The sequence below is a fragment of the Ruegeria sp. CK1 genome (assembly GCF_056536545.1).
In genome coordinates this window covers 1-42550 of record NZ_JBQFPX010000015.1, presented here as the reverse complement: position 1 = coordinate 42550, position 42550 = coordinate 1, and the positions used below count along the sequence as shown (strand labels likewise).

The following is a 42550-nucleotide window of genomic DNA, read 5'->3' as shown; positions in this document are numbered from 1 at the left end:
AAGCCGAAGCCGAAGCCGAAGCCGAAGCCGAAGCCGAAGCCGAAGCCGAAGCCGAAGCCGAAGCCGAAGCCGAAGCCGAAGCCGAAGCCGAGCAAATAATCGAAGAACCTGCCGCCGCGACCACGGAACAACCTGCTGAACCCGCACAACAGAAACAGGGTGGATTCATTCCTGCTCTGCTTGGCGGGGTGCTTGCAGCGGGGATTGGATTTGCCGCAGGCAGCGCGGGACTATTCGGCTCTGGCAACACGGATGCGCTGACATCGCTCGAGGCAAAGCTCAGCGATCAGGCCAGCCAGATCGAGGCACTTACGAAATCCATCTCTGACACATCGGGGGTAGATAGCAAAATTGCGGCGCTGACCGATCAGGTGACACCGCTTGGTGCGGACCTAGACGCGTTAAAATCCAGCCTTGCAGGATTGGAAAGCAAGGTCGACCCTCTGGTCAGCCGGCTGAATGACCTGGAAAATGGCGCATTGACCCAAGGTGCGTCTCCTGAGGTATCCGCGGCCTTTGAAGCCGAGTTGAAAAAACTGCAAGATTCGCTAGCCGCTCAGCGAACCGAGGTTGAGAAAATGGTCTCTGATGCGCAGGCATTAGAGGCCCAGGCCGCCGCAAAGTCACAGGCTGCCAGTAATGCGGCAGTGCTGACGCAGGTGTTTGGCCAACTGGACGCCGGTCAGCCGTATGGCAATTTGCTGGATGAACTCAAAGCAGGGGGCGTAACTGTCCCCGATGCCCTGTCTGCACCGTCGGAAGAAGGCGTTGAAACAATGGCTGAACTCCGCACGTCTTTTGCGCCTGCGGCCCGTACTGCTTTGGCGGACGCCAGGGATGTAGACAAAACTACCGGGCTGATGGCCTTTCTGCAGCGTCAGACCGGGGCGAGATCGGTAACCCCGCAAGAGGGTGACAGCCCCGATGCGGTTCTGTCACGAGCAGAAGCTGCATTGGTTGACGGAGATGTAGCTGCTGCGCTGACCGAACTCAAAGCCTTGCCTGAATCGGCTCAGGCAGCATTGGCTGATTGGGAACAGGCAGCCCAAACGCGCGTAGCTGCCGTTGACGCCGCAAATGCGCTGCAATCCAGCGTAAACTCGAACTAAAGGACCTGCCATGCTGTGGTCATTGTTAAAGATCCTTGTTTTTGTAGCGATTATCGGCCTGCTGGCCGTAGGTGCCATGTTCCTGATGGACACCAGCGGCGGCGTGCAAATCACCGCTGGCGGCGTGGAATATACGTTGGGGCCGTTGCAATCGGTGATCGCGCTGGGCGTTCTGGTGGTAGTGATCTGGCTGTTCTTCAAGTTGCTGACCCTGCTGATCGCGACACTGAAATTCCTGAACGGCGACGAAACCGCCTTGTCCCGTTATTTCGACCGCAGCCGCGAGCAGCGCGGCTATCAAGCGCTGTCCGATGGTCTCATGGCGCTGGCATCAGGCGAAGGGCGCGTAGCGATGAGCAAGGCCCACAAGGCCGAGAAGCTGTTGAACAAGCCGGAACTTACAAACCTTCTGGTGGCTCAGGCCGCCGAGATGAATGGCGACACGAAAAAGGCGTCTGAGACCTATAAAAAGCTGGTTACGAACAACGCGACCCGCTTTGTCGGTGTACGCGGGATTATGAAACAAAAATTGGCTGAGGGCGACGACGACACCGCCCGCAAGTTGGCCGAAAAAGCGTTGGCGATAAAACCGCGCCATGCCGAGACTCAGGACATTCTGCTGGGTCTGCAGACCAAATCGCAGGATTGGACCGGTGCGCGTTCGACCCTGACGGCCAAGCTGAAAGCCGGGCATCTTCCGCGCGACGTATTCAAACGCCGCGACGCGGTGCTGGCCTTGTCCGAGGCCAAGGATATTCTGGATGACAGCGCCACTGTCGAACAGCAAGAGCATGCGATCGAGGCCAATCGCCTGTCGCCCGATCTGGTGCCCGCCGCAGCGATGGCCGCGCGCGCCTATATCGAAAAGGGTAAACCTCGTGCTGCGACCAAGATCCTGAAAAAAGCGTGGGAGGTACAGCCGCATCCCGATCTGGCCCATGCCTTTGCTGAAATTGCACCGGATGAAACGCCTGCGCAACGGATTACCCGGTTTACGGCTCTGACTCGTATCCACCCGGAAAACCCGGAAACCCGTCTGATTCTGGCCGAGCTGAACATCGTGGCCGAGGATTTCCCAGAAGCCCGTCGTGCGCTGGGCGATATAGTGGAAAAACAGGCCGACGCGCGGGCGTATACGCTTATGGCCGCGATTGAACGGGGAGAGGGTGCCACGGACGCGGTGGTGCAAGGCTGGCTGGCCAAAGCGCTGAATGCACCTCGAGGTCCGCAATGGGTCTGTGACAATTGCCACGACATTCAGCCGGAATGGGGCCCCGTTTGTCAGAATTGCGGTAGTTTTGACACCCTCAGCTGGCAAACCCCGCGAACGCCTGAAATCGCCACGGCAACCGGCGTACACATGCTGCCGCTGATCGTGGGCGCGCTTGAGGACAAGGTTGAATCCGAGCCAGAGGCAGAAGAGGCTGAGGAAACAATGGAGCCAGAGGTTATCGAGATGGAGGCGGAACCCGTTCGTCCTGATGTCGAACCCGCCAGCCCCGATGTCCAGCCTGTTCGTCCCGACGTTGAGCCGGTGGTAGAAAAACAGAGCTAGCAGTTAGCTTTGTTGGATCACCGCAACTAAGGCATTGTCAGAGTGTTCGGTTCTAAGTTTTAGCATCCTGATAGGTCCAACGGTACTTAGGTGGCGTTGGGCCTTTGTTGCGCCCGCCTTGCTGGGTCTGCTCCCAAGCATGTGCTAGAATACCGACAGACCGTGATAGGCAAAACAAGCCACGAGCAAGTGGAGCCGCAAAACCAAGCTCTGTATAAATGACCGCTGTAGCACCGTCGATGTTCATCGGAACTGGTTTGCCCTTGCGACGCGCAAGCTCAGCCTCAATGTCTAATGCAATGGCTTTAAAGCGTCCCTCACAGGCGTTCTGTTTTATCGCTTCGTCAACCAAACTCATCAATCGCGGTGCGCGCGGGTCTGTTGGTGTGTGAAACCGATGGCCAAAGCCAGGCAGAATTTTCCCGTGCACGGCGATCCAGTCATCAATCGCTGCACCAACGCTGGACTGGTGCGAACTGATAAAATGGAACAGCGTGACAGCTTGCTCGCCCGCGCCGCCATGGACATCGCCAAGCATGTTCACGGCACTTGCCATGGCGTTATTGAGGGGCAGCCCACAGGTCACTGCCATTCGGGCCGTCGCGATGGAAGGCGCTTGCGGTCCATGATCCACGGCTGCAACCAAAGCGGCTTCGAACAACCTCAGCTGTTCAGTGGACGGCCTGTCGCCACGCACCATGAACCAGATCATTTCGGCAAAGCTGACATTGCCGATAAGGTCCTGAATCGGCTCTCCACGCAGGTCGATACGCCCGGGTTCCATATCGATGATGGAGGTCGTCCACCAGTCGGCCACGTCGGTCATATGACTCCCTCCTGCTTCAGCGCACTGATCTCCGCTTCGGACAAACCAAGCTCAGACCAGATCAATGCGTTGTCTGCGCCCAACTCTGGTGGAGCTTTTTGAGGCATCTTGCGCTGACCATCCATCATGACAGGACTTCCTGCCAGCTTCATTTCTCCGCCGCCAACCGATAGGGATCCAATCAACCCGCGACCTGCCAGCTGTTCGTCAGACAGGGCCTCGGGCACGGTCAGTACCGGCCCAGTTGGTACGCCCAGCGCATTCAATTCATCAACCCACGCAGCAGCCGGACGAGAGCGCAGCGTCGACTCGAGGTCCTTGCGAAGGGCATGACGGTTTCTTTTACGGTCTTCGCGCGTTTCGTAATCGGGGTTTTGCAGCAAATCCGCACGCTGCAGATGTTGGACAAGCGCCTGCCATTGCTCATCGCGGTTTGCAGCGATGTTGATCGGGTTGTCTACGGTTGCAAATGTCCCGGACGGAGCGGATGTGGTGTTCTCGTTGCCATGCGCGCCGGGGGTGACGCCACCGACCAGAAAGTTCGAAACCACCCAACCCATTGTTGAAATCACCGCTTCGGACATGGCGATATCCAAGAATGCGCCGCGCGGGTTGGCGTTTAATGCTGCGCTGATTGCAAAGGCGGCTGTCAAGCCGCCTACCGTATCTGCAAGTGGATAGCCGACACGGTAGGGCGCCGTATCTGGGGCGCCGGTTATCGACATGACACCGCTTAGGCCTTGAACGATCTGATCGTAAGCCGGGTCGTTTCGGCGCGGTCCATCCTGACCAAACCCACTGATCGCGCAATAGATCAAGTTGGGGTTTTCGGCTCGCAAGACCTCGTAACCAAGTCCCAGACGTTCCATGACCCCAGGCCTGAAGTTTTCAACAAGAACATCCGCGCTTTTTGCCAACCGCTTCAGCAGAGCTTTGCCCTTCGCGGATTTCATATCCAGTGTGACGGATTTTTTGTCTGCGTTCTGGGCGAGAAAGCTGATACCCATCCCCGCCTTGTTCCGGTCTGGGTCAGCCCCTAGGACGCGAGCAAGGTCGCCGCCCTGCGGTCGTTCGACCTTGATCACCTCAGCCCCCATCAGCGCTAGCTGATAGCAGCAATACGGGCCTGCCAGAACGTTTGTCAGGTCAAGAACCCGTATGCCTGCCAGAGGCTCAGTCGCCATCCGCGACCCCGGCGGCCCGTGCTCGGGCCCGACGTGCGCGGTAGCTGGGCAGCAACACCAACAGCGCTGCAATCACCAGCAGGCCCAGTGTCATCGGACGTTCCCAAATGAATGCGATACCATCATAGAGCTGCATGGACCGGGCGAAATTGTCCTCCATCATGCCACCGAGGATGAAACCAATCAGCAGAGGGGCCAGCGGATAGTCGGCAAATTTCAAGGCCGTGGCGCAGACGCCGAAACCAACCAAAATCAGCAATTCGGTCGCATTGTTCTGTCCGATATAAGCACCCATTAGGGTGAAGAACAAAATGAACGGGATCAGGTAGTTGCGCGGAACGGACAATACCTTGGCGATGTAGGGGATCAGTGGCAAGTTCAGGATCAGCAGCACCAAGTTGCCGATGAACATCGACATAATGACTGCCCAGAAAATCTGCGGCTCATCCAGCATCAGGCGCGGGCCGGGGGTCACGTTCAGGGCGATCAGCGCGCCCAACAGAATGGCGGTGGTCCCGGACCCCGGAATGCCAAGCGTCAGCAATGGCACAAATGACCCTGTGCAGGCGGCGTTGTTGGCCGATTCCGGCGCGGCAAGCCCCTTGATCGAGCCTTTGCCGAACTCGTCCTGCTCTTTCTTAGGCGCAATGTTGCGTTCGACCGCGTAGCCAAGGAAGCTGGCGATTGTCGCTCCGGCCCCCGGCAGAACGCCAATGAAAAAGCCTTGGACCGATTGGCGGCCGATCACGGGCGCGATGGCTTTGGCTTCGTCCTTTGTAATGCGCAGGTCTTTGATTTTACCGTCGTCGCCTTTGAGGTCCTTTGGCTTGAGAACCAAAAACAGCGCTTCGGGCAGGGCGAACATGGCCATGGCGAGCGTAATGAAGCCAAAGCCTGATTGCAGGTCCATGATCCCCATCGTGAAGCGAGGCAGGTTGAATAGCGCACCTTCGCCAACGGTTGCCATGATAAGCCCGAGAACTGTCATGATCACAGCCTTGGCAACCTGTCCGCTGCCCGCAAACGCAGCGATTGCGGAAAGTCCAACAACCATCAGTGCGAAGTACTCAGCTGAGTGAAATAGCAGGGCCACCGAAGACAGGGCAGGCGCAAACACCATCAACAGCACTGCCCCAAGCGTGCCGCCGGCGAAACTTGCAATTGCGGCAACTGTCAGTGCTTTACCGGCCTTGCCCTGGCGCGCCATTGGATAGCCGTCGAAACTGGAGGCAACGGTACCCGCGACCCCTGGCGCGTTCAGCAGAATAGAAGATGTAGAGCCGCCGAAAATGGCTCCATAATACACCCCAGCCAATAGGATCAACGCGGCGGACGGGTCGCCCATCGAAATGGCAACCGGGATCATGATGGCAATGATCGACATCGGCCCGAGGCCGGGCAACATGCCGATAAATGTGCCGATCAAACATCCCGCGACGACCATCAACAGGTTTTGGATGGAGAATGCCGTTTGCAGGCCGATCAATAGTCCTTCAAGCATGTCAGCCTCCGAAAATGCCCGGCAGGGGGCGCATGTAAATACCAAGGACTTCCTGAACCAGATACCAGACAGCGCCGGTTGCAATGAATGCAACGGGCAGCATGATGTGCCACTTGCGCTCACCCAGAATGAAGGAACCGAGGATCAAGAAGGCTGAGGTTGAGATCAGGAAGCCCACAGGGCGTAGGCACAGAGCATAGATGACCATCAGCGCCAACAAGATCAGGGCTTGGTCAAGATGGTATTCTCCCAGCCGTCGATAATCGATATCGGCCTCTTTTGGCTCGGACTTTTCAAAGCCTAGCAAGATGATCGTTGTTGTGATGACACCCAGAATGGAAAGCACTTTCGGGAATGTGCTTGGCCAGATTGGATTCCGTTGCATAAAGGGGGGAAGGCTACTGTCCATCGTGAACCAAGCGGCGTAGCCATACGTTAAACACACACCCAGCAGAATGAGCGCGATCCAGCGATCCAGCGCCATGACACCCCCTCCTTTTTTGTTGTCGTTGGGGATGGCAGAGCGGCCCACCGCTCTGCCAATTGTTCGCTTACAGGAAGCCCAGCTTTTTCATCAGATCGCCGATCTGCTGTTCCTGCTGCTCAAGGAACGACTGAAAATCATCGCCAGAGTTGTGGATGTTTACCCAACCATTGCGGGCACGAACTTCTTCCCACTCGGGAGTGTCGTACATCTTGGCAATTGCGTCCTGATAGGCGACCAGCTTGTCCTCGGGCAGGCCGGGGGCCGCGAAGAATCCGCGCCAGTTCACAAAGGAAGTGTCGATGCCCTGTTCTTTCATGGTCATTGCATCAGGCGCAGCATCCACACGTTCGTCGGCTGTAACGCCGATGATCTTGACCTCACCTGCGTTTGCCAGATCGACAGCTTCCGAGAAACCGGTCGACAGCGCCGCGATCTCACCCGAAAGCAGGGCTGCCATGGCTTTGCCGCCTGCGTCATAGGGGATGTACTTTACAGCCAAGGCGTCCTTGCCGGCCGCTTCCATGACCATGGCCGCAACCAGATGGTCCATGCCGCCCGGTACTGAACCGCCACCGATTGCTGTACCCGACGGATCTGCGTCAAACGCAGCCAGCAAATCATCCATCGAGTTGATAGGGCTGTCTTTGCCCACAACAATCGCCGCGTAGTCGCCGATAGTGCCGGAAACCAGTGTCAGGTCGCGGAAGTTGTGCGGAAACACTCCGGTCAGCGAACGGATAACGATAGGCGTCGAGTTCACCATCAGTGTGCCGTGGTTGCTGTCGGCGTTTTCGATCAGAAAGCCGATGGCCTTACCACCGCCGCCACCGGACATGTTTTCGTAGGAAGCGGTGCCAACTAGACCCGCATTGGTCAGCGCTTCGCCTGTGCCACGGGCCGTACCGTCCCAGCCGCCGCCAGCACCACCGGGGATCAGAAAGTGGATGCTGTCTACGACCTGATCTTCGGCCAACGCCGGCCCGGTCAGGCCAACTGCGGCCACAGCTGCGATTAGGGCGCGCCGGCCCAGTTTGAATGTCGTCATGATTTCCTCCCGTTTGACATCCAGCCGCATGGCGGCTCAGATTGGGCGAAACAAAAACACACCAACCTGACATCAACCTGTCACGCGGCAAAAAACTGTTTGAGCCTGATGAAATTTCTGCTTGTCGAAGATAACTTGGACCTCGCGAATGCGGTCAGTTCGCGCATGCGGCTGGATGGTCATGTCATTGACCATGCAGCAAATTTAGAGGACGCGACCGCTTATGTCGAAACCGAGGAATATGATCTGATCCTATTGGACATCATGCTTCCGGACGGGGATGGTCGCGACTTTCTGAAACGGCATCGGGCAAGCCGATTGGACACGCCGGTGATTGTTTTGACGGCGCGCAGTCAGATTTCAGATCGAATCGGTTCGCTCGATTTAGGAGCGGATGACTATGTGACCAAACCGTTCGACCATGCCGAGCTTGAGGCGCGCTGCCGCGCGGTTCTGCGTCGAAAAACAGGAAGCGCGAAGTCGACAATCGAGATCGGCGGCGTGGTGTTTGATCCGGTGGCAGGTCACCTGACAGTTGCAGGCGACATCGTTTCATTGCGGAATCGGGAGTTGCGCATGATGGAGCTGTTTATTAACGCTCCGGGTCACGTGTTTTCGAAACAGAAACTTGCGGACAGGTTATTTTCCTACGACGACAACGTGTCTGACAACGCCATAGAGGTCTATGTCGGGCGCTTGCGCAAGCACCTTGAAAAGTCGGGGTTGAAAATAACCACTCTGCGCGGCTTGGGGTATAGGTTGGATCATGACCACTAGCCCGACCGTTTCAGGATCCTTGAGAAGTCGGCTCGTGCTGACACTGATTGGTGGTGCAGCGGTTCTTGCGATCCTCCTGTTCTTCGCGGTTCGAAATTATGCGGCACAGGTGGCGCAGCAAGGTCAGGACAACATCCTAGAGGCGTCGGTAACATCTATCTTGGATGCGGCGGCGCTTAGGGACGGAACGCTTGAAGTAGATATCCCATATGCTGCCTTCTCGATGCTGAGCACGCCTTCCGATGACCGGGTGTTTTACGCCATTTTCCAAGACGGGGACTTCCTGTCCGGATATGAAGACCTTCGCCTTGCAAGCGGGCTTGAAGACAGCGACTGGTCGTTTACATCCGGTGAACTTCGTGGCGAACGTGTCCGACAAATCAGCGCCAGTCGAACACTAGTGGGACTGGAGAAGCAGACAGAAATCGAAGTCGTGCTTGGCCAGACCCAAGATGCGCTTTCGGAAACTCTGGATCAGATTTCGCGAAATGCCGCACTTTTGGGGTTAGGCTTCTTTCTTCTCACAGCGGCGCTTTCCTTTTGGGTTACTTCAACAACGATCGGGCAGCTCAACAAGCTGACGACATCGGTAACACGAAGGGGGCCACAGGACCTTAGCCCATTTAAGAAACCCGTTCCCCGAGAAATGGCGCCATTGGTTATGTCGTTGAACTCGTTGATGGGTCGATTGGATCATTCGCTTAGCCAATCTGAAGATTTTATCGCCGAGGCGGCCCATCGTGTGCGAACGCCACTCGCGACCGTTAGGTCTTATGCTGAAGCAACGCTGCACCGGGTCGAAAAAAAAGAAAACCGCGAGGCGCTGCGCGCTATGATTCGTGCGATCGACGAAAGCTCTCGTGCTGCGGGTCAGCTTTTGGACCACGCAATGACTACGGCCCGTGCGGATCGCCTAGAACGCGAAGATGTAGACCTTGTTGAACTGATCAGTGAGCTCGTTCAAAGATTGACGCCGATTGCGGAAATGAAAGAGCTGTCACTTTCCTTAACGGGTGATCCAACAGTGCCCTATTCCGGCGATCCAATCCTGATTCAGAACGCCGTGCGCAATTTGATCGACAACGCGCTGAAATATGCGCCTGCGGATAGTACAGTCGAGATCGAGGTCACTTCCAAACCTGAGGTCAGGGTATGCGACGCGGGACCGGGTTTCCTACCAGAAGAGATTGATCAGCTAACGCGAAGGTTTGAACGTGGCAGAAACGCCTTGGGAACGATTGGATCTGGATTGGGATTGACTATCGCAGAGGATGTGGCGACCGCGCACGGCGGCAAACTGACCCTTACCAATAGGCCAACGGGGGGCGCATGCGTTATTTTATCATTCTAGTGTTGTTTGTGCTGCCTAGCTTGGCGGTGGCGGAAGACTGGGAAGATCGCTTGATCTTTAACGAAAACGCAGAGGGGCCTCGTCTTCGAATTGTCTCAAGCACCGATACGTTTTTGTTTGCACCAACAATAGAGGGGTTCATCGCACAAAACCCCTTAGTTAGTATCGAATACCTCGTTTCAAGCACAGCGGATATCAACAAACGCGTCCGCGCCACGCCCGATGCTTTCGACATAGTTGTCTCCAGCGCGATGGACCTGCAATTGAAACTGGCGAATGACGGTTTTGCACTGCCAATCGATGACATCGAAACGCCGTCTTGGGCCCAGTGGCACCAAAGCTTGTTTTCGTTCACGACCGAACCTGCGGCCATCGTGATCAACCGCACAGCATTTGAAGGCCAAGAACTTCCTTTGACGCGTCAACAGTTGATCGAGGTGCTGCGCGAACAGCCTGAAGAATTTCGTGGCAAAGTAGGAACGTATGACGTCCGCGAGTCCGGCCTCGGCTATCTTTTCGCGACACAGGATGCACGTGCTTCGGAAACCTATTGGCGCTTGATGGAGGTCATGGGTGGCCTTGATGTCAAATTGTATTGCTGTTCCGGCGAAATGATAAACGACCTTGCCGATGGAACGATCTTGGTCGCTTACAACGTCCTTGGCAGCTATGCCGAAGTTCGCACGGAGAATAAGGATTCTCTTGAGGTGATTTTACCGACGGATTTTCAGACAATTATGATGCGGACAGCCCTGGTTTCAAAGACAACTCAAGAGCCGGACGCGGCAGAGGCATTCGTCCGCTATCTTGTTGCAGAGAACCCTGCTTCTGAGGATGTTTCGTCATCGCTTCCGCCGCTCACGTCTCAGGATAGCTCAACGGATCATGAGACTATTGGATTGAACCCAGCGTTGCTGACTTTTTTGGATGATTTGAAGCGAAGAAAGTTTCTGTCTGCGTGGGAAGATGCGGTGATTCAGTAGTGAGCGTGTTGCAGTGCTGATGATCTTTGATTGATCGCGGCCGGACAAGAGAGCGCTCCAATATCGCCCTTTTGGGGGCAGTGGCTGCACTGGCTGATATTGACTCGTTTACCGGATCAAAAATCAAATACCTTGAGGGAATGAAATGGCAAGACAGCTTTGCCTATCAGTCGACGCCGTTTGTGATTCCAAAGACGGTACTGGCGAGCCAGTTATTAAGAGCCACTTAGAAGTTTAGCCATGACTCAAGCTCGGACATGATCGTGTCAGATGCTCGCGCGGTTCCAAAAGGAAATACGAAAAATCCGCTACAGATTGCGGTTTTTACAACGTATTTTGAGGGATTTTGGTGCCCAGGAGAGGACTCGAACCTCCACGTCCATACGGACACTAGCACCTGAAGCTAGCGCGTCTACCAATTCCGCCACCTGGGCAGGTGTCGTGGAGGGGCGTTTAAGCCTACTGGCAGAGGGCGTCAACCAGATTCGGGAAGTTTTTTCGAAAGTTTTTTAAGCCATATCCAAAACACATTGGATTTCGACATTTATTCCATGACACGCGGCGTTATTGCGCCTTGTTTGCTGGGGCTTTGGACGGTAGATCGGATCAAGACCCATCAGTAGGAGCCCTCGCATGTCCAAACTGGTCACGATTTACGGCGGATCAGGATTTGTCGGTCGATACATCGTTCGGCGTATGGCGAACGAAGGCTGGCGAGTGCGTGTCGCTGTGCGACGCCCGAATGAAGCGATGTTCGTCAAAACCTACGGGGTCGTGGGCCAGGTTGAACCCATTCTATGCAATATCCGCGATGATGCTTCCGTTGCGGCCGTTATGCATGGGGCCGACGCGGTCGTGAACTGTGTGGGCGTTCTGAACGAACTGGGCAATAACGAATTCGACGCCGTGCAAGCCGAAGGAGCTGGGCGGATTGCGCGCATCGCAGCCGATCAGGGTGTCGCGCGCATGGTGCATATTTCGGCCATCGGCGCTGATGCGCAATCGAACAGCGCGTATTCCCGCACCAAGGCGCATGGAGAAGCCGGTGTATTGGAACATATGCCGAATGCAGTGATTTTGCGGCCGTCGGTGATTTTTGGGACCGAGGACCAGTTTTTTAACCGTTTTGCCGGGATGACTCGTATGGGGCCATTCCTGCCGCTTGTGGGGGCAGAGACCAAGTTTCAACCGGTTTATGTGGATGATGTTGCTAAGGCCGCCGTGCAAGGCGTTTTGGGACAGGCCGAGCCCGGAATTTATGAGCTTGGCGGACCTGAGGTGAAATCCTTTCGCGCGCTGATGCAACAGATGTTGGGAGTGGTTCATCGCCGCCGAGTGATTATTGGCATTCCCTTTTGGGTGGCTCGGATCATGGCTGGTGTTCTGGACATCGTGAAGTTCGTCAGTTTCCAGCTGTTCCCGAACCACATCCTGACCCGCGATCAACTTAAAAACCTGCGCCGTGATAATGTGGTGGCTGAAGATGCCAAAAGCTTTGACGATTTAGGGATTGAGCCCGCGACGCTGGAATCCATTTTGCCGGATTATCTGTGGAAATTTCGCCCCTCGGGTCAGTATGACGATATTCAGAACTCGGCGAATAACCTGCGTACCTGATCAACTGTAAGCAATGACCAAAAGGATCGCGCCCAGAATCACACGGTAGATGACATAGGGCGTGAAGCTAATGCTGCGCAGCAGACGCATCATTAGGGTTAAGGCCAGTAGGGCTGCAACAAAAGCGAAGACGGCGGCGATCGCGCCATCCTTGGCCAGTTGCGCATCCGCTTCGCGGATCACTTCCGCTGACAATAAAACGCCCGAAGCCAAAATCGTTGGGATCGACATCAGCATTGCAATTCGGGCACCGTCCTCTCGGGTGTAACCCAACTGCCTCGCTCCGGTGATGGTAATGCCCGAACGCGAGGTGCCCGGGATCAGCGCCAGAACTTGCCATAGCCCCAAGACTATGGCGTCTCGTAAGTTCCACTCATCAGACTGTTTGATCTGCGGTCCTTTTTGATCCATCCAATACAACAGCAGCCCGAAGCCCAGCATGGTCCAGCCAATTACTGTCATTGAGCGTAAGGATTGGCTAAGGCCCGTTTTGAAAAGGATGGCGCCCACTATTACAATGGGAATCGTCGCAACGATCAGGCACATCGCCAGCCGTGCCTGTGGTGTATCTACCTTTCCGGTCATGGCGCGTGGCAGGCCTGCGGCGGCGTGTTTTACATCCGTCCAGAAATACAGAACCACGGCGCCCAGCGTTCCAACATGCACCGCGACGTCGATGGCAAGCCCCTGATCGTCCATGCCGGTCAGGGCGGGCAAAAGGATCAAATGGCCTGAGGAGGAGATCGGCAAAAATTCGGTGATACCCTGAATAATCGCCGCGAGAATCAACTGAAGTAAACTCATCTGCCCTGCCGTGCTGCCATCGCGCATTCTTTGCTGGAAATGCGTATAAGTGTGGTGTGGAAAAAGAAAGTGTGTAAATAGGTCCGATTCGGTACTAAAAAGCCGAATTTTTTTCACCGTATTGCTGAGAGTAAGTGAATTTTTTCAATTTAGGTCAGCAATACTGCCTTTTCATCCTGCGCCGCATCTCTTAAAGAGGCTCGACCAAGCCAATTCATGGAGTCTGACCCGTGGCCAAGCAACCGATGCTGAAATTTGTGCAGATCGACCGTGTCATGCCGGAAAAGCGTGCCGCTGACGTGCGCAAAGAAGACTTTGACGAAATCTATGCTGAGTACGCATCGGTTAAAGCAGAAGAGCAGGCCAGCCGCTGCAGCCAATGCGGTGTGCCTTACTGTCAGTCACATTGCCCGCTGCACAACAACATCCCTGATTGGCTGCGTCTGACCGCAACGGGTCGTCTGGAAGAAGCTTATCACACAAGCCAAGCTACCAACACCTTCCCGGAAATCTGTGGCCGTATCTGCCCGCAGGACCGTCTGTGCGAAGGTAATTGTGTAATCGAGCAATCAGGTCATGGCACAGTTACTATCGGCACGATCGAGAAATATATCACCGACACCGCCTGGGACAAAGGTTGGGTGAAGCCTGTTGAACCCGCCTCCGAGCGTAGTGAAAGCGTTGGCATCATAGGTGGCGGCCCTGGGGGACTAGCTGCTGCTGATATGCTGCGCCGTGCTGGAATTCAGGTCACCGTCTACGACCGCTACGATCGCGCCGGTGGCCTGCTGATGTACGGTATTCCGGGCTTTAAGCTGGAAAAAGACATAGTACAGCGTCGCAACGATCTGTTGGCCGATGGCGGGGTTGAGTTTGTACTTAACTGCGACGTGGACGCCGACAAATTCGCAGAAATCCGCGCCAAACATGACGCTGTGATAATTGCGACCGGAGTATACAAGTCCCGCGACCTGACTATGCCGGGCAGCGGTTTGAACGGGATCGAAAAAGCCATCGACTTCCTGACGGCTTCGAACCGCAAAAGCTTTGGCGATGCCGTTGAAGATTTTGACAATGGCCGCCTGAATGCCGAAGGCAAGAAGGTTGTCGTGATCGGTGGTGGCGATACTGCGATGGACTGCGTGCGAACCTCGATCCGTCAAGGCGCGACTTCGGTTAAATGCCTATACCGACGCGACCGTGCCAATATGCCGGGTTCGCAACGTGAAACCCAGAATGCCGAAGAAGAAGGTGTGATCTTTGAGTGGCTTTGCGCACCAAAAGGTTTCACCGGCGATGACAAAGTGTCTGGCGTTATGGTGCAAAAGATGCGTTTGGGTCAGCCCGACGCGTCCGGTCGACAAGCGCCGGAAGTGATTGAGGGCGCGGACTATGTCGAAGACGCCGATCTGGTTATCAAGGCGCTTGGATTTGAGCCTGAAGACCTGCCAACACTTTTCGGCCAGCCTGACCTTCCAGTAACCCGTTGGGGCACAGTCAAGGCCGCGTTCCAGACTGGTGAAACCGAAATGGACGGCGTTTACGCCATCGGTGACATAGTGCGCGGCGCCTCGCTTGTAGTCTGGGCGATACGGGACGGGCGCGACTGCGCCGATGCGATCATCGACCGGTTCAACACAAAAGCGGCCATCGCAGCCGAGTAACCGCAGCCCAGCGACAGGAGGGGCGTATGCCCGAATTGCAAGGCCAATGCATGTGTGGCGCGGTCACTGTGACCGCCACCCCGGCGCGGGATTCGCTGGGCGCGTGTCATTGCGATAAGTGCCGTCGCTGGACCAGCTCTATGCTGGTGACATTTCAGGCCGAACCCGGATATGCCGCCTTGGGACCGGTGAAAACATACACCTCGTCCGACTGGGCCGAACGGTCATTTTGCAGCGAATGCGGGTCGACACTGTGGTACCGGATCACTCTGCCGGGCGAGATGCACGGACAAACACAAATGGCAGCGGGCCTGTTCGAAGACACAGGCAACCCGCTGCATCTGGAACTTTATATCGACAAAAAGCCGCAAGGGTACGCGTTCGCAGGTGAACGCAAACAGATGACCAAGACGCAGGTCGAAGCCATGTACGCCCTGCCGGAAGAAGGAGACAGCCAATGACCAAATATGATGCCGATTGGGTACGGGCCGAGGAAGCCAAGCGTCAGTGGATGACGGAAAATGGTCTCTATTCCGAAGAAGAAGAGCATTCGTCCTGCGGTGTTGGTCTTGTTGTGTCTGTCGACGGTAAGGCGTCGCGTAGGGTTGTTGATGCCGGCATCGACGCTCTCAAGGCGATATGGCACCGCGGCGCTGTCGACGCCGATGGCAAAACAGGTGACGGCGCGGGTATCCACGTGCAGATCCCTGTTCCTTTCTTTTATGACCAGATCCGTCGCACCGGGCACGAGCCCAATCTGGACGAGTTGATCGCGGTTGGTCAGGTCTTCCTGCCCCGCACCGATTTCGGTGCGCAGGAACAGTGCCGGACCATCGTAGAAACCGAAGTTCTACGTATGGGTTACTACATCTACGGTTGGCGGCACGTGCCGGTGGATGTGACTTGCTTGGGTGAAAAAGCCAACGCCACACGCCCCGAGATCGAGCAAATTCTGATCTCGAACTCTAAAGGTGTGGACGAAGAAACCTTCGAACGCGAACTGTACGTCATCCGTCGCCGCATCGAAAAGGCTGCGGCTGCAGCCGGTATTTCAGGGATGTACTTGGCGTCGCTCTCGTGCCGGTCGATCATCTACAAGGGTATGATGCTGGCCGAGCAGGTTGCTGTCTTTTACCCCGATCTGATGGATGAGCGGTTTGAATCCGCCTTTGCCATCTACCACCAACGCTATTCGACAAATACCTTCCCGCAATGGTGGTTGGCGCAGCCGTTCCGCATGTTGGCCCATAACGGTGAAATCAACACGCTGAAGGGCAACATCAACTGGATGAAGAGCCATGAGATTCGCATGGCGTCGTCGACCTTTGGGGATTACGCCGAGGATATCAAACCGATCATCGCAGGCGGATCGTCGGATTCGGCTGCATTAGACTCGGTTTTTGAGGTTTTGGTGCGCGCTGGCCGTTCGGCCCCAATGGCGAAAACCATGCTGGTGCCGGAAAGCTGGTCCAAGCAGGCGGTCGAGCTGCCCCAGGCTTGGCGCGACATGTATTCCTACTGCAACTCGGTGATGGAGCCATGGGATGGCCCGGCCGCGCTGGCGATGACTGATGGCCGCTGGGTGTGCGCCGGTCTGGACCGGAACGGCCTGCGTCCAATGCGCTATGTCGTAACGGGCGACGGTCTGGTGATCGCTGGATCCGAGGCCGGGATGGTCCCGATCGATGAAGCCAGCGTAACTGAAAAGGGCGCGCTGGGTCCGGGACAAATGCTGGCCGTCGATATGAAAAAGGGCAAGCTGTTCCGCGACAAGCAGATCAAGGACAAGCTGGCGCGCGCGCTGCCCTTTGGCGAGTGGGTCGGAAAGATCAACGATCTGGATGAAACGCTGGCCGGAGTGACCGAGGCACCGATCTTCACCGGTGAAACGCTGCGTAAGCGTCAGATCGCTGCGGGATATTCCATTGAGGAACTGGAGCAGATTCTTGCGCCGATGGCCGAAGACGGCAAGGAATCCCTTGCGTCCATGGGCGATGATACCCCTTCGGCGGTTCTGTCCAAGCAATACCGACCGCTAAGCCATTTCTTCCGCCAGAACTTCAGTCAGGTGACCAACCCGCCGATCGACAGCTTGCGCGAATATCGGGTGATGTCGCTGAAAACGCGCTTTGGCAACCTAAAGAACGTCTTGGACGAAGATAGCAGCCAGACCGAGATTATCGTGCTGGAAAGTCCCTTTATCGGTAATGCGCACTGGGACAAGCTGGTTGAGAATTTTGGATCTCCGCTGGCTGAGATTGACTGCAGCTTTGAACCCGGTCGCGGTTCTTTAAGTGCCGCTTTAGCCCGTGTTAGAGCCGAAGCAGAAGAGGCCGTCCGCTCCGGCGCGGGGCATCTGGTCCTGTCCGACATGAACTCAGGCGAGGGTCGTGTGGCGATGCCGATGATCTTGGCGACCAGCGCGGTGCACTCGCATCTGACGCGTCAGGGGTTGCGGACGTTCTGCTCGCTCAACGTACGGTCGGCGGAATGTGTTGACCCACATTACTTTGCTGTGTTGATCGGCTGTGGCGCGACTGTTGTGAATGCCTATCTTGCCGAAGACTCGCTGGCTGATCGCATTGATCGCGGGTTGCTGGACGGCACATTGACCGAGAATGTCGCACGCTATCGCGAAGCCATCGACCAGGGTTTGCTCAAGATCATGGCAAAGATGGGGATCTCGGTTATTTCTTCTTACCGGGGCGGTCTGAATTTCGAAGCCGTAGGTCTCAGCCGTGCGATGGTGGCTGAATATTTCCCCGGCATGACCAGCCGCATCTCGGGCATCGGTGTAACCGGTATCCAAACCAAGCTTGAAGAGATTCATGCCAAAGGCTGGGAAAGTGGTCTGGACGTGCTGCCCATCGGCGGGTTCTACAAGGCGCGGCAATCGGGTGAGACCCACGCGTGGGAAGCGACCTCGATGCATATGATGCAAATGGCCTGCAACCGCGCCTCGTATGAATTGTGGAAACAGTATTCGGCCAAGATGCAGTCGAACCCGCCGATCCATTTGCGTGATCTGATGGACTTCAAGCCACTGGGCAAGCCGATTCCGATTGAAGAAGTGGAATCGATCACGTCGATCCGCAAGCGGTTCGTGACACCGGGCATGTCATTGGGCGCGCTGAGCCCTGAGGCGCACAAGACGCTGAACGTGGCGATGAACCGGATTGGTGCGAAATCTGACTCGGGCGAAGGTGGCGAAGACCCCGCACACTTTGTGCCTGAGCCTAATGGTGACAACCCGTCGGCGAAGATCAAACAGGTTGCTTCGGGTCGATTCGGCGTGACCGCTGAATACCTGAACCAATGTGAAGAGCTTGAGATCAAGGTCGCCCAGGGTGCAAAGCCGGGTGAGGGTGGTCAGCTGCCGGGTATGAAGGTGACCGACCTGATCGCGCGTTTGCGTCATTCGACCAAGGGCGTCACGCTGATTTCACCGCCGCCGCACCACGACATTTACTCGATCGAGGATCTGGCGCAGCTGATCTATGACCTGAAACAGATCAACCCGCGCTGCAAGGTGACAGTTAAGCTGGTGGCGTCTTCGGGTGTTGGCACGATTGCCGCCGGTGTGGCCAAGGCAAAAGCTGATATTATCCTTATTTCGGGTCACAACGGCGGTACAGGTGCATCACCCGCGACCTCGATCAAATACGCCGGTCTGCCGTGGGAGATGGGTCTGACTGAGGCGCATCAGGTTCTGGCAATGAACAACCTGCGCGACCGTGTGACCTTGCGGACGGATGGTGGTTTGCGCACAGGTCGTGACATCGTCATGGCAGCAATGATGGGGGCCGAGGAATACGGCATCGGCACCGCCGCTCTGATCGCGATGGGCTGTATCATGGTGCGTCAGTGCCAGTCGAACACTTGCCCGGTCGGCGTTTGTACGCAAGACGAAAGCCTGCGCGCCAAGTTCACCGGTAATGCGGATAAGGTCGTCAACCTGATCACCTTCTACGCACAGGAAGTGCGTGAGTTGCTGGCCAGCCTTGGTGCACGTTCCATGGACGAGATCATCGGTCGTGCCGACCTTCTGGCTCAGGTCAGCCGCGGTTCGGCACATCTGGATGATCTGGACCTGAATCCGCTGCTGATCACCGTCGATGGTGCGCATGATATCGTGTACGACCGCGACAAGGACCGGAATGCAGTACCGGATACACTGGATGCGGAAATTGTGCGCGACGCGGCCCGGTTCTTGAAAGACGGTGAGAAGATGCAGCTGTCTTATGCGGTGCAGAACACGCACCGGACCGTGGGCACCCGTGTCTCCAGTCATATTGTGCAGAATTTTGGAATGCGGAACACATTCCAGCCTGATCACCTGCACGTAAAGCTGCAAGGTTCTGCCGGTCAGTCGTTGGGTGCGTTCGCCGCGCCGGGGCTGAAACTGGAAGTATCTGGTGACGCCAACGACTATGTCGGAAAGGGACTTTCTGGCGGTATGATCGTTGTACGCCCACCGCAAGTCAGCCCATTGAAGGCGGACGACAACACGATCATCGGCAACACTGTTCTGTACGGTGCCACCGACGGTTACCTTTTTGCAGCGGGTCGCGCCGGTGAACGCTTTGCTGTCCGGAACTCGGGTGCGAAAGTGGTCATTGAGGGCTGCGGCTCCAACGGGTGTGAATACATGACCGGTGGTGTTGCGGTGATTCTGGGCGACATCGGTGCCAACTTTGGCGCGGGTATGACGGGTGGTATGGCCTATCTGTATGACCCGGAAGGCAAGGCCGAGGCGCTGATGAACAAGGAAACGCTAGTGACCTGCCCTGTAACCGTCGACCACTGGGAAGATCAGCTGAAATCGCTGATCGAAACCCATCAGGCGGAGACGTTCAGCCGTAAAGCTGCTGATATTCTGCAACACTGGGATGTAGAAAAAGCCAACTTCCTGCAGATCTGCCCGAAAGAGATGCTGAACAAGCTCAGCCATCCTTTGACAACCGAGGCGACCGCTGTTCCGGCGGAATAAACCGGATTAAAGTTGCTGATCATGAAACCCGCGTGTCGTTGGAAACACGCGGGTTTTATCTATTTTTTGGCAAAGCATTGGGTTTTATGCCTTTTTTCCCGGATCTGGCCTAGCTATGGTCACAGTTTCTTCGGGATTTGCGGTCAAACTGCGGCCTAATTGTTCAAATTTGCAGGAGCAGTCGCATGCCGGCGACATATACAGATCAGTTCTTCGACATGGACCCGGCGAGCCCGCCGGCGGTCGGTACGTTACTGACGGTTCAGAGTTACGACCTCGTCGATCAGAATGACGATGACGATATTGACCGGTTCAACAACGACACAGTAAACGGTCAGGATGTTACCCGATCATGGCCGGGCGACACCGTGACAATCAACGTGCCGAATGTGGGAAACGTCACTTATACGGGCACAACATTTTACCTTGCAAACGGCACACGTGTTTTTACACCGACCGACGATCAGGTTCTGCAAAGCGGCACGTTTGTGTCGTCTACATTCGTTACCACTCAGGGGCCGTTGGATGTTGGCGATCTTGGCCCGACCTGTTTTACACTAGGTACGCTGATCGAAACGCCCGATGGTTCGCGCCGGGTCGAGGATCTGAAACCTGGCGACCTGATCACCACCGAAGATCACGGCGCTCAACCATTGTTGTGGGTGGGCCGGACCAGCGTCGAGGCGAAAGGCAAGCTGGCCCCTATCCGGTTTGATGCCGGGGTGCTTGGGCTGGATCGACCGCTGACCGTTTCCCCACAACATCGGATGCTTGTCGAAGATTGGCGGGCACCTTACTTGTTTGGGCATTCTGAGGTACTGATCGCGGCGCATTGTCTAGTCAATGGGGACACGGTCACCCGCGTTGAAGGCGGCAAAGTCGATTACCTTCACTTGCTCTTTTCACGGCATGAGATCGTGATTGCCAATGGCGCAAAAAGCGAAAGCTATTATCCCGGCCATGCGATTTCGCAGTCAGACCGAGAAACGCAGGCGGAAATATTGCGTTTGTTCCCGGAACTAGGTGCCTGCAACGTAGCGCTGCCAGAAACCGCGCGTCCGGTCATTCGCCCGCGTGAAGCGCGCGCTTTGGCGATTTAAACCGTTCCCAACAACAGCGTCGCGTCGTATAGCAAAGGCATGGCAAAAAAAGCAGTGCGCAAGTCGAGCGGTAAGAAAAGCAAGGCGTCGAAGACAAAAAAGCAAACATCGTCGACGGTTCGCCGTTGGGTGACTCGCATCGGATTGGGTGTGGTGGCTTTTGTTGTGGGTCTGGTGATGTTGTATTCGGTGGTCAATCCTCCGGTGACCCATACGATTTGGTCTGAATGGCGCCGGTTGGGCAAAGTCGAACGTGACTGGGTTCCGATCGAAGAGATTTCGCCTATCATGGCCCGTTCGGCAGTCGCTGCCGAGGACGCCAATTTCTGCCTGCATTGGGGGTTTGACGTCGAAGCGATCAGAGATGCGTTGGAGGATGGCGGGTCGCGCGGGGCTTCGACCATCACGCAGCAAGTGGTGAAGAACGTTTTTTTGTGGCAAGGCCGGAGCTGGGTGCGCAAAGCGTTAGAAACTTCGATCACGCCGGTGGTCGAAATTTTCTGGAGCAAGCAACGCATTCTTGAGGTCTATCTGAACGTGGCAGAAACCGGACAGGGTGTTTTTGGAGTGGAAGCTGCGGCACAAAGCAATTTCAATGTGCCTGCTGCGCGATTGAGCCCGGTCCAAGCTGCGCGTATTGCTGCTATTCTGCCCTCGCCACGCAACAGATCTGTCACTGATCCGTCTGTTTATACACGCAGGCGGGCGGCATCGATACTGGATGGGGCGGCCACCATCCGCGCAGATGGTCGCGCAGATTGTTTCGAGGATTGAAACTCATCGCCCCTCAAGGCTAAAGCTGGTGTGTATACACTGGTTCGATTGGAAGCTCATGGCGCGTTTGTTTCACGTTCCCCTGTCCCCGTATTGCCGCAAGGTCCGTCTGTCATTGGCAGAAAAGAAGATTGAGGTTGAGCTGGTCGAAGAGAAATACTGGGAGAAAGACCCGGATTTTCTGCGCCGTAACCCGGCAGGTAAAGTACCGGTATTGCGGCTGGACGGGCAGGTCATGGCGGAAAGCGCGGCTATCTGTGAATATATCGAAGAAACGCGCCCAGAGCCGGCGCTGATGCCCAAGACACCAGAGTCACGGTACGAGGTGCGCCGTCTGGTTGGTTGGTTCGATGACAAGTTTCATCATGAAGTAACCTCGAAGCTGCTTTATGAACGGGTGAACAAAAAAGTGACGGGCGAAGGCTACCCGGACAGCAAGAACGTCAAGGAAGGCGCCCGCGCGATCAAGTATCATCTGGACTATATGGCATGGTTGCTGGATCACCGCCGCTGGTTGGCAGGGGATCAAATGACTTTGGCCGACTTTGCAGCTGCGGCGCATTTGTCGGCGTTGGATTATATCTCGGATGTCGATTGGAACAGATCGCAGGCCGTCAAGGACTGGTACGCCAAAATAAAGTCGCGACCGGCGTTCCGGTCGATACTTGCGGATCAGGTACCGGGGTTCCGGCCGCCGCCGCATTACGCGGATTTGGATTTCTGATAGGTTGCAGGGCGGCTGTCTGCCCCCCATCGCGCTGTAGCGCGATTCCCCCCGAGGATATTTTGGCCAGATGAAAAGCGGATCGGGTTTAAAACAAAAACTGGTGGCGCAAGCTCTGAGCGAAGGCTTTGTGTCCTGCCGCATATGCCGCCCTTGGGATGTTCCAGAGGTTCCGGCACGGTTGCAGGCTTTTTTACAGGCCGGGTATCACGGGCAGATGGGCTGGATGGCCGAGCGTGCGCACTGGCGAGGAGATCCGGCGGCATTGTGGCCCGAGGCTAAGTCCGTGATCATGTTAGCCGAGAGCTATACACCTGAGAATGATCCGACCGAAGTGCTGAACTACCCGGACAAGGCAGCGATCTCAGTTTACGCACAGAACAAGGATTACCACGATCTGGTCAAGAAAAGACTGAAGCGGCTGGCGCGTTGGCTGATTGCCGAGGCCGGTGGAGAGGTGAAGGTTTTTGTAGATACTGCTCCGGTGCCAGAAAAAGCACTGGGCCATGCCGCAGGGTTGGGATGGCAGGGAAAGCACACCAACCTTGTGAGCCGAGATTGGGGAAGTTGGGCCTTTATAGGCTCTGTTTTTACTACACTGGACCTGCCTTCTGACATGGCTGAGGTGGATCATTGTGGGTCCTGTCGCGCTTGTCTGGATTCGTGCCCGACGGATGCTTTTCCAGCGCCTTACCAATTGGACGCGCGACGGTGCATTTCTTACCTGACGATCGAGCACAAGGGGCCGGTGGAAGAAGAGCTAAGAGCCAAGTTAGGTAATCGTATTTACGGGTGTGACGATTGTCTGGCAGCTTGCCCGTGGAACAAATTTGCCGTCGCGGCGAGCGATATCCGATATGCGGCACGCGATGATCTACGGATGCCTCCGCTCAAGGATCTGGCCATGCTGGATGACGCGGCTTTTCGCGCGAAGTTCTCCGGTTCACCGATCAAGAGGATCGGGCGCGACCGGTTTGTGCGCAACGTGCTTTACGCCATCGGAAACTCGGGCAGGCACGAATTGCATTCGGTCGCGCAGGGTTTGACCGAGGATTCGGACCCCACAGTTGCAGATGCCGCGCGCTGGGCGGTGCAACGGTTGCGATAAGTGCCGCAAACAGGCTGGACGTGTCGGTCCAAACCGCTAAACCCACCTTCAGCGAACAGGAAGGAGAACCCGATGGCTCTGGCTTTGGGTGTGGATACAGGCGGAACGTATACTGATGCGGTGCTGATCCGGGATGAAAAAGAGGTGGTTGCCTCGGCCAAATCGCTCACCACGCGTGCCGATCTGGCGATTGGCGTGGGCAAAGCCATTCAGGCAGTTCTGAAAACGGCGCAAGTTGCACCAGATCAAATCTCGATGGCGTCCTTATCGACAACTCTGGCCACCAATGCGCTGGTCGAGGGGCAAGGTGGGCGCGTGGCGTTGGTCTATATCGGTTTCAAAGACAGCGACCTAGATAAGCATGGGTTGCGAGAGGCGTTAAAGGGTGACCCGGCCTTGGTGATATCAGGAGGTCACACCCATGCGGGGGGCGAAGCCGCGCCGATGGATGTAGCAGCGCTTGAAACCTTTTTAGACTCTCATAAAGGCATTTCTGGTTTTGCAGTGGCGGCTCAGTTCGCTACGCGTAACCCTGCGCATGAGTTGGAAGCTGCGCGGATAATCGCAGACAAGACAGGCGCACCGGTGACATGTTCGCACCACTTATCGGCCAAGCTGAATGGGCCGAAACGAGCAGTGACAGCTGTCTTGAACGCACGGCTTATTGGGATGATAGACCGGCTAATCGGTCGGGCGCAGGACCGGTTGCTGGAACTTGGCATAACTGCGCCAATGATGGTTGTGCGCGGTGATGGCGCGTTAATGAGCGCTGAGCAGGCGCGGGAACGACCGATTGAGACGATCCTCAGCGGTCCTGCTGCCTCGATCGTAGGGGCTAGCTGGCTGACTGGGGCTGAGAACGCTTTGGTTTCGGACATCGGCGGGACCACGACAGATGTTGCACTGATCCGCGATGGCAAACCTGCAATTGACTCGGCGGGCGCTCAGGTTGGTGGGTTTCGCACTATGGTCGAAGCCGTCGCAATGCGCACGTACGGGTTAGGCGGCGACAGTCAGGTGCACGTAGTGACCGAAGGCTTAGGCGGAGGGGTATTCCTTGGCCCAAGACGGGTATTACCTGTCTCTCTTATCGCATCCGAAGCACCGGAGGTCGTGCATTCCGCTCTGGATGCCCAACTGCGGGCTACGACAGTTGGTGAACATGACACAAGGTTTGCCCGACAAGTTCCCGGAATTCATGCCGAGGGGTTGGGTGCGCGCGAAGAAGCGCTGTTGGAACGATTGGAAGACAAGGTCCTGCCGTTGAGTAGCTTGCTGCGCACTCGAATGGAAAACGGCGCCCTGGCACGTTTGGTGGATCGTGGGATCGTTCAAGTATCGGGTGTAACCCCATCAGATGCGAGCCACGTGCTGGGCAGGCTGAACGCCTGGGATGCAGAAGCTGCCCAGAAGGCGCTGGAGCTGGTGGCACGCAAACGGGTTGGTACCGGAGATAGGTTGGCCACATCTCCCGAAGCACTGGCGCAGATGATTGTGGATCAACTCACTGAGCAAACCACTTTGACCTTGTTAGAGACTGCTTTTGCAGAAGAAGCTGATGACTTTGGCGTTTCGTCAACTGAGCTTGCTCGGCACGTGCTGACTCGGAAAGGCTTGTCCCGCCATCGCGGGTTACTGGCTTTGGACGCAGCGTTAAACGTTGATGTTGTTGGGTTGGGCGCGTCAGCCCCCTGCTATTACCCGGCTGTTGGTGAAAGGCTGCACGCCCGCATGATCCTGCCCGAACATGCGGGGGTGGCAAATGCCATCGGTGCTGTTGTTGGTCGACTAACCTTGCGCCGGTCGGGCACGGTGACGTCGCCATCCGAGGGGCGTTTCAGGGTGCATCTGGAAGACGGCCCAAAGGACTTCACCGAAGCCGGCACCGCATTGGATATGCTTGAATCAGTTCTGCGAAACGAAGCGGAAAGCGCCGTGCGTCAGGCCGGGGCAGCGGACATCCGGGTTGTGGTTGACCGGGATATCCGTACGGCCCGCATCGAAGCGCAGGAAGTGTTCGTCGAGGCGCTGATCACGGTCGAGGCAAGCGGTCGGCCCCGCGTGGCAACAGGGTAGCCCCGCAGGGGGCCCACCCACTTATTCAGCCGCGTCGCGTTTCGGCAGAACCCAATCGGGGCGGGGGAAGTGGCAGGTATAGCCATTTGGGATGCGCTCCAGATAATCCTGATGCTCAGGCTCTGCCTCCCAAAAATCGCCTGCGGGTTCCACCTCGGTCACGACCTTACCGGGCCAAATACCGCTGGCGTTTACATCGGCGATTGTGTCCAGCGCGATCTGTTTCTGGTCGTCATCAACAAAGTAGATGGCCGAGCGATAGCTCATTCCGCGGTCGTTGCCTTGACGGTTTAATGTGGTCGGATCGTGAATCTGGAAGAAAAACTCCAACAATTCGCGATAGGTGATTGCGGTTGGGTCGTAAAAGATCTCGATCCCTTCGGCATGGGTGCCGTGGTTGCGATAGGTGGCGTTGGGGACGTCACCACCAGTGTAGCCGACGCTGGTGCGAGAAACGCCCGGCAGCTTGCGGATCAGATCCTGCATGCCCCAAAAGCAACCCCCGGCTAGAACGGCGCGTTGTTCAGTCATTGGATTTCCTCCACATGGATTAGGTATTCGCCATAACCTTCCGCTTCCATCTCATCACGATGAATAAACCGCAAGGCGGCAGAGTTGATGCAATAACGCAGCCCGCCTTGTTCGCGCGGACCGTCGGGGAAGACATGCCCCAGATGGCTGTCACCGTGTTTTGAGCGGACCTCGGTTCTGATCATACCATGCGTGGCGTCGTGGAATTCTTCTACATGTTCATGGATGATCGGCTTGGTGAAGCTGGGCCAGCCACATCCAGATTCGTACTTGTGAGTCGAGGCGAATAGAGGCTCACCTGAAACGATGTCCACATAAATGCCCGGCTCTTTGTTGTTGAGATACTTCCCAGTACCGGGACGCTCGGTTCCGCTGCGCTGCGTGACGTGGAATTCTTCAGGGGACAGGGCGGCGACGGCCTCGGGGGATTTAGTGTATCGGGTCATGGCTCCTCCGGTCGTTTTGCTTCTGTGGCATAATCTGGGGGTTAGGGCGAAGAAAGCAAACCCCTGTTTCAATGAACTCGCGCAGTCGTGCGGGTGATCTGACAGCGGCTTTCGAGCGTAATGTAAGCAACAAGGAAGGCTGTAAGATGATCAGAATGCTTGTGCTGACAGTGTTGATTTTGTTGGGCCGTACCGTGCAAGCGGACCCAATGAACGGAGAATTTGACTCGATCGACGGAGGCACATTGTCGATCCACGACTGGAGAGGACAACCAGTACTGGTTGTAAACACTGCATCGCATTGCGGGTTCACTGGTCAATATAAGGCTCTACAAAAGGTACATGAGGTATACTCGGATCGCGGTCTGGTGGTGCTTGCTGTCCCATCTGATTCCTTCAACCAGGAATTGGAAACGGCCGAAGAGGTCAAAGCGTTCTGTGAATTGAACTACGACCTCACCTTGCCAATGACAGATATAACATCGGTCAAAGGCGCGGATGCGCACCCATTTTATAAAGCTGTGGCTGCTAAAACCGGGTTCGTGCCCAGCTGGAACTTCAACAAAATCCTACTCGACTCGGAAGGGATGGTCGTTGCGACCTTTGGCGCGAACGTAAAACCAGATTCGACCAAGTTGCTGCGTCAGGTCGAGAGTTTGCTGCCCTGAACAGGCTGGCGCGACAACTGCACCGCCAGAATTCCTAATGTGGCGATTGCCACTCCGACCAAATCAAGTGGTCCCAATTTCTCACCTAAAAACAGCCATCCAGCCAATGCCACCAACAATGGCATGGTCGAGGCTATAATCGCTGCCAGAGAAGCTTCAACCGTCTGCATCGCATAAAAGTACAGACCCAAATAAAGGGCATTCTGACAGATTCCGAAAAGAATAGTCGCTCGCCATTGAGGCCGGTTTAAATGACAAGTTTGGCCCATGGCGCGGGCAATGGCGACGCCAATTCAACCTGAAATCAGAAACCGCGGCGCCAAAGAAAACAGTGGAGACGCATCAGCAACGATTATTCGCGCTGAGGTAAAGGCCGATGACCAAATGAAGGCAAAAACCAGCCCCATGGCGATCGCGCGTAAATCCATAGGGCCTCCTGTCGTATCGCTGGCAATGTTTCCGATTTTTCTGTGGGCCGCAAGCATGCCTCGTCAAAAAAGCCACACCTTCTGGGCAACAGGTTTTCCAATGGCGTTTTTATTGATTGACTGGACAATTAAAGATAATGGCGGGCAAGTCTGACTAATACAAATATGGGAGGTGTATTTAGTGTTGCTGGAATACATCCTATCTTTCGGCGTCCTGCTGGCCCTGGGCCTGGTCGCTTTCTTCGTGGTGAAATGGTGGAATTTGCGCTGCGTTGGCGTAACGCCCGTCCATCTGTTCACGTTTATCGCGATCCTGTTCACATCAGGTTTGGATGTCGGCCTGATCATGTTTCCGCTGACCGAATTCGGTGGCTACGCCGAAGACCCGGCCTATTCTTTTGCCAACCCATTGGCGATCGAATTCGGCTTTTGGGGTTTTTTGATCTGGGCGTTCTACTTCCTGACAGCCTTCTACTTCTGCGTGATCGAACCGCGCGTGAAATTCTTTGAGATCCCGTTGGTCAAACTGATCAACAACGTAGTGATCATCGGCACCTGTGCGTTCACCGCCAGCCTGTTCCTGATCTACTTGCCTGGCTACCTGCCAGAGGTCGGAGACGGCGAGTCCGTGGTCACCACCTTCTACATCATCGTATTCGTGGTCATTCTGGCAGCCGCCTATTCCTCGACCGACCTGAAATACGTGCGCATCCTGTCGGTGGGCTCGACCTTCCTGTTCCTGGCGTTGATCATCGGCATGTGGGCTGCGGCGGGCATGGGCTGGACCGGATTTGCTGAAACCAGCAGCAATATCGGTGCCTATTTCGCGAACATCCACAAGTTCGTGCTGCCGCTGACCGACTACCATGCATTCTACCTGTTCTGGTGGTTCGCATGGTCGATCATGATCGGCCAGTTCACCTCGCGTTTTGTTGGTGGTCTGACCACTTGGCAGCTGCTGGCGGCGCTGCTGATCTTCCCGTCGATCCCACTGGCGATCTGGTTCACCGTTCTCTACTACTACCATCTGAACGGCATCAGCACCGCGGGCATTACCAACATCGCAATGGTGATCGTGGGCGTGACCTTTGTGATCAACTCGCTGGACTCGCTAATCCGTCTGTATACCGACAACCTGAACCTGACGGTCGAGCGCTTCGGCAAGGCAATCTACGTCGCCGGCAACGTCGCACTGCTGTTCATCCTGACCCTGCTGTTCCAGAGCCAGTGGTTGCAGATTCAGTGGATTGGTGCCGTGGTTGTTGGTCTATACTTGGCTTGCGTAGTCTATATCCTGGTCACAAAACGCAATGAGGTACTCAGCATCGACTCGATGCCTGAAGATCGCGATCTGGACTTTCACAAGGTCGAAACGGTTCACTGATTTAGTACTAAAAAACAATAACTTGGGCGCCCAAAGTGGCGCCCTTTTTCGTGGCGTGAGTTTTAAGTTCCTATCAAGGAAATTCTGTTCTTCGTGGCAGATCAAACCCTCAATTGGCGGCATTAATAAAGCGTTAAGGGGCTGTTCTAATTAGATTTAACACGTTTCATTAAAATACAGGCAGGGCGTGTGGCGATCATATTCGCTTAGTAATTTGAAATTCGAAATGGATGCGAAATCAACTGATATCGCGATCCTTCAACAAAACGCCTGAGTAAATAACGAGTGTACAATTTAGAGGAACTGAAATTATGAAGCCCACAAAGGCACCAAATCCTTCGGAAAAAGCGAAAGCCAAGCTTGCTGAGCTTGAGCTTGAATTCGAATTCCCTGAAATCGACATCCCTGACGGTGGCGGTCAACCCGAATTGCCCATTGTGGCCCCTTCACCGGATGCTCCGACGTTTCCGGATCTGACGTTGCCTGATGTTGCAATGGCAGACGTTGATATTCCGTGGGCCCAGCTACCCTCGGATATCTTTGACCTAGGCTAAGCCAACAGAACAATTTTGCCCAAAATCAGTGTCAGTAAAACTCGCGCATTCAGGTCTAAAAACCTTGATTTTGGGCATCAAGCTTCTGAAGCAATGAAAAAGGGCCCCCGAAAGGCGGCCCTTGATCATATCGAAGTGAAGGCTGAAATCAGCCGTTCACGCTGTCCTTCAGCGCCTTGGCGATGGTCATCTTGACCACCTTGTCGGCTTCTTTCTTGAACTGCTCGCCGGTGGCGGGGTTGCGCACCATGCGCTCGGGGCGTTCGCGGCAGTAGATTTTGCCAACGCCGGGCAGGGTTACTGCGCCGCCAGCCGAAACTTCGCGGGTGATCAGGCCGGTTACGGCCTCCAGCGCAGCGTTCGCGGCTTTTTTGTCGGTTCCCATTTCCTCAGCGAGAGCAGCAACCAGCTGAGTTTTAGTCATAGGCTTTGCCATTTCTTGGTCTCCTTAACGTGCCCGATAAATTGGGCCTCACCGCGTAACTGTAACGGGATATTGTGGCCGAACACAACGAATAGTAGCGCCGAAAACCCTAAAAATAGGGGGATTTCGTTGCTTTTTTGCTTCAGAGGAAGGCCGTTTCGTCAAACGAACGCAATTTCCGGCTGTGCAGGCGCTCTAATGGCATACCGCGCAAACGCTCCATCGCGCGTATTCCGATCGCCAAATGTCGGCTGACCTGAGTTGTATAGAACGCCGAAGCCATACCAGGAAGCTTTAATTCGCCGTGCAGCGGTTTGTCTGAGACACACAGCAAAGTGCCATACGGTACACGGAAGCGATAGCCATTTGCCGCAATCGTTGCGCTTTCCATATCCAAAGCGATTGCGCGGGATTGGCTTAGGCGTTGGACCGGGCCGGACTGGTCGCGCAGTTCCCAGTTCCGGTTATCGACCGAAGCAACCGTGCCGGTGCGCATAACCCGCTTAAGCTCATATCCTTCCAACTCGGTCACTTCGGCCACGGCGCGTTCCAGGGCCACTTGAATCTCGGCCAACGGCGGGATCGGAACCCAGACAGGCAGGTCGTCATCCAATACCTTGTCTTCGCGCAAATAGGCATGGGCCAGCACGAAATCTCCCAGCGCCTGAGTGTTCCGCAATCCGGCACAATGCCCGACCATCAACCAGGCATGGGGGCGTAGCACCGCGATATGGTCAGTGGCAGTTTTGGCGTTTGATGGACCCACCCCGATATTGACCAAGGTGATCCCAGACCCATCTCCACGTTTCAGGTGATAGGTCGGCATTTGCGGCAGCTTCAGCGGTTGTTCCAGTACCCCTTCTGCTTCGGTGATCTGCGCATTTCCCGTTGAGACAAAGCTGGTATAGCCGCTGCTGGGGTCGGCCAATTGTTCCCGCGCATAGTTTTCAAACTCGGACACATAGAACTGGTAGTTGGTGAACAACACATGATTCTGGAAATGGTTGGGATCGGTCGCTGTGTAATGCGAAAGCCGCGCAAGTGAGTAATCGACACGCTGAGCTGTGAACAAGGCAAGCGGGCCGGCTTCATCCTCGGGGTCGTGCACACCGTTGACAATGTCGTCGTTTGTCGTGGTCAAGTCGGGTACGTCGAACACATCGCGCAAAGTAAATCCAGCGGCGCCCTGATGAGGGACCACCAGATCAGGGTTGTTCGCCACTGCAAAATGAACGGGTATCGGAGTATCGGAGGCACCGATTGTCACGGGTTGGTCGTGGTTCTTGATCAACAAAGCGATTTGTTGCGTCAGGTACGATCGGAACAGGTCTGGTCTCGTGACCGTGGTCACATGAGTGCCGGGTTCTGAAACGTGACCAAAGCTGAGACGACTGTCGACTTGGGCGTAGGACGTGGTTTTGATGCGAATTTCCGGGTAATAGGCTCTGAATCGCTCAGTCGGAGCGCCTCCGTCCATTGCCTTGGCGAAGCTGTCACACAGGAACTTGGTGGCTTGTTCATACAGCTCTTCCAAACGCGCGACCGCAGCAGCGGGATCGGTGAATTTTTCAGGCGTTGGGACGTCGGGTGTTCGGATAATCGTCATGCAAGTGGTTCCAAAAGGTCGATCTTTTCAAATGTTCGCACGTCTACGAGGCCCAGGTCGGAAATCCGCAATTCGGGGATCACGACCAAAGCCAGTAGCGAGTGCTGCATATAAGCGTTGTTCAGCTGACAACCGCAGGCCTGCATTGCTTCGACCATGTTTTCTGCCTTTGCTGCAACTTCGGTCGCGGGGCTGTCAGACATCAATCCAGCGATTGGCAGTTCCACCAGCGCCAACTCTTCACCATCACGAAAAATGGTGATGCCTCCACCGACCTCGGCCAAGCGGTTGGCAGCCAGCGCCATCTGGGCGCGGTCTGTGCCCACCACGATCATGTGGTGGCTGTCATGTGCGACGGTCGAAGCCATGGCCATTTTGCCTTGATATCCAAAGCCCGAGACAAAGGCGTTCGTGACACCTCCTGTCGCGCGGTGCCGTTCGACCAGAGCGATTTGGCAGACGTCGCCTTCACCCTCAACCAATCCGCCGATAATCGGTAGCTCAGCCTTCAGCGCTTTGGTCGGTGCCTGGTTTTCGACTACGCCAATGACATTGGCCTGCACTCGGTTGGCGCCAGCGGGCGCTTTTATTTCGAAATCCGCGTCGGTCAGGGTGTGGCCCAGATGAACGGTATTGCGCGCTGTATCAGGCCAGTTCAAATGTGGGCAATCCACGGTGATGGCGCCATTCTCGGCCACTATCTGTCCACGCGCGATAACCACATCAATGGGCAGCTCCTTTAGGTCCGAACTGAGGATGATGTCCGCCCGCCGCCCCGGTGTGATCGAGCCGATTTCGCGCTCCAACCCGAAATGAGAGGCTGTGTTGATCGTCGCCATCTGTAAAGCCACCAACGGGTCACAACCACAGGCAATTGCATGGCGCACCACACGGTTCATATGCCCGTCATTGACCAGCGTGCCAGAATGGCAGTCGTCTGTGCACAAGATGAAGTTGCGCGGATCAAGCCCCTTTTCGGTGACGGCAGTAATCTGGCTTTCCACGTCATACCAAGCCGATCCCATGCGCATCATCGAGCGCATCCCCTGCCGAACGCGGGCAATCGCGTCAGCTTCGCACGTGCCTTCATGATCATCCGCCGGGCCTCCGGCTACGTAAGCCGCAAAATCAGACCCTAAATCGGGCGAAGCATAGTGCCCGCCAACGGTTTTTCCTGCTCGTTGTGTTGCGGCTATTTCCGCCAGCATTTTGGGGTCGCCATGAATCACACCAGGGAAATTCATCATTTCGCCCAACCCGATGATACCGGGCCAACTCATCGCCTCTGTCACGTCCTCAGGAGTGATCTCGTAGCCTGTCGTTTCCAAACCGGGGGCGGATGGCGCACAGGACGGCATCTGGGTGAAAATGTTCACCGGTTGCATCAACGCTTCGTCATGCATCATCCGCACACCGTCCAACCCCAATACGTTCGCAATCTCATGCGGATCGGTGAACATCGAGGTGGTTCCATGAGGAATTACTGCGCGGGCGAATTCGGCTGGCGTTAACATGCCCGATTCGATGTGCATATGGGCGTCGCACAGACCTGGAAGCATGTAGCGGCCTTGTGCCTCGATGATGTGCGTGTCCGGACCAATGCAATGCGATGCGTCCTGCCCTACAAACGCTACTCGCCCTGCAACAATGGCGACGTCATGATCCGGCAGGGTTTCGCGGCTGTGCACGTTTACCCAGATGCCACCGCGAATGAACATATCGGCAGCCTCGCGCCCTGCGGCAACAGCAATCAATTTAGGGGCGACATCGGGCCAACTTGGGAAGGGTGTGTATTCCATGATTCAACTTTCCCGAATGCCGGGAAAGGTTCAACCCCCACCGCACAGCTATCATGAAACCGTCACGAAATGCGTCAGCGCTACCCGGTCCAATTATTGAAATGTTGCGCATTGTTCATGACGACAGGTGGTAGCGTCCCAATCAGCGCAGCCTGTCTGTTTCCATCTCGCGCCGGATCCAGTCTGCAAAGGCCAATGCCCCCGGGGTTTGTTCGGCTTGTGGAGACAGCAATAAGTAATACGCCTCAGGCATTACTGCTCGGTGTGAAAAGGGTGCCACCAAACGGCCCTGTTCAATCAGGCGGCTTGCAATTGTGTCGTGTGTCAAGCACAGCCCCCCACCCGCCATCGCGACAGACAAGCTGAACAGATAGGTGGTGGAATAGGTAATCGCCGGATTATCCCACATTAGAGCCTGATCTTCTGCCCAATTCGCCCAGTTGGACAATAGGTTCGAACAATCAAATAGTGGGTGTTCTTGCAACGTATCCAGCGTCACCTGATAGCCCGGTGCGCAGACTGGGTAGTAGTGATCTGTGCGCAACAATTCTGTCCGCACGGTATCCGATGGCCTTAGCGAATACCGGATTTCCACCGCGGCACCCTCCGCCATTTCCCGCGGCTCCCACAATTCGGTGAAGATGTTCAGTTGAACCTCGGGGTGGGCGGCCCGGAACTGCGGTAACCGTGGGGCCAGCCAGTTCACTGCGAACGTGATGTTACTTTGCACTTGAACCGCATTTTGCTGTGCACCCGTTACAGCTTGTGTGCCGCGCACCAGTGTTCGAAACGCTTCGCGTACCACAGGTAAATAGGTGATGCCTGCCTCGGTCAGTTCTAGGGCGCGCGGTCGGCGTAGAAACAGAGGCTGGCCCAGATAACCCTCCAGCGATTTGATCTGCTGGCTGACCGCGCTTTGCGTCATATTCAGATCGCGAGCTGCACCTGTGAAAGACAGGTGGCGTGCCGCTGCCTCGAATGTGCGTAGCCAGCCTAGTGGTGGAAGTGATTTCTGCATGTGCATAACTCTGCCATTAGTTCAACTAATGGAATAGTTGCGAATTTTTCGTTGGTCAATTTTTCGCAATAGGGGCACGATTTTCTCAAGCTTAAGCCACCAGAACCGGAGCCTGCGATGACCGTAACTAACTTGCGTCCCAATATTGACCATTGGGCAGAACGCGTGGATCTTGCCGCCACGTTCCGTTGGACTGAGCGGCTGAATATGCATGAGGCTGTCGCCAATCACTTCAGCCTTGCGGTGAATGAGGACGGAACACAGTTCCTTATGAACCCTAACCAAATGCATTTCGCGCGCATCAAAGCATCAAATCTATTGCTGCTGGATGCCAATGACTCTGATGTCATGTCCCAGCCCGGCGCGCCGGATCCGACCGCTTGGGGATTGCACGGTTCGATCCATCGAAACTGTTCCCATGCTCGGTGCGTAATGCACGTGCATTCGATTTTTGCCACCGTTCTGGCATCGTTGGTTGATAGTACATTGCCACCGATCGATCAGAACACAGCCACTTTCTACAACCGATATGTTGTGGATGACGAATTTGGCGGACTTGCTTTTGAAAGCGAGGGCGAACGCTGTGCCTCTATGCTGTCGGATCCGAAGAAGAAGGTGATGATCATGGGAAATCACGGCGTTTTGGTGATCGGCAGTGACCCGGCGGACACTTTCAATCGGCTTTATTATTTCGAACGTGCAGCCGAAACCTACATTCGTGCGCTGCAAACCGGCCAGCCTCTGCGCGTTTTGTCAGATGAGATCGCTGAAAAAACCGCTCAAGAACTGGATGACTATCCCGGCCAAGGGGATGCGCACCTGCGCGAGATCAAAGCTCTGCTGGATGCCGAAGGCTCCGACTACGCCACATAGAGGTTGTTGCCATGACTGACGCCACTCAGGACCCCGAAGCCACCCGCTGGCACTATCACCCCGAAGGACCGGTGGGATTGAACCCTTTGTTCAAATGGCCTCCGCGACCTGCCGAGGTGTTGAAGTGGTACAGTGGCGCGTGGCTGCAAGTCACTTCGCTGACCCTTTGCCTGGTGTTGGCATTGACAGCCTACGTGTTCTTTTTCCCTTCATTAGAGACAATGCGGAGCTTTTCGCCCGGCTGGATGTTCCGCATCTGGTTGCTGAACATGGTGCCTCAGATTCTTGTCGCGGGTGGCCTGCATTGGTGGCTTTACATGCGGAAAGGGCAGGGCATGTACAAGAAGTTCGACCGCCGCGATCTGACTCGCAACAATGGCAACTTCACTTTCCGAAACCAGGTTTGGGACAATATCTGGTGGACGTTGGGCAGCGCGATGACCGTGGCCACCGTTTATCAATGGATCATTTATTGGGCGATGGCGAATGGATATGTTCCCACGGTTACTTGGGCCAGTGCACCGGTTTGGTGTGTTGTATGGATGGCGTTCATACCAATGTGGTCCGGCCTGCATTTCTATTGGGTGCACCGGCTAGAGCATCACCCGAAGCTCTATAAACATGTCCACGCGGTGCATCATCGAAACGTCAATATCGGACCTTGGTCGGGGATTTCGAATCACTGGTACGAAAACCTGCTGTACTTCACCACCTACTTCATCCACCTGATTGTTCCGTCTCATCCGCTGCACGTGCTGTTTCATACCTATTTTCAGCAAATTAGCCCTGTGCTGTCGCATTCCGGGTTTGAAAAGTTAAAAGCCCGAGACACGGACGCTGCCCGAGCCGGGGACTTCTTTCACCAGCTGCATCACCGGTATTTCGAGTGCAACTATGGCACCTCTGAAATCCCCTTCGACAAATGGTTTGGCACCTATCACGACGGTTCGGCCGAGGCGACGACGCGGACACGGGCCTTCAAAAAGCAGATGTATACCTGAGGTCAGGCCCGCTCGAACAAGGCGATCAACGCGGTATCATCCTTGTTGGGGCCGGCGGCAAGGTCACCATAGATGCGCACCTCGGGCAGGGTCAGGTTTAGAATCTGGCCCTGCGCCATTTTGTGCAAGGTTTCGGCAAAACCCAGTTTTTCATAGTGCTTTGCGTTGATTGACAAGGCAAATTGCGCGCCAGGGCGGGCAATACGCAAGAGTGAGGGCAAAGCCTCTGGACCGAGATGACCATGAGTGAATGTGCCCGAGGATACAATGCCAGCGTAGCTGTCAGGCGGGACCGGGATGCCTTGGTTCAGATCAGCTTCGATAGCGTCGCGGTAGATATCCTTGAGCATGGCCTGGTCAAGCATCTCGGGGCTGATATCGGTGGCGTCGATCGGCCCCACGCCCAGCCCTGCCAGAACCGCGCCACATAGACCCGTACCTGCGCCCACATCCAGAACCGGGCCTTGCCCACCCGCAGAGACAAAGGCCCGCGCGGTGTGAATGTGCAGTTGGTAATCCTCAAGCGCGGCAAAACTCTCGTCATAGTCACCGGCCCATTCAGCATAAAGGCGTTTGTGCTCTTCTGGTGACCCAAGGGCATATGCGGCGTGAAGGTTGGGTGTTTTCTCACTCATGCTTAAAAGAAAGGCGCATTGAGGGATTCGAATCAAGTATTGCAGTGCAGATGCTTGCATCCGTCGGCTTTGCGGATCATCTAAGTCATCATGACAGGTACTCTCTTTTCGTTTGGCCATGGATATTCGGCGCAGGCCTTGTCTCGGTTGTTGGAGCCACAAGGTTGGAGCATCCGCGGCACCACCCGCGATCCCGCCCAATCCAGCACGATCCGTGCCTCGGGTGCCGATCCTTTAGTCTGGCCGGGGCAAACCCCAGATTTAGAGGGGGTAACGCATTTGCTGGTCTCGACGGCACCCAAGGTGGATGGCGATCCGGTATTGGCGGCGTTGAAAGACGAAATCACAGAGCGTGCCGCGCAATTCAAATGGGTAGGGTATTTGTCGACGACTGCGGTCTATGGCGACCATCAGGGCGGCTGGGTCGATGAAACCACACCACCTGCGCCCAGGGCTGACCGGGGCAGGTGGCGGGTGAACGCCGAGCAGCAATGGATGAACATTCCCGGACTGCCCATTCATATCTTTCGACTGGCCGGTATCTATGGGCCTGGGCGCGGTCCGTTTTCCAAGCTCAAACGCGTCGGAATGCGGCGGATCATTAAACCTGGCCAGGTGTTTTCACGCATTCATGTCACAGATATCGCACAGGTTCTGGCCGCTTCGATGGCTGCCCCAAACCCCGGCGCCATTTACAATGTCTGCGATGATGAACCTGTACCGCCGCAAGACGTGATTTCATATGCTGCTGAACTTCAAGGTCTTCCCCTGCCGCCCGCGGTGCCGTTTGATGAAGCAGACCTGACTCCAATGGCCCGAAGTTTCTACAATGAAAACAAGCGGGTCAGGAATAACCTCATCAAGGATGAGCTGGGTGTGGAACTTGTTTATCCGAACTACCGGGTGGGGTTAGAGGCCCTGATGAAAGACAGCTAACATTCATCGAGCCGCGGCCTTGATCAAGTCGGCGGCTTTCTCAGCAATCATGATCGTTGGTGCGTTTGTGTTTCCGGAAACCAGCGTCGGCATGACTGAGGCATCGACAACCCTTAGCCCTTCGATTCCACGTACGCGTAATTCCGGGTCAACCACTGCCATATCGTCCACACCCATTTTACAGGTCCCAACCGGGTGGTAGATCGTGTCGGCGCGCGATCTGATATGTTGTTCCCAATCGGCGTCTGTCTTGGCAGTGTCGGTTCCGAACAACTCTTTGTGCCGGTATTTTTCTAGCGCTGGGGCCTGAAGGATATCACGCATCATGCGGGCACCTTTGATCATCGTTTCCAGATCACGCTCATCGGACAAGAAGGCCGGGTCAATGGCAGGCGGCGCAAATGGATTTTTGCTGTTCAGGCCAACCGTACCACGGCTTTCTGGGCGCAGTTTACAGACATGGCAGCTGAACCCATGGCCGTAGTGTAACTTGCGTGCATGGTCATCGACGATAGAAATGACAAAATGCAGTTGGATATCGGGGCGATCCAGATCGTTGGACGTTTTGAGGAAACCGGCACCTTCGGCAAAGGGCGTGGCCGCCATCGACACTCCGGTATTGCGCCAGCGCCAGAGGTGGCGCAAAAGGTTGACCGAGGCCATCGCGCCGATACCGAAGTTATCCGTATCCTTAGTTTTATAAGACAGGATGAAATCCAAGTGGTCTTGCAGGTTCTTACCGACCCCTGGCAGGTCATGGCGCACGGCAATGCCGTGACCAGCAAGCTCGTCACCCGCTCCGATCCCGGATAATTGAAGCAATTGCGGAGACATGAACGCCCCGGCGCAGACCAGCACTTCTTGCTTGACCGAGACCGTGATGTCGTCCCCTTTGCCCTTTCTCTTATAGATCACGCCCGTTGCACGCTTGCCGTCAAAAGTCAGTTCCTTGGCGTGGGCATGGGTGATCACCGTCAGGTTTGGGCGATTCATCACCGGAAAGACATAGGCGGCTGCAGCTGAACAACGCTCGCCATTACGGGCAGGGTCATGGAACTGCGTCACCTGATAAAGGCCGACACCTTCGTTGTCGCCGCGGTTAAAGTCATGTGTACGGCGATGTTGCATCTGCTCGGCGGCTTCGATGAAGGCGTGCGTAATGGGCCGCGGTTCTTTCTGGTGTGAAACCTGAAGCGGCCCGCTATCTCCGTGCATGTCATCTGCACCATCTTCATTGTTTTCGGACCGTTTGAAATAGGGCAGCACGTCGTCCCATCCCCAACCGGTGCAGCCCAGATCAGCCCAACCGTCATAGTCCTGACGTTGCCCACGCACATAGAGCATTGCGTTGATCGCGCTGGATCCACCCAGCGCCTTGCCACGAGGTTGATAACCCCGTCGTCCGTTAAGTCCTAGTTGGGGGGCCGTTTCAAATGCCCAGTTATTGATTTTTGGTCGACCGGGCAGCGCGGCCACCACTGCTGCGGGCATTCTTACCAGAAGACTGTCGCCCCGTCCCCCGGCCTCAAGCAGGCAAACGCTTTTACTGGGGTCCTCAGTCAAGCGGTTGGCCAGAACCGAGCCCGCAGACCCGCCGCCAACAATGACGTAGTCGTATTCCATTCTGCTCCCTTCAACGCCTGGCTTTGCGTTGCCGGCATTCCCTCACGGGTGACAGAGTGGATGAGCGGTTGAAAAAAACAATCGCTGCAAACGCAGTATGACCCAAGGTTATTTTGGAACACGGTTGCATTTAAGAGGATGCACTGGAGAACCATGAAGTAATCATAATCTTAAGCTATAGCAATCATCATTAAACAAAACTTTTTTGCATGGTTGTGATTTGATACTTCTAGCAATGACAAGACAGAAGAGTCGCCGATACCCCTTTGCAAGAAAGACGCGCCCCATGGCGCGCTTTTGGTAGGGGTAAAAGTGTCATCTAGGTTTGTTCTTGATCGACCAAATTTAAACCGCGCGAACCTGCCGAAAAGTTAGCCAGGATTGGAGATCGATATGGACGGAAGTGATAACCCCAAAACGGGCGGATGCCCTGTGATGCACGGTGCTGGAACCCGGTCGAACCGGGATTGGTGGCCAAATCAGCTAAACCTGTCGATTCTGCACCAAAATACGCCTGCGTCGAATCCATTAGGTGCAGATTTCAATTACGCTGACGAGTTCAAGAAGCTCGACATGAAGGCGCTTAAGGAAGATCTTTATGCGCTGATGACGGATTCTCAGGACTGGTGGCCCGCGGATTACGGGCATTATGGCGGTCTGTTCATTCGCATGGCTTGGCACAGCGCCGGAACGTACCGGACGGCGGATGGTCGCGGCGGTGCCTCAACCGGCAACCAACGCTTTGCGCCGTTGAACAGCTGGCCGGACAACGGGAACCTCGACAAGGCGCGTCGTCTGCTTTGGCCAATCAAGCAGAAATACGGCAACCAGATTTCCTGGGCAGACCTGATCATTTTGGCAGGCAATTGCGCCATAGAATCCATGGGCGGCAAGACCTTTGGTTTCGCCGGTGGCCGCGAGGACATCTGGGCACCCGAAGAAGACATCTATTGGGGGTCGGAAACCGAGTGGTTGGCGCCGACGGAAAACCCCAACAGCCGCTACTCGGGCGAGCGTGATCTGGAAAACCCACTGGCTGCTGTGCAGATGGGCCTGATCTATGTGAATCCCGAAGGCCCAGATGGTGAACCGAACGCTCTGGCGTCGGGTCGGGACATTCGCGACACTTTTGGCCGGATGGCGATGAATGACGAAGAAACCGTCGCTCTGGTCGCTGGCGGCCACACCTTTGGTAAAGCGCATGGTGCCGGCGATCCAAATTTGGTTGGACCGGAACCCGAAGCGGCCCCGATTGAGGAAATGGGCCTTGGCTGGATCAATAAGTTCGGCTCGGGCGTGGGTGACGATACCACCACCTCAGGCATCGAAGGCGCATGGACCGCGAACCCGATCAAATGGGACAATGGCTATTTCGACCTGCTGTTGGGGTATGAGTGGAACCTGACCAAAAGCCCTGCGGGCGCGTGGATCTGGGAACCGATCGGTGTGAAAGAAGAGGATATGGCCCCAGCGGCGGGCGATCCTTCGAAGAAGGTCAAAACCATGATGACCACCGCCGACATGGCGATGCGCATGGACCCCATCTATGGCCCGATCTCGAAACGATTCCACGAGAACCCGGATGAGTTCGCAGATGCCTTCGCCCGTGCATGGTTCAAGCTGACCCATCGCGATATGGGTCCGCGCTCGAACTATATCGGTGAGGAAGCACCGACCGAGGAACTGCTGTGGCAGGACAATGTTCCCGCTGTCGACCACGATCTGGTCAACGACGCAGACGTGGCCGACCTGAAGGCCAAGATCACAGCGACTGGCCTGTCAGTGTCCGAGTTGGTCTCGACTGCTTGGGCATCGGCCTCGACCTTCAGAGGATCGGACAAGCGTGGCGGTGCCAATGGCGCTCGTATCCGTCTTGCGCCTCAGAAAGACTGGGATGTGAACGAGCCGATGAAGCTGTCCAAAGCGTTGGACGCGCTGGAGGGCGTTCAGAAGGCATTTAACGATGCGCAATCGGGCAACAAGAAAGTGTCTTTGGCCGATGTCATCGTTCTGGCCGGTGCGGCTGGTGTCGAACAGGCTGCAAAGGCAGCTGGCGTCGATGTCGAAGTCCCGTTCACCCCTGGCCGCACAGACGCCTCTCAGGATCAAACGGACGTTGACAGCTTTGCAATGCTGGAACCGGTCGCTGATGGTTTCCGCAACTATCAAAGAACCGAATATTCAGTTTCACCCGAGGAATTGCTGGTCGACCGGGCGCAACTGTTGACCCTTTCTGCACCCGAGATGACAGTTTTGGTCGGTGGTTTGCGTGTGCTGGGTGCGAATTTCGGCGATACGCAACATGGCGTGTTCACACATCGCGTCGGGACGCTGAGCAACGACTTCTTCACCAACCTGTTGGACATGGGAACTGAATGGAAACCCGCGGGTAGCGGGATTTACGAAGGCCGCGACCGCGCCAGCGGTGAGGTCAAGTGGACGGGTACCCGTGTCGATCTGGTCTTCGGCTCGAATTCGCAGCTGCGGGCGCTGGCTGAAGTTTATGGTCAGGCCGATGCCGAGGGCAAATTTGTCTGCGACTTTGTCTCGGCCTGGAACAAGGTAATGAATGCGGACCGTTTTGATCTGAAGTAAACCTTCGACCGATGTTGAGAACTCGCCGCCCGCAAAGACTCGGGCGGCGTTTTCTTTGGCGTGAGTGTGACATGCATACCAAGCATTGGGTACGATTCCACTGAAAGGCCGCCACACCCTTAGTTTCTAGGGATGCTTCGGCGGGTTGACGCGGGAAATATAAACCTAACCTGTTGTTTTCATTAACATGGGTAAGTTTATGCCGAGAAATGTGAAGTTTTTTCAAAATGGGGGTTGCAGGTCCCAGGCCTAATCCGTAAATACCCCTTCACCGGCGCTGCTGAGGCGCTTGGGACGCTGCGGAAGCGGCGGTGACGCTCAGGATAGACTGGGGGCATCTGAGGTTAGGGTTTA

At 55.7% G+C, this 42550-nt stretch carries 35 protein-coding genes, 1 tRNA gene and 1 pseudogene; 21 read left to right on the top strand and 16 right to left on the bottom strand.

Annotation, left to right across the window (positions count from 1 at the left end; translation table 11 throughout):
- Together ACR0L3_RS20240 and ACR0L3_RS20235 are read left to right on the top strand one after the other, a co-directional pair.
- Nucleotides 1-1109: COG4223 family protein (locus tag ACR0L3_RS20240; RefSeq protein WP_480747594.1), on the top strand; the 1109-nt coding region annotated here is incomplete at its 5' end.
- Nucleotides 1110-1119: 10 nt separating this feature from the next.
- Nucleotides 1120-2664, top strand: a complete 1545-nt coding sequence (locus ACR0L3_RS20235; protein ID WP_480747593.1) for a heme biosynthesis HemY N-terminal domain-containing protein — start codon at nt 1120-1122, stop codon at nt 2662-2664.
- 52 nt (nt 2665-2716) lie between these two features.
- Here ACR0L3_RS20235 and ACR0L3_RS20230 read toward each other — a convergent pair whose 3' ends face one another.
- The 5 genes from ACR0L3_RS20230 to ACR0L3_RS20210 all read right to left on the bottom strand — a co-directional run bounded on the left by ACR0L3_RS20230 (nt 2717) and on the right by ACR0L3_RS20210 (nt 7707).
- A complete protein-coding gene (locus tag ACR0L3_RS20230) occupies nt 2717-3490 on the bottom strand; it encodes a citryl-CoA lyase (protein WP_480747592.1) in 774 nt (257 codons plus the stop codon).
- On the bottom strand, nt 3487-4674 hold the full coding sequence (locus ACR0L3_RS20225; RefSeq protein WP_480747591.1) for a CaiB/BaiF CoA transferase family protein: 1188 nt from the start codon (nt 4672-4674) through the stop codon (nt 3487-3489). Before ACR0L3_RS20225 ends, ACR0L3_RS20230 begins: the two co-directional genes overlap by 4 nt.
- Complete coding sequence (locus tag ACR0L3_RS20220) at nt 4664-6175, bottom strand: tripartite tricarboxylate transporter permease (protein WP_480747590.1); 1512 nt, start codon at nt 6173-6175, stop codon at nt 4664-4666. The genes ACR0L3_RS20225 and ACR0L3_RS20220 overlap by 11 nt, the downstream gene beginning before the upstream one ends.
- A gap of 1 nt (nt 6176) precedes the next feature.
- Nucleotides 6177-6659, bottom strand: coding sequence for a tripartite tricarboxylate transporter TctB family protein (locus ACR0L3_RS20215; protein WP_480747589.1), 483 nt, complete (start codon nt 6657-6659; stop codon nt 6177-6179).
- Nucleotides 6660-6726: 67 nt separating this feature from the next.
- Nucleotides 6727-7707: a Bug family tripartite tricarboxylate transporter substrate binding protein gene (locus ACR0L3_RS20210; RefSeq protein ID WP_480747588.1), complete on the bottom strand. Its 981-nt coding sequence runs from the start codon at nt 7705-7707 to the stop codon at nt 6727-6729.
- A 108-nt stretch (nt 7708-7815) separates the two neighbouring features.
- Here ACR0L3_RS20210 and ACR0L3_RS20205 point away from each other — a divergent pair, with 108 nt between their 5' ends.
- From ACR0L3_RS20205 to ACR0L3_RS20195, 3 genes are read left to right on the top strand one after another with little or no spacing between them, the layout of a single operon-like run.
- Nucleotides 7816-8484 carry a response regulator transcription factor gene (locus ACR0L3_RS20205; protein WP_480747587.1) on the top strand — a complete coding sequence of 223 codons (669 nt, stop codon included), beginning with the start codon at nt 7816-7818 and terminating at the stop codon, nt 8482-8484.
- Nucleotides 8474-9835: a sensor histidine kinase N-terminal domain-containing protein gene (locus tag ACR0L3_RS20200; RefSeq protein WP_480747586.1), complete on the top strand. Its 1362-nt coding sequence runs from the start codon at nt 8474-8476 to the stop codon at nt 9833-9835. The genes ACR0L3_RS20205 and ACR0L3_RS20200 overlap by 11 nt, the downstream gene beginning before the upstream one ends.
- The gene (locus ACR0L3_RS20195; protein WP_480747585.1) at nt 9814-10818 is read left to right on the top strand and encodes an ABC transporter substrate-binding protein; all 1005 of its coding nucleotides are present in this window, start codon (nt 9814-9816) and stop codon (nt 10816-10818) included. The genes ACR0L3_RS20200 and ACR0L3_RS20195 overlap by 22 nt, the downstream gene beginning before the upstream one ends.
- Before the next feature lie 347 nt (nt 10819-11165).
- Here the strand turns inward: ACR0L3_RS20195 and ACR0L3_RS20190 are convergent.
- Nucleotides 11166-11252: transfer RNA gene (locus ACR0L3_RS20190), tRNA-Leu, on the bottom strand.
- 199 nt (nt 11253-11451) lie between these two features.
- Here ACR0L3_RS20190 and ACR0L3_RS20185 point away from each other — a divergent pair.
- Nucleotides 11452-12435, top strand: a complete 984-nt coding sequence (locus ACR0L3_RS20185; RefSeq protein ID WP_480747584.1) for a complex I NDUFA9 subunit family protein — start codon at nt 11452-11454, stop codon at nt 12433-12435.
- On the opposite strand, the gene ACR0L3_RS20180 is transcribed toward ACR0L3_RS20185, so the two are convergent.
- Entirely contained in the window at nt 12436-13239 is an 804-nt protein-coding gene (locus ACR0L3_RS20180; protein WP_480747583.1) for an undecaprenyl-diphosphate phosphatase, read from the bottom strand.
- 230 nt (nt 13240-13469) lie between these two features.
- Between ACR0L3_RS20180 and ACR0L3_RS20175 the strand changes: the two genes are divergently transcribed.
- The 8 genes from ACR0L3_RS20175 to ACR0L3_RS20140 all read left to right on the top strand — a co-directional run bounded on the left by ACR0L3_RS20175 (nt 13470) and on the right by ACR0L3_RS20140 (nt 25675).
- The gene (locus ACR0L3_RS20175; protein WP_480747582.1) at nt 13470-14903 is read left to right on the top strand and encodes an NAD(P)-dependent oxidoreductase; all 1434 of its coding nucleotides are present in this window, start codon (nt 13470-13472) and stop codon (nt 14901-14903) included.
- 26 nt (nt 14904-14929) lie between these two features.
- Nucleotides 14930-15364 carry a GFA family protein gene (locus ACR0L3_RS20170; RefSeq protein WP_480747581.1) on the top strand — a complete coding sequence of 145 codons (435 nt, stop codon included), beginning with the start codon at nt 14930-14932 and terminating at the stop codon, nt 15362-15364.
- On the top strand, nt 15361-19893 hold the full coding sequence (gltB, locus tag ACR0L3_RS20165) for a glutamate synthase large subunit (RefSeq protein WP_480747579.1): 4533 nt from the start codon (nt 15361-15363) through the stop codon (nt 19891-19893). Before ACR0L3_RS20170 ends, gltB begins: the two co-directional genes overlap by 4 nt.
- Nucleotides 19894-20078: 185 nt before the next feature.
- Nucleotides 20079-20993 (top strand): Hint domain-containing protein, encoded by a 915-nt coding sequence (locus ACR0L3_RS20160; RefSeq protein WP_480747578.1) that lies wholly within the window; start codon nt 20079-20081, stop codon nt 20991-20993.
- A gap of 39 nt (nt 20994-21032) precedes the next feature.
- On the top strand, nt 21033-21767 hold the full coding sequence (mtgA, locus tag ACR0L3_RS20155) for a monofunctional biosynthetic peptidoglycan transglycosylase (RefSeq protein ID WP_480747577.1): 735 nt from the start codon (nt 21033-21035) through the stop codon (nt 21765-21767).
- A gap of 58 nt (nt 21768-21825) precedes the next feature.
- The gene (gene fzlA / locus ACR0L3_RS20150; RefSeq protein ID WP_480747576.1) at nt 21826-22491 is read left to right on the top strand and encodes an FtsZ-binding protein FzlA; all 666 of its coding nucleotides are present in this window, start codon (nt 21826-21828) and stop codon (nt 22489-22491) included.
- A 70-nt stretch (nt 22492-22561) separates the two neighbouring features.
- The gene (gene queG, locus ACR0L3_RS20145) at nt 22562-23599 is read left to right on the top strand and encodes a tRNA epoxyqueuosine(34) reductase QueG (protein ID WP_480747575.1); all 1038 of its coding nucleotides are present in this window, start codon (nt 22562-22564) and stop codon (nt 23597-23599) included.
- Nucleotides 23600-23671: 72 nt separating this feature from the next.
- A complete protein-coding gene (locus ACR0L3_RS20140; protein ID WP_480747573.1) occupies nt 23672-25675 on the top strand; it encodes a hydantoinase/oxoprolinase family protein in 2004 nt (667 codons plus the stop codon).
- Nucleotides 25676-25696: 21 nt separating this feature from the next.
- On the opposite strand, the gene msrA is transcribed toward ACR0L3_RS20140, so the two are convergent.
- Both msrA and msrB read right to left on the bottom strand, forming a co-directional pair.
- Entirely contained in the window at nt 25697-26206 is a 510-nt protein-coding gene (msrA, locus tag ACR0L3_RS20135; protein ID WP_480747572.1) for a peptide-methionine (S)-S-oxide reductase MsrA, read from the bottom strand.
- Nucleotides 26203-26652 (bottom strand): peptide-methionine (R)-S-oxide reductase MsrB, encoded by a 450-nt coding sequence (gene msrB / locus ACR0L3_RS20130; protein WP_480747571.1) that lies wholly within the window; start codon nt 26650-26652, stop codon nt 26203-26205. Before msrB ends, msrA begins: the two co-directional genes overlap by 4 nt.
- A gap of 146 nt (nt 26653-26798) precedes the next feature.
- On the opposite strand from msrB, the gene ACR0L3_RS20125 reads away from it, so the two are divergent.
- Nucleotides 26799-27320 carry a glutathione peroxidase gene (locus ACR0L3_RS20125; protein ID WP_480747570.1) on the top strand — a complete coding sequence of 174 codons (522 nt, stop codon included), beginning with the start codon at nt 26799-26801 and terminating at the stop codon, nt 27318-27320.
- An 8-nt stretch (nt 27321-27328) separates the two neighbouring features.
- Here the strand turns inward: ACR0L3_RS20125 and ACR0L3_RS20120 are convergent.
- Nucleotides 27329-27748, bottom strand: a pseudogene (locus ACR0L3_RS20120) (DMT family transporter); the annotation flags it as partial.
- A 187-nt stretch (nt 27749-27935) separates the two neighbouring features.
- Here ACR0L3_RS20120 and ACR0L3_RS20115 point away from each other — a divergent pair.
- Complete coding sequence (locus ACR0L3_RS20115) at nt 27936-29132, top strand: BCCT family transporter (protein WP_480747595.1); 1197 nt, start codon at nt 27936-27938, stop codon at nt 29130-29132.
- Between the two features lie 311 nt (nt 29133-29443).
- On the top strand, nt 29444-29686 hold the full coding sequence (locus ACR0L3_RS20110; RefSeq protein ID WP_480747569.1) for a hypothetical protein: 243 nt from the start codon (nt 29444-29446) through the stop codon (nt 29684-29686).
- A gap of 148 nt (nt 29687-29834) precedes the next feature.
- Here ACR0L3_RS20110 and ACR0L3_RS20105 read toward each other — a convergent pair whose 3' ends face one another.
- The 4 genes from ACR0L3_RS20105 to ACR0L3_RS20090 form a co-directional block, all read right to left on the bottom strand.
- Nucleotides 29835-30122 carry an HU family DNA-binding protein gene (locus ACR0L3_RS20105; protein WP_170349467.1) on the bottom strand — a complete coding sequence of 96 codons (288 nt, stop codon included), beginning with the start codon at nt 30120-30122 and terminating at the stop codon, nt 29835-29837.
- A 130-nt stretch (nt 30123-30252) separates the two neighbouring features.
- Nucleotides 30253-31716: an AMP nucleosidase gene (locus ACR0L3_RS20100; RefSeq protein WP_480747567.1), complete on the bottom strand. Its 1464-nt coding sequence runs from the start codon at nt 31714-31716 to the stop codon at nt 30253-30255.
- On the bottom strand, nt 31713-33515 hold the full coding sequence (gene ade / locus ACR0L3_RS20095) for an adenine deaminase (RefSeq protein ID WP_480747566.1): 1803 nt from the start codon (nt 33513-33515) through the stop codon (nt 31713-31715). The genes ACR0L3_RS20100 and ade overlap by 4 nt, the downstream gene beginning before the upstream one ends.
- Nucleotides 33516-33657: 142 nt before the next feature.
- Complete coding sequence (locus ACR0L3_RS20090; RefSeq protein WP_480747565.1) at nt 33658-34533, bottom strand: LysR family transcriptional regulator; 876 nt, start codon at nt 34531-34533, stop codon at nt 33658-33660.
- A gap of 117 nt (nt 34534-34650) precedes the next feature.
- Here ACR0L3_RS20090 and ACR0L3_RS20085 point away from each other — a divergent pair, with 117 nt between their 5' ends.
- Nucleotides 34651-35406 (top strand): class II aldolase and adducin N-terminal domain-containing protein, encoded by a 756-nt coding sequence (locus ACR0L3_RS20085; RefSeq protein WP_480747564.1) that lies wholly within the window; start codon nt 34651-34653, stop codon nt 35404-35406.
- Nucleotides 35407-35417: 11 nt separating this feature from the next.
- Nucleotides 35418-36407: a sterol desaturase family protein gene (locus ACR0L3_RS20080; protein ID WP_480747563.1), complete on the top strand. Its 990-nt coding sequence runs from the start codon at nt 35418-35420 to the stop codon at nt 36405-36407.
- A 2-nt stretch (nt 36408-36409) separates the two neighbouring features.
- Here ACR0L3_RS20080 and ACR0L3_RS20075 read toward each other — a convergent pair whose 3' ends face one another.
- Nucleotides 36410-37042 carry a class I SAM-dependent DNA methyltransferase gene (locus tag ACR0L3_RS20075; protein ID WP_480747562.1) on the bottom strand — a complete coding sequence of 211 codons (633 nt, stop codon included), beginning with the start codon at nt 37040-37042 and terminating at the stop codon, nt 36410-36412.
- Nucleotides 37043-37132: 90 nt separating this feature from the next.
- Here ACR0L3_RS20075 and ACR0L3_RS20070 point away from each other — a divergent pair, with 90 nt between their 5' ends.
- Nucleotides 37133-37978, top strand: a complete 846-nt coding sequence (locus ACR0L3_RS20070; protein ID WP_480747561.1) for an SDR family oxidoreductase — start codon at nt 37133-37135, stop codon at nt 37976-37978.
- A 3-nt stretch (nt 37979-37981) separates the two neighbouring features.
- Here ACR0L3_RS20070 and ACR0L3_RS20065 read toward each other — a convergent pair whose 3' ends face one another.
- Complete coding sequence (locus tag ACR0L3_RS20065) at nt 37982-39601, bottom strand: GMC family oxidoreductase (RefSeq protein ID WP_480747560.1); 1620 nt, start codon at nt 39599-39601, stop codon at nt 37982-37984.
- A 393-nt stretch (nt 39602-39994) separates the two neighbouring features.
- Here ACR0L3_RS20065 and katG point away from each other — a divergent pair, with 393 nt between their 5' ends.
- Complete coding sequence (gene katG, locus ACR0L3_RS20060) at nt 39995-42196, top strand: catalase/peroxidase HPI (RefSeq protein ID WP_480747559.1); 2202 nt, start codon at nt 39995-39997, stop codon at nt 42194-42196.
- Nucleotides 42197-42550 lie beyond the last annotated feature (354 nt).

Excerpts from the sequence above, each read along its gene's own strand:
- ACR0L3_RS20075 (WP_480747562.1), bottom strand. The coding sequence starts at position 37,042 with ATGAGTGAGAAAACACCCAACCTTCACGCCGCATATGCCCTTGGGTCA.
- ACR0L3_RS20140 (WP_480747573.1), top strand. The coding sequence starts at position 23,672 with ATGGCTCTGGCTTTGGGTGTGGATACAGGCGGAACGTATACTGATGCG.
- fzlA (WP_480747576.1), top strand. The coding sequence starts at position 21,826 with ATGGCGCGTTTGTTTCACGTTCCCCTGTCCCCGTATTGCCGCAAGGTC.
- ACR0L3_RS20090 (WP_480747565.1), bottom strand. The coding sequence starts at position 34,533 with ATGCAGAAATCACTTCCACCACTAGGCTGGCTACGCACATTCGAGGCA.
- ACR0L3_RS20100 (WP_480747567.1), bottom strand. The coding sequence starts at position 31,716 with ATGACGATTATCCGAACACCCGACGTCCCAACGCCTGAAAAATTCACC.
- ACR0L3_RS20125 (WP_480747570.1), top strand. The coding sequence starts at position 26,799 with ATGATCAGAATGCTTGTGCTGACAGTGTTGATTTTGTTGGGCCGTACC.
- katG (WP_480747559.1), top strand. The coding sequence starts at position 39,995 with ATGGACGGAAGTGATAACCCCAAAACGGGCGGATGCCCTGTGATGCAC.
- ACR0L3_RS20225 (WP_480747591.1), bottom strand. The coding sequence starts at position 4,674 with ATGGCGACTGAGCCTCTGGCAGGCATACGGGTTCTTGACCTGACAAAC.
- msrB (WP_480747571.1), bottom strand. The coding sequence starts at position 26,652 with ATGACCCGATACACTAAATCCCCCGAGGCCGTCGCCGCCCTGTCCCCT.
- ade (WP_480747566.1), bottom strand. The coding sequence starts at position 33,515 with ATGGAATACACACCCTTCCCAAGTTGGCCCGATGTCGCCCCTAAATTG.
- ACR0L3_RS20210 (WP_480747588.1), bottom strand. The coding sequence starts at position 7,707 with ATGACGACATTCAAACTGGGCCGGCGCGCCCTAATCGCAGCTGTGGCC.
- msrA (WP_480747572.1), bottom strand. The coding sequence starts at position 26,206 with ATGACTGAACAACGCGCCGTTCTAGCCGGGGGTTGCTTTTGGGGCATG.
- ACR0L3_RS20235 (WP_480747593.1), top strand. The coding sequence starts at position 1,120 with ATGCTGTGGTCATTGTTAAAGATCCTTGTTTTTGTAGCGATTATCGGC.
- ACR0L3_RS20200 (WP_480747586.1), top strand. The coding sequence starts at position 8,474 with ATGACCACTAGCCCGACCGTTTCAGGATCCTTGAGAAGTCGGCTCGTG.
- mtgA (WP_480747577.1), top strand. The coding sequence starts at position 21,033 with ATGGCAAAAAAAGCAGTGCGCAAGTCGAGCGGTAAGAAAAGCAAGGCG.
- ACR0L3_RS20180 (WP_480747583.1), bottom strand. The coding sequence starts at position 13,239 with ATGAGTTTACTTCAGTTGATTCTCGCGGCGATTATTCAGGGTATCACC.
- ACR0L3_RS20105 (WP_170349467.1), bottom strand. The coding sequence starts at position 30,122 with ATGGCAAAGCCTATGACTAAAACTCAGCTGGTTGCTGCTCTCGCTGAG.
- ACR0L3_RS20110 (WP_480747569.1), top strand. The coding sequence starts at position 29,444 with ATGAAGCCCACAAAGGCACCAAATCCTTCGGAAAAAGCGAAAGCCAAG.
- ACR0L3_RS20170 (WP_480747581.1), top strand. The coding sequence starts at position 14,930 with ATGCCCGAATTGCAAGGCCAATGCATGTGTGGCGCGGTCACTGTGACC.
- ACR0L3_RS20205 (WP_480747587.1), top strand. The coding sequence starts at position 7,816 with ATGAAATTTCTGCTTGTCGAAGATAACTTGGACCTCGCGAATGCGGTC.
- ACR0L3_RS20220 (WP_480747590.1), bottom strand. The coding sequence starts at position 6,175 with ATGCTTGAAGGACTATTGATCGGCCTGCAAACGGCATTCTCCATCCAA.
- ACR0L3_RS20215 (WP_480747589.1), bottom strand. The coding sequence starts at position 6,659 with ATGGCGCTGGATCGCTGGATCGCGCTCATTCTGCTGGGTGTGTGTTTA.
- gltB (WP_480747579.1), top strand. The coding sequence starts at position 15,361 with ATGACCAAATATGATGCCGATTGGGTACGGGCCGAGGAAGCCAAGCGT.
- ACR0L3_RS20185 (WP_480747584.1), top strand. The coding sequence starts at position 11,452 with ATGTCCAAACTGGTCACGATTTACGGCGGATCAGGATTTGTCGGTCGA.
- ACR0L3_RS20070 (WP_480747561.1), top strand. The coding sequence starts at position 37,133 with ATGACAGGTACTCTCTTTTCGTTTGGCCATGGATATTCGGCGCAGGCC.
- queG (WP_480747575.1), top strand. The coding sequence starts at position 22,562 with ATGAAAAGCGGATCGGGTTTAAAACAAAAACTGGTGGCGCAAGCTCTG.
- ACR0L3_RS20085 (WP_480747564.1), top strand. The coding sequence starts at position 34,651 with ATGACCGTAACTAACTTGCGTCCCAATATTGACCATTGGGCAGAACGC.
- ACR0L3_RS20065 (WP_480747560.1), bottom strand. The coding sequence starts at position 39,601 with ATGGAATACGACTACGTCATTGTTGGCGGCGGGTCTGCGGGCTCGGTT.
- ACR0L3_RS20195 (WP_480747585.1), top strand. The coding sequence starts at position 9,814 with ATGCGTTATTTTATCATTCTAGTGTTGTTTGTGCTGCCTAGCTTGGCG.
- ACR0L3_RS20080 (WP_480747563.1), top strand. The coding sequence starts at position 35,418 with ATGACTGACGCCACTCAGGACCCCGAAGCCACCCGCTGGCACTATCAC.
- ACR0L3_RS20160 (WP_480747578.1), top strand. The coding sequence starts at position 20,079 with ATGCCGGCGACATATACAGATCAGTTCTTCGACATGGACCCGGCGAGC.
- ACR0L3_RS20230 (WP_480747592.1), bottom strand. The coding sequence starts at position 3,490 with ATGACCGACGTGGCCGACTGGTGGACGACCTCCATCATCGATATGGAA.